A 48,038-nucleotide genomic window follows, 5' to 3' on the forward strand; every position below is an offset into this window, starting at 1 on the left:
AAGGGGGTCAGCTTAACGCGGAACTAGGGGACCAGTTTGCGCGTATTCTCCAATCATTATGCCGGTCAAGTAATTTTTGAAATTTGGGAATATCAATCAGATCCTTGATGTTGTATTCCATGGCAGATGCTTTAAATTGTTTTTGAATGCATTGAAATTCTATGGGAACGCATGCAGATATCTGACCAACGAAAAATTCCAGTCACTGTTAATATTTTAACAACATGATAAAGGTAACCTATTATTAACCGTCAGCCAAACAAAATTGCAATATGTTATTCATTTTCATCCGGCTTACATATTGATAAATGAAATTATTTACTGTATGAAGCCTTTTGGCTACCTTTGTCCGAGAATTTTACCTCATGATTAGTTTTCTTCAGATAGATAATGTTTCCAAGGCTTTTGGCGATTTGGTGTTGTTTGAGAATATTTCTTTTCTCCTGGCCAAAGAACAGAAAATAGCGCTTGTTGCGAAAAATGGTGCGGGAAAAACCACGCTGTTCAACATTCTGTGCGGAAAAGATACACCGGATACCGGTACCGTTACCTTTCATAAAGACATCACGATAAGTTTTCTGGAGCAGGATCCTGAATTCGATGAGAACAAAACGGTTCTTCAGCAAGTGTTTTCTTCATCGGGCGAAGTGATAGATGCTATCATGGAATATGAAACAGCACTCAGTTCCGATGATAAAGGAAGGCTTCAGGCTTCAATCGAGAAAATGGATAAGCTGGAAGCCTGGAATTACGAGGCTACGATAAAAGGCATTTTAAGCAAACTGAAGATTTCGGGCTTTGACCAAAAAATGGGGACGCTCTCCGGCGGACAACGCAAAAGAGTTGCACTGGCAAATGCTCTGGTGCGCGAACCCGACCTGTTGATTCTTGATGAGCCTACCAATCACCTCGATTTCGAGATGATTGAATGGTTCGAGGAATATCTGAAAAAATCGTCTATCACCTTACTGATGGTTACCCACGACCGGTATTTTCTCGACCGCGTATGCAACGAAGTGATAGAAATAGACAACAAAAGAATTTTCCGTTACGCGGGAAACTATACAAAATTTCTTGAGAAGCGTGAAGAACGCATCACCAACGAAAACCAGAATGCCGAGAAAGCGCGCAATCTGCTGCGCCGCGAATTGGAATGGATTCGGCGAACACCGTCGGCACGAACCGGGAAAGCCAAAGCACGCATCGATTCATTTTATGAATTGAAAGATCAGGCGGTGGGACGCGCGAATGATAAACTTGTAAACCTTAATGTTAAAGGCTCGCGACTCGGAACCAAGATTGTTGACATAAAAAATCTTACGAAGAATTTCGGTCCGATTAAAATCCTTGATAAATTTTCGTACAATTTTATCCGTTACGAAAAAGTGGGTGTTATTGGTAATAACGGAACCGGAAAAACAACCTTTCTGAATATGCTTACCGGTAAAGAACCTTACGACTCCGGTGTGGTGGATATGGGCGAAACAGTGGTTCCCGGTTACTACCGCCAGGATGGTATGAGTTTTAACGAACAGATGAAAGTAATTGATGTAGCGCGCGAAATTGCAGAGGTGGTGATTGTCGGAAACGGCGTTCGCATGAGCGTTTCGGCGTTTTTGAATTATTTTATGTTTCCACCTGAAGTGCAGCATTCTTTCGTTTATAAACTCAGTGGTGGTGAGAAACGAAGGCTGTATCTGGCTACGGTGCTGATGAAAAATCCCAATCTGCTTATTCTGGATGAGCCTACCAATGACCTTGATATTCTTACTTTGAATGTGTTCGAGGAATATCTCGCTGATTTTGCAGGCAGCGTAATCATTGTTTCGCACGATCGTTATTTCATGGACAAAGTTGTGGACCATCTCTTCGTGTTTGAAGGCGACGGAAACGTGAGCGATTTTCCGGGCAATTATACGCAATACCGAGAACATAGGGATAAACTGGAACGTCAGGCAAAGAGGCAGGCAAAAGCGGTAAAAAAAGATGAACCGGAAATTCTGAAAACCGAAAAATCGGGGGCAAAGAAACTTTCGTACAAAGAACAAAAGGAATTTGATCAGCTCGGTGCCGATATTGAACAACTCGAGACTGAATATAAAAGACTGGAACTGCTGCTCGGTTCCGGCAGCCTGAGTAATGATGAAGTCATTGAAACATCAGTGAAATTAGGTGAAATGATGAAGGCCATTGAAGATAAAACCAACCGATGGCTTGAACTGAGCGAGATAGCCGAAGGATAATAAACTTCCTTTTAAGCCTGTGTCAGTACTTTTTTTCTTCGTTTGCGCATGTGCATGGTGCGTTGCTTATAATCATTGGACAGCACACTGATATTGCCGTCGGGCTCCAGAATGGCGAGGTCAACATCTTTGATAGAATGAACGCCGTGCTCCCTTACTGTTTCTACCAGCTCGTTGATGGAAATGCGCGCGCCTCTTACATTAGCTTCGTTTACAATTCCTTTATAGATAAGCATTTTGGGCGAGCCGCTTATTAATTTTTGGAATTTTGGAAATTTGTAAATCAGATATTTGAATCCGAAATTTATGATGAACAAGGTTGTGGCAGCCACCAGACCACCTGTCAATGTTGAATTTGCTCCAACCATGGCATTCTGCACGGCGTTGCTCAGGAGCAGAACAAAAACGAGGTCGGTTACTGAAAGCTGGGCAAATTCCTTCTTGCCGAAAATACGAATGCCCAGAACAATAAATACATATACCGCAGAGGTACTGATTACTATCGGATAATAATCATTGATGATTGACATGGTGCATGACATAGTGCCGTTTGTTTTGGTTAATTGATTACGATTTTTTTATTCGCAATAATTGCCGTGGTAGAGCGAATCTCAACAATATAAATACCATCGGCAAGATTATCTGTTGGTATCGTAAAAATATGACTGTCCTCTGAATCCAGTTGTTGTAAAACTACCCCGGTAATGGAATAGCATTTACAGGAAAACGGACCTCTTATTGACTGCGCAATTTCAACCTGCACATCGCTGTGAGCCGGATTTGGAGCGATATGCACAAGGTCATTGATTTCAGATAACGACTCAATTCCGGTGTTTACGCCATTCAGCGTGTTAACTGCGTCAAGTGTATTACCAAGTTCGTAAAAATCAACAGTTACAAAATTGGGTAATTTTCCTGTTGACTGCATGCATTGCTGGGCGCGGTTTATTAGAAATGGATTGGCATTGGCAACGGCAGCCTGGCTTGTACTTCCTGTGCCTGTAACCGCGTCTGAAATAAAATGATTGAGGATGAACAGGTCGTTTGTGGAATCACCGCGGTTAAAACTACAATCGAACTGATTGATGTCGGTAATGGAGAATGGCGTTTCAACGGCATAATCCCAAACATACAAATACCAGTCCTGACCGGCTGTGCCGTCGTTTACATCGGAAAACAGTACGAGGCGTTTCCCGCTGTCAATCATCTCCTGAAGCGTGGGCCATACCGCTGAGGTGTCTTTTGCAAAAGCATAAGGCATCAGGCCGGCATCGGTCAGCGAGGTTTCAATGGTGGATGATGTCACGTAGGATTCCAGAATAATGGTTACCACTTCATCAGGATTATTATCAAGAAAAGTTTTTATTTCGTTAAGCACAGAGGCAAAAGTTGCGGTACCAAGAATCGGCACACTGTGATATACAACTGCTGTTCCCAGCAAGTTGTGAACGTCTATCATCAGGGCACGCACTCCATCATTGAGCTGGCGGGTGATTCCGAAATTCTGGTTAGGTAATTGAAAATTATTTTCTGCTGCATTGTAAGCATTGTGTGTGGTAAGGTAAGATACCTCATTATATCTTTTGCCGCATAACGACGGGTAGCCGTTGCATTGCGCTGCCATGTCCATCGCAAATATCCCGCAAAGGGCAATAACAAACATCAGGTGTTTCAAATAATTCATACGTTCAGTTTAGTTCTGTGATTCGTTCAGATAAATTCCGTCTTCTTCAATACGGATTTGCTTTTGTTTGTATAAAGTGCCAATGGCTTTTTTGAATGTTTTCTTACTCATCTCTAAGCGTGCGCTGATATCTTCAGGTTCACTTTTGTCGGTAAGCGGCAGAAAGCCACCTTCTGTATTCAACCGTTCAAGAATCTTTTGAGCGTTGGGCTCTATATTGCTGAACCCGTAATTCTGAATCCGGATATCAATTTTATTGTCTTCACTGATGGCTTTTACATAGCCTTTCAGCGATTCACCTGTTTTAAAAGTTGCAAAAAATTCATTATTGAAAATAAGACCTTCGTGCCTTTGGTTTACAATCACTTTTACACCCAGTTCACTGCGTTTCCAAATAATTAAATCCACTTCGTCATCCACATTTACCGTGAGTTCGCTGTTATCGAGGCAACGGTTAAGTTTCGCAGTTGCAGCAAGGCGCTGCGTTTGTTCATCGAGGTAAACGAAAATCAGGTAGGAGCGGCCTTCTTCCATTTTCATGGCCTGTTCCCGGAATGGAACCAGTAAATTTTTGTCTAAGCCCCAGTCAAGAAAAGCGCCGACTTCATTCACTGTTTCTACTTTCAGCAAACCAAATTCATGGAGTTGGAGCTTGGGTATTTGAGTTGTGGCAACGATGCGGTCTTCGGAATCTTTATAAATGAACACCCTGATATTACTGCCAACCGACATTTCATGCTGCGTGAATTTGTACGGCAGAAGCACTTCATTTCCTGATGTGTCGCTTAAATATATGCCGTTTTGTGTCTTTCGTACAACGGTGAGGTCACTGTATTTCCCGAGTTCTAACATTTGCTGAATATTGGTATAAATACGGCAAATGCTGCCGCGATGCTGCAAAGATACTTCAATATTTTTTTAACCTCCGGCTTTCTTGGCCTTGTATCCCTTTTCGGTAAGCATGGCAACAATCTTGTCGCGGTGGTCACCCTGAATAATTATTTCTCCGTCTTTGGCTGAGCCGCCGGTGCCGCATTTTGTTTTTATCAGTTTGCCAAGTTCTTCCAGATCTTCCTGCTTCCCGATAAAACCACGAATAATGCTTGCCGTTTTTCCGCCCCGGTGCTTTTTCTCTATATGTACTTTAAGCTGCTGCTGATTGGGCGCCAGCGTGTCAGGGTCTTCATTTTTAGCGGAAACGTATTCAAATTGCGGATTTGTGGAATAGACAATTCCGCTGATGTTTTTCATTTTTGGCATAGAAAATTTATTAAAATTATTAATAAGCCTGTGGGTCAATGTCCAGTCCACGGGTTCCCTGAAACCGCCTGAAAAACCCCATACGCTCTTTAATAGAAACCCAGTTGCTCTCATAAGCAGTTGATGTATCTATCGCCGGCTCCTTTACAAATGGTTCTATTTTACTTAAAATATTAAAGACGATTGGAAGCATTGCAATTTCATCACTTACTTTTTGTTTCGTGAACCTGTACAGGCTTTTCGACTGATAAGGATCTGATGCAAGAGCCAGGCTTGAAAACCCCATTTTTTTTGATTTCTGAAATCCGTAATGAACATTTTCAGTCCCGTGTTCGGCTTTGATTTCCGTAAAAATATGTTCTCTGGGTATGCCCAGCGCTATGGCATACAGTGCCATTATTTCTCCTTCAATATAGGGCGTATATACCGCCGCGCCTGAAAACATAATGTTGGAAACGATTCCTTCGTCATACAGGTATTTTGCCCAAAGTATGCGTGCTTTCATTATGGCGCCCCACTTACCTTTTTCAAAAGGTACACCCGGAACAATCACAACATCATAGGTTTTTGTCTGTGCGCTTTTCAGAAAAACGTTGCATTCCCCGGATGTGAAGGAAAGGCGGGTTTGAGTAAGTAAAAATCCCAAAACCCGGTAATTCATTATAATGAAGCGTTCTCTGCGGGAGGTCATATAATTTATATAGCAGAATTAACGATGGTTAGTAGATAACCAATTTCTTTGAAATTAGCTTTCCTTCACTCATCATGCGTAAAAGATAGATCCCGGCAGGCTGACCGCTGATGTCAATTTCTGATTTATTATTACCGAAACACTGCCCGCTAAATACGTTCTGCCCGTTCATATTGTATACGTCAATCTGTGACGCGCCGGATTTTGGCTGTGAAAGATTCAACGTAAAATGGCCGTCCGACGGGTTCGGAAGAATGTTAATATTATTCTCCGTACTGATTTCAGCTATGGCATTTGGGAAAACCGTGTGGTCAATAAAAACTAAGCTGGTGCTTCCCGGGCCCATGCCGCCGCTGCTTTCGGTGACCTGAAGTACCGGAACGGAATATTCCTGCGCAATCCATTTATATTCAATATCGGTGCGGTTGAATTTTATCCCGAATCCCAGTGAATCAGAATGTAAGGTGTCTGTTGTGTGAACGATGGATTTTATGCGGATAACATCAAATGTATCTGTCGGCAGATAGAGCGTTCCCCAGCCATCTACAATATTCGTACGCCTTTTATCCTGTCCATAATAGCCTAGGTTGGGAATACTGATATTGAATTTTGAATGCGATGAATCGGTTGTGCCGAATGTAACGGGAAAGTGGTACCATACATCAGGATTGTCATATTTAACGGGCATCGGAATGCTGTTAATCTTTGCACCCATGCCCAGCAGGCTGTATTCCGAATTGCTGCTTTTATAAAAATAATACGGGTCATTAATAGTTACCATTGGAATGGCCGGCATACTCTGCGGGCTTGCAACCGTTGCCTGAAAAGGCTTGTTGAAAGGGTTGGCGAACACCGCGAGGTAAACAATATTGGTACTTGAAACACTCACAAAAGTATCGCCTGTTTGCTGAAGGGGAACCAGTGTTCTGAAATCCCAAATATAGGCGCTGTCGGTGGCTGCATAGTTGATGCTTCCGGGGTCGCCGGTGCTTTTACGAGGAATGATTTGCCCGGGCTGAGGCATGTACAGACTGTCAATTACTATTTGCGAAAATGCCATCCCCGTAAGGGATATCAGGAACAGAAATGAGAAAATCTTTTTCATCGGATAGGTTTTATCTTACAAATGTAACAATTTTATGGTTTGTTATCCTCCGCTAAATCACTACTTTTGCACCAAATATATATCATTTTTATGGCACTCAATTGTGGAATTATTGGATTGGCGAACTGCGGTAAAACGACGCTGTATAACTGTATGTCAACAACAAAGGCGCAAACAACCAACTTCGCTTTCAGCTCAAATAAGTCGAATATCTCTATCGTGACCGTTCCTGACGAGCGTTTATATGTTCTTGAAAAGCTTGTGAAAGCTGCAAAAGTAGTGCATGCAACTGTTGAAATAGTTGATATTCCCGGTCTGACAAAAGGTTCAAGTAAGGGCGAAGGTGTTGGTAATACGTTTCTTTCCGACATTCAGCAAACCGATGCACTGATTCATGTGGTCCGCTGTTTTGATGATGAAAACCTGCCTCATATCGAAGGTTCGGTGAATCCGGTGCGCGACCGCGAGATTGTTGACCTGGAGCTTCAGATACGCGACCTTGATTTAGTGGAACGCAAGATTAAACGCACCGAAAAACTTATTAAAGCCGGTGATAAAGACGCCAAGAAAACCCTTGATATCCTTATAAAATATAAAGATCATCTCGAATCATTTCAGTCGGCCCGCTCACTGGATATTAGTGACGAAGACCGCAAAGCTGCCCGCGATCAGGGATTGCTTACAGAAAAGCCGATGATTTATGTCTGTAATGTCGATGATGCCTCGGCTGTTACGGGCAATAAATATGTGGAACAATTTAGAGAATCTGTGAAGAACGAAAATGCGCAGGTTTTGGTTGTTGCATGCAAGCTTGAAGAAGAAATTTCTGAGCTTGAGTCATTGGAAGACCGCATGGAATTCCTCAAAGATGTTGGTCTTACACAGCCCGGTGTTGACATGGTAATCCGCTCTGCGTATGATTTATTGAAACTTCGCACATTCTTTACAGCCGGTCCAATGGAAGCGCGTGCATGGACTGTAAAGGCCGGAAGTACTGCACCCAAAGCTGCTGGTGTGATACATTCCGACCTTGAAAAAGGATTCATTCGTGCCGAAGTAATGAAATATGCTGATTTTGCTGCCTTAAAGTCCGAGCACGCCTGTAAGGAAGCAGGTAAACTTTCCGTTGAAGGAAAAAACTACGTCATCGGCGAAGGCGATATTCTGCATATTCGCTTCAATGTGTAGTTTCTTCTCTTACTGATGGCACTTATGCTTTTCGGCTGAGTTCAACGTCACAAATTATTTTGACATCTTCACCTACGAGTAAGCCGCCCGTTTCAAGAGCTACGTTCCATACTAAGCCCCAGTCTTTACGATTTATTTTTCCGCTCAGCGTGAAGCCGGCTTTTTCATTTCCCCATGGATCTTTCACCACACCTGCAAATTCTGCATTGAGTTTAACCGGTTTTTCTATGCCTTTTATGGTTAGCAAACCTTCTACATCGTAGTTTTCATCACCCAAATCTTTCATCCCGGTACTTTTAAAGGTGATTTTCGGGAAATTCTCAACATCAAAGAAATCGGGACTTTTAAGATGTCCGTCGCGATCGGCAACCTCAGTATCAATAGATGCTGTGTTGAGTGAGAAATTGATCTGTGCCGTGCTGAAATCATCACCGGTAGTGGCAACTTCGGCTTCAAATTCTCTGAAAGTGCCGGTAATGTTGGTAATCATAAGGTGTTTTACCTTAAAATTGATTTTTGTGTGTGTCGGGTCAAGAACCCAGATTGAATTTTTCGTTTCCATGTTGGTTTGAATTATTGATTGTTTGTTATGATTAATTATCCTTGAAAATTGATAGGACAAAATTACATCCATTCGCAGAGGCGATGGTTACACAATCATGTCGAATGGTGGTACATTTAGGAAAACAGTGCACGTGTCTGTTCGCGGAAAGCTGATGGCGTGAAGCCTGTTTTATTGCGGAAAACCCTTGTGAAGTAAGACTTTTCGTTGTAACCAAGTTCAAATCCTATCTCCGAAATAGTCTTTTCGGAATTTACCAATAAGTGTTTGGCTTCTATCAACCGGCGTGTTTCAATGATTTCAGAAACGCTTTTCTGAAAATTGGTTTTGCATATCAAATTGAGATTTCGCTCGGTCATGTTCATTTTACCCGCATAAAATGATACGCCTTCGTCGCGCCTGAAATGTTCTTCAAGTATCTGTAAAAAGCTGTTAAAAGTTGTGATCTGTGAGGCACGCGAAGTGTTTTCACAGGGCAGATTCTCGTCGCGTTCGGCCTCGACCATAGCAATCAGCGCATTTACCAGATGACGAATTACTTTATGTTCAGGTGTTGGCTTGATATATTCGGTGCGCATGAGGCGGCAAAGCGTCAGAATATTTGAAAGAGAATCGCTGCTTCTGAACTGAATGGTTGTATTCGTAAAGAAATTGGAATAAAAATGCAGCCCTGAATCGGGGATGAACTCATTTTTATAATTAATCACCCATCCGCGGAGGTTGCTGCGCGGTATAAGCTTATGCGTTTTTCCCATGGAAACATAGCTTACAACTGGCGCTGTCACTTCCTCTACCGTAAAGTCAATAGAATGTTCAAGACTTCCTTCGGTAACAATAATCAATTCTTCAAAGTCGTGCCAATGCGGCTCAAGCGACTTTGACAAGATGCTTTCGACAAGTTCTTCGGTAATCTCGAATATACGGAACAACTTTTCCATGATATAAAGATAATGTAAAATGATTTATTTTTCCTTTAATTTGTTCTGCAATTAAACCTTTGCCGTTTTCGTTTGTCAAACGCATCGGTTCGCAGGCAGCCTTAAATATTATGGAGAACATCAGCGACAAAGATATTCTGAAAAATTTCCGCGATGAAAGTACGCGCCATGCTGCTTTTGACAGTCTTGTGATTTCGTATCGCAAGCGAATTTACTGGCATATCAGGCGCATGGTGCTGAACCACGATGATGCTGACGACCTTGTACAGGATACCTTCATTAAAATCTGGAACAGCCTTGCTGATTTCCGTGAGGATTCAGTGCTGTTTACCTGGATTTACCGCATAGCGACCAATGAAACGCTGAATTTTTTACGAAAAAAGAAACTTCATAATCTCATCCCTTTTTCGGGCGTGGAGCATAGCCTTAGCAACTCCTTAAAGGATGATTCTTATTATAGTGCAGATGAGATTCAGCATAAATTTCAAAAAGCGCTGCTCACACTTCCCGAAAAACAACGGCTTGTATTTAATATGAGGCATCATGATGAACTCTCATATGCTCAGATATCAGAAATTCTGGGTACTTCAGAAGGCGCGCTGAAAGCCTCTTTCCACATTGCCTTAAAAAAAGTTGAAAAAATTCTTACCTCCGGTTAAACCTTTTCACAGTTCGTGTGTCAAAACCTCAAACGATTCAAAAAATGATAACAGATAAAAACACCGGCAACAATATTCCGAAAGAGGAATTGCCCGAATCGCTGAAACAGTATTTTGAAAAACCATCGCCTTTTGAAGTCCCCGAAAATTATTTTGAAGAATTGCCGGGTAAATTAAAAGAGCGCATCAATGCTCATAATGAACAGAAAAATGAGATGCCGCAAATTGGTAAGGTACGAAGGCTGAACTGGGCAGTAGGTATTGCGGCTTCCATAGCTCTGGCTGTTTTTATTGGAATGTATTTACCCCTGAATCAAAAAGGAACGGCGATTTCTGACCGTGAGGCACTGGCCGATTTGGAGCTTACACAAAAAGTTATCGACGACTATGTTCTTGAAAATACGTCAGAAGCCGACCTTGAAGATGAACTGGCAAATGATGCCTCTTTCTCACCCTTCTCGCTTCCGCTTTTTGTGATGGGTGATGACACCATTCCGGTGGTAAAGGTGAATCCGAATGATAAAGGTGCTGCCGCCGTTTTGGCCGATTCAACGCTGAGTGCCGAAGATATTTATGAATACCTTAATACCGAAGGATTTGATCCGGAAGACGAATAATAAACAGAAAACTAATCTTTAAAACCTATAATTATGAGAACAGGAAAATCAGTAGTAGCAGGCGTCATGATGATGACAGCCATGGTAATCGCAGCAGGAGGAACTCTTTTTGCTCAGGCAAGTGTTGAGAATAAAGAAGGAAAAGAGGCAAACAGAGCCGAAGAAAAAAGGCAGAAGATTCAGGCAATGAAGGTGGCGTATCTTACGCAATCAATGACACTCACGAGCCTGGAATCGGAGAAGTTCTGGCCGTTGTACAATGAGTACGCCGAAAAAAAGGACGCGGAAAATAAAAAATATCGTGAAGCGCTGAAAGCATACAAAAAAATTGGCCTTGACAAACTTGACGAAAAACAATCGGAAGAACTGGTAAACAATGAAATGCTTCACGACCAGAAGATGCTCGACCTTAAAAAAGAATATGTGCCCAAATTTAAGGCTATGATTGGAAGTAAAAAATTAGTTCAGCTATTTACAGCAGAACGGGAGTTTCAAAAACTGCTGCTGCAGAAAGCCAAAGAAGGCGGTAAAAAAGGGAAGGGGAAAGGAAAAGACGAAGGCACAGACGAAAAGTAAAAAAAAAGAGGGGCAAACGCCCCTCTTTTTTTATCTTAGTTTTTCTTTTTCCATTTTACATATTCCTGTAACAGGCTTACATAGGTATCGTCGGTGGGCTTGCTTACACTGGTGGTAACAGTGAGCGTTTTCATTTTAGTGTTCCAAAACACGCATGGCATGAAATCGCCGCCATAATTGCCGTTTGATTCAATATAGGTTTCGCCATCAACAGAACTTGCATAAAAACCGTAAGGTCCTTTTTTATCGCAAAGATAAAGACGGGCTGAAGCCAGATCGGGGAAATTCATTTTAACTTCCGCACAAAGAACGCCGTCTTCTTCAAATAATTTCTTGGTAATATTAGTCGCGCCGGGGTAGGCTTCCTCAATCTTGGAACCATTGATATAGCTGCTAACCAATTCGTCAAAATCCTGAACTTCGGTATAACCTGCAGAGTCAACAATAGACATGATGTTGACATATTTAATTGTCAGATTTCCGGAATTCTTACCGGTAAATTCAAATGTGTACTGTTTCTTCTCAACAGTCAGACAGCTTGTTAACATCATTGCAACAAGACCGATTGCCAGCAAAATAAATCTTCCTTTTTTCATCGTTTTATATTTGTTTATCAAAGTTCGTGTGCAACCCGTTTTCCCTGTAAGGAACACCTTCACTTTGAATGATTAATTATTTCCGGGTTTTTGGTTCAACAGGTGTAAAATATTTTTCAAATATATTATTATTTTGGTTCACATTTCAAATGCAATCGCCATATGGCTTATTTCTATATCTTTATATCAGGCTGACTGAGGCAATTACCGTCTGCTTTTTTTTACAGGTATCTGTTGTCTGTAGCCTAATCGTCAGCATTTGTTCGTTAATTCCGTTGTTCATCGGATGGACGAAACTCTTATCAAATTGTTTTATATCAGTAATAAGATTAGACGTAAATTTGTAACCACTAATTATTCAATTTATGAAAATCTCCGTTGACATCAGCAATTATCCGCTGCACGATGAATTTAAAATTCCTATTCGTGATTTTATCGCCCGGCTCAACATGCATCCGCAAGTTAAGGCAGTTACCAATGGAATGAGCACTCAGGTTTTTGGTGAGTACGATGATGTAATGAATGCGCTGAACTCCGAAATGAAAAAATCATTTGAGATTCCTCATTCGGTATTCGTCCTTAAAATTGTGAATGCCGACCTCCAGCAGTAAATAAGCGTTCATGAGCGTAGTCTTATCCTGGATTTGTTCCAACTATATTGAAATTGCAGCCTCATTATTGGGTATTATCGGCGTGTGGCTTACAACCCGTCAGTTAATCTGGTGCTGGCCTGTGGGACTGCTGAATGTAATACTGTCGCTCTATGTCTTTTTTGCATCAAGGCTTTATGCCGATGTAATATTGCAGGTTTTTTATTTCGTTATGACGCTTTATGGATGGTACAACTGGCGCTATGGTGGTAAAGGAAAGTCAGTCCTGCAGGTTTCGCGTATTACCCCTCAATTGTTGCTTGTACTTATTATTATTTCATTTTTTGCAACAGCATTGACAGGCTTCCTTTTCAGCAAATATACGGATGCTGCACTGCCATATTGGGATGCCGGAGTCGCTGTCTGGGGTGTGCTCTGTACCTGGCTGCAGGCTAGGAAAATTTTAGAAAACTGGCTTATTTGGATTATTACCGACCTGGTGTGCACCGGCATTTATTTTTATAAAGAATTGTACGCGTTTACCGGATTGTATTTCTTTTTCGCGGTACTCGCGGCTTACGGATTTTATGCATGGAGAAAAGACCTGATAAAACTCAGCGCAACATGATTCGGATAGCGCTCACCGGACCTGAATCTACGGGAAAATCGGAGCTCGCTGAGCGCCTTGCCTTGCATTACAATACACTTTGGGTGCCTGAGTTTGCACGTGAATATATAGCGTCGATAAATCGCAGCTATACCCTCGACGATATCTTATTGATTGCTCAAAAGCAGTTTGAACATGAAAATGCGGCTGCCTTGAATGCGAACTTTATGCTCTTTTGCGATACCGAAGCTACGGTCACTAAAATATGGGCTGAGCACAGTTATCGGCAGTGTCCCGAATGGATTCGGGAAAATATTGCATCCCATCATTATGATTTGTATTTGCTCTGTAATATTGACCTGCCCTGGCAGCAGGATCCACAGCGCGAACATCCGCATCTGCGTGCGTATTTTTTTAACCTTTATCAAAAAGAGTTATCCGACCGCAATGTGCCCTTTGCGGTTATTTCGGGTAATGGTGAGTCAAGACTTCAGAATGCCCTTGAAGCCGTTGAAACTATGCTGAAAAGCAAAAAGTAATTTGTTAGATTTTTTGAACAAACCGGTACATAAATTTTAAATGAATTACTTTTGATTCCGAATTAGACTCCTTTTATGTTAACTGCAGACCAACTTCAAGCAACAGCAACTCAGGTACGCCGGGATGCACTAAGAATGATACATGCCGTAAATTCAGGACATCCGGGCGGTTCTCTCGGCTGCACCGACCTTATCACTTGCCTGTATTTTTCAATAATGAAACATCAGCCTTCGCCCTTCTCCATGGAAGGACAAGGTGAAGATTTGTTCTTTCTTTCTAATGGTCATGTAGCTCCCGCATGGTATAGTGTACTTGCCCGCAGCGGTTATTTTCCGGTAAGCGAGTTATCTACTTTGCGTAAGCTCAATTCACGGCTTCAAGGTCATCCGGCTACGGCCGAAGGTCTTCCGGGTATCAGAGTGGCTTCGGGCAGCCTTGGGCAGGGACTTTCAGTTGCCATTGGCGCAGCTCTTTCCAAGAAACTCAATAACGACCCTCAGCTTGTTTACAGCCTCCACGGCGATGGTGAACTGCAGGAAGGACAGATATGGGAAGCCGCTATGTACGCGGCCGGCCGAAAGGTTGACAATATTATTTCAGTAATCGATTATAACGGTAAACAAATAGACGGACCGGTTGACGAGGTATTGCCGCTTGGCGACCTTCATGCAAAATGGGCAGCATTTGGATGGCACGTTATGGAAATGGACGGAAACAACATTCCTGAGCTGCTCGATATGATGAAAATTGCAAAAGCAAATACAGGAAAGGGAAAACCCGTCGTTATACTTATGAAGACTGAGATGGGTTTTGGCGTTGATTATATGATGGGAACCCATAAATGGCACGGAAATTCACCTAATGATGAGCAGCTTGCAAAGGCACTCGCACAGCTTCCTGAAACACTGGGCGATTATTAATAAATGCTTTTTGAAATTGTAGTAATATTATTTTTTTGTCTTAAGTCTTTTGTCTTTTATCTAACGTCTATTATCTTTTTACCGTCAATCAAACCATTGAAATATTGAAGATCATCACGAAATATTTCTTTTTAGTTCTCCTTATCGGGATGCTTGCGAATACCTCCTATTCGCAGGTAAAGGATAAAGAAAAACCAAAACCTGTCACGCGTATCTTATTCCTGTACGACGCATCACAGAGTATGGTGGCAAAATGGCAAAGCGACCGTAAAATTACGATTGCGGCGCGTCTGATGTCGGAATTACTCGACAGCCTGAAAAGCGTGCAAAATCTTGAACTTGGTTTGCGCATTTATGGACATCAGAAAAATTATCCGCCCCAGGATTGCGACGATACCCGGTTAGAAATTCCTATTGGTACGGGCAATATCGAAAAGATTAAGAATAAACTGAAGACCGTAAATCCGCGCGGAACTACACCAATTGCCGCATCGCTCGAAGCGGCCGGTGGTGACTTCATGCCCTGCGATAATTGCCGTAATATTATTGTATTGATAACCGATGGGCTCGAAGAATGTGGTGGTGACCCGTGTGCCGTATCACTTTCGTTGCAGAAAAAAGGAATAGCACTGAAACCGTTTATCATCGGCATCGGACGCAACTTCAAAGAAGCCTTTGATTGTGTAGGAACTTATTATGATGCTTCTACAGAAAAAGATTTCAGCATGGCGCTGAAAGTAGTGATATCACAAGCTTTAAACTCAACAACAGCTCAGGTGAATTTGCTCGATATATACGGAAATCCTACAGAGACAAACCTGAACATGACGTTTTACGATGACTTCAGCGGACTGATAAAATATAATTTCATTCATACGCTTGATAATCGCGGCTATCCTGACACACTCGTGCTTGACCCCTTGTTAACCTACAATGTAGTCGTTCATACAATTCCACCTGTAAGGAAGGATAGTATAAAGCTTACACCGGGCAAGCATACGGTGATACCGATTGACTGCCCCCAGGGAACACTGCAACTCAAAGTTGGCGGCACATTCCCAAATGTAAAAAGTTATCAGTGCATTGTGCGTCAGGGTGGCAAAATGGAAACACTGCATGTTCAGTCTTTTGATCAGGACGAAAAATACCTTGTCGGAAAATACGACCTCGAAGTCCTTTCAATGCCCAGAATGTATGTAAAAGATGTGGACATTTCACAGAGTAAAACCACCACGGTAGAGATTCCAATGCCCGGTATTGCTATCATTCAGCCTATGGCTAAAGGCTATGGCTCACTGTACCTCGAGGAGGATAATCAACTGAAATGGATTTACAACCTCGGCGAAAACGGCCAACAGGAAACATTGTATTTGTTGCCCGGGAAATACCGCGTGGTTTTCCGTTCAAAATTTGTCACAAAATCAATTTTTACCATAGAGAAATCATTTAAAGTGGAGAGTGGCGTTACAATACGCATTCCGCTGTACCAGTAATAAATTATGATGAAACAGTACACGATACTCAACGAAAAAGATACACGCTCCGGATTTGGTGAAGCATTGCATGAACTCGGAAAAATAAATCCCGATGTAGTGGCACTTGTGGCCGATCTTACCGGCTCGCTGAAAATGGACGCCTTTGCAAAGGATTTTCCCGAACGCTTCAAACAGGTTGGTATTGCTGAAGCGAACATGATTGGCATTGCCGCAGGACTGGCAATTGGTGGAAAAATTCCGTTTACCGGGACATTTGCAAATTTTTCTACAGGCCGTGTTTATGACCAGATACGGCAATCGGTGGCGTATTCGAACAAAAATGTAAAGATTTGCGCATCGCATGCCGGCATTACTTTAGGCGAAGACGGCGCCACGCATCAGATTATGGAAGACATCGGACTGATGAAGATGCTGCCGAATATGACCGTTATCAACACCTGCGATTTTAATCAGACCAAAACTGCCACGCATGCCATTGCTGCTCATGTCGGTCCGGTTTACCTGCGTTTCGGACGGCCGAAAGTTCCTACCTTCATTCCTGAAGACATGAAATTTGAGATTGGAAAAGCGCTGATGCTGAGCGAAGGTACCGATGTTTCAATTTTCGCTACCGGGCATCTGGTGTGGAAAGCCTTACAGGCCGCAGCTATACTGGAAGAGAAAGGCATCAGTGCCGAAGTCATCAACATACATACCATTAAACCGCTCGATGCTCAGGCCGTTATAGCTTCTGTGATGAAGACCGGCTGTGTTGTTACTGCCGAAGAACATATGATGAATGGTGGTTTGGGCGACAGTATTGCACAGCTGCTCGGACGCAAATTACCAACCCCTCTTGAAATGGTAGCTGTGAACGATCATTTTGGCGAAAGCGGAACTCCTGATGAGCTGATGAAAAAGTTCGGACTCGAAGCATCAAACGTTGTGGATGCCGCGCTCAAGGTGATTGGCAGGAAAAAATAATTTTCAATCAACCGAAATGTTTGAGCATTCCGATTACCAGTTCGGGTGAAATGCTCAATGCGCCTGCAACAATCTGTGCTTTCAGATAATACTTTTCACGACGATTTAATTCCTTTGTGATGTAGGCGAGCAGCACATCACCCTCTTTGCCTTCGAGTAAGGGGCGGCGTGCTCCTGAAGTTGCAAGCCGGCTGTAGAGAGCTTCAGGTGTAAGCTGCATATAAATGGAGATGCCCAGTTCATTAATCTTTTCAATATTCCCCGAAAAACAGGGCAAACCGCCACCCGTGGCGTACACTATATCATCATGAAGCCCGAATTCCTCCAAAAGTAGTTGTTCTTCATCCCTGAACTTTTGTTGCCCGAGTGAACTGAATATCTCCGTAATAGTAAGCCCCAGTTTCTGCTCAATCAGTTTATCGGTATCGGCAAAGCGGTATCCCAGCTTTTTCGCAAGCTTGCGCCCAAAGGTGGTCTTGCCGCTTCCCATAAAGCCTATGATAAATATCCGCATGAACGCATGTTATTTGGATTCGAAAATAGGCAAATATCGGCAGACAATGGGAACGCATTTTAGTTTAACAACGAATATTAACGTTAATTAACGCAAAAATGACATTGAATATGGTGTTACTGAAATTATTACTTTTGAGCAAGCTGTGAGACCGGACTTTTTTCTGCTCTTTTTCAGGAAATGATGAAATAATATTATTGTTTTCATGAGAATATTTTTAATTAAATTCATTCTCTTTTTACTTCTGCTGATGATGACTTTGGCTGCTGTTTTGGGCTATCTTGCCTTCAGCGATGGCACATTATCTGCATCAACGGAAGCTACAGAATCAGCCTTGCTTTCCATTCCGCAAAATACGGATGCCGGTTTACTTATTGCAGGCTCTTCACATGGGCGCATGCTCTCAAGAGGCGTGAACCATTGTATGTTAGAAAATGTTACCGGTGTCAAGGTTGTAAATATTTCTAAATCGGCGGCAGGCATAGTTCCCGAATACGAATTTCTGAAATACTATTATAAAAAGGGCAATACCGCTAAAGTGATATTCTACTTTATCGATGGCTTCGTGTTTTTCTCCCCTAAATGGAACGAAGGTTTGTATTGTTATGCCGATGAGCCATTCAGACTTGACTTCTTTTTGCAGCTTCTTCCTTCGGGCACTGAGCGTGACGTTATTCTCAATTATATTGAATCAAAATACCAGAACGACTGGCTTACTTACAATGCGTCGCGTGTTCCTGATCAGAGCGGCCGGCTTGAGCGAGCCGATACAGCAGCAATCCGCAAACGCTTAGATGCTGATTATCTCGATGGACTTGATATGAATACAGCCGCAACGTATTCCAAAAAACTCGATGCACTCATTGAGCTGGCACAACGTCATGAATCGAGCCTTGTATTTATTATTTCGCCATCCTTGCTTACCCATGATCCCGGTCTTGATTTTGTGAGAAAGACAATGTTAGAGAAAAAGAAAAAATACGGCGTGCAGTTTTATGATTTGTCGGAAAGTTATAAAAATCCGCGATTGTTTTATAATCATGACCATTTGAATGTGGCAGGTGTTTTCATGTATTCAAAATATTTTATGCTGCCGGTGCTTGATTCCTTGCTGCAAAGGCATTCTGATAATTTGCATTGAGTCTGTTCGCATAAAAAGGGTGCCGCAGGATGATTTTAATGAGCGTTTGTTTATTTTTGCACAGATAATTGACTCCATACAATAATCTATGAATTTAATAAAGGACCCGCGACAGGGTGCAGGGAAAGTACTTGGTGTTATCAGAGCCTTCATCCGTGAGCATGTAATGCTGGTAGCCATGCTTCTCATTACTTCTCTGATCTGCATCGGTCTGATTTATTATACCGGATTGACTTACATGCCGGATATGTTGCTCTATTCCGGCTCACTGGTCATCTTTTATTTTTTATTCGCCAATCTGGCAAAACGCACATCAGGCAAACTTGATAAAATTCTGAATATTCGTTTCACCAAGAGCGAGAAGACCGTTACCTGGCTTTCCTTCGGGTTTTTAGGTGCCGGAGTGGTCTTCATCATTTATCATCTGATTTATCTTAAAAATATTCCCGTCTGGACAGCCTATAATTCACTCGATTATTATGGTATCGCACTGATTCGTCAGGGTATTACCGAACATCACAACAGTTTTATCCATTATACAAGTTCATTTCTGCTGAAGGCGATTCTGCCTTTTCTTGTTCTGTTTTTCTTTATCAAGAAACGATGGTTGTTCTGGATATTACTCCCGATTGCAATTTTTTATGCGATGGCCATGATGCAGAAAGGGCTGGTTGTTTCACAGGTGCTTCCGTTGATTGTTTTTCTGTTTATCAAACGCAGATATATCCTTTCAGGGGTTTTTATTCTGGTGGCTGTTGCCGGTGTACTGGCGCTGATTGTCAATGCAAGCCCCAATCTCCGGGCATCGGAAGAAGATATTTCAGCCTATATGGCAGCCCACCGCCGTGCCTATGTGCCTCAGAAAACAAAAGTTGCGATTACAGAAAGCATGGCTTCTACTTCGAATGCACTGTTTGAACGAATCGTTTTTACAACCGGTCGCGATGTGGGGCGCTGGTTTACACTTATTCCATCACAGCTCCCTTACGCTAATGGTTGTGGTTACCGCTTTCTTGCGCCTGTTTTAGGATGCGATTCAAAAGACTATGAATACGACAGGGTTATCTGGGATAACCTGTATATCGTGGAATATAATGAAGGCCTTCGCGGGACTGTTACCAGCGCGTATTTCATGTATGATTATGCCAATTTCGGGAAAGCCGGACTTGTACTAGCCGGTTTTCTGCTGGCGTTTGTGTTTGTGTTACTGAAGATTGTTTTTGAAGGTCATGCGCAATGGCTGGCCTCTCTGAATATTTTATATACGCTTTGGCTGAGCAATGTGGCTTTATATTCTCTGTTGTTGTCAGGTGGTTGGGTACTTACTATACTTTTGTTCTGGCTGTTCAGGCCCGCACTAGAAACTGGGAAATGAAATGATAAAACGCATCTGGAACGATAAATTTTCGCGCAATGTTCTCACCCTCATGACAGGTACCGTTATTTCTCAGGCCATCCCTATTGCTATATCTCCCATTCTTACGCGTATTTATACTCCGGAAGATTTCGGTCTGTTTGCATTATTTTTTAGTGTTACGTCTATTCTGAGTATTGTTATATCTGCCAGATACGAGATGACAATCATTCTCCCCGAAGATGATAAAGATGCCGTTAATATTTTGTTTCTCTCCCTCGTTATTACTACAGCGGTAAGTATTGTAACACTGATACTTGTTTTGCTTTTTTCTGATGTTTTTGCCCTTTGGCTCCATGAACCCAAGATAGCCGGTTGGCTTATTTTCATCCCTCTGTCTGTTTTTATGATAGGCATTTATCAGGCATTATCATACTGGCTGAACCGTAAAAGCCGCTATACTGCGCTTTCAGGGACGCGCATAACACGTTCTGTCGGGGCAAGTTTAGCCAGCCTCGGTTTAGGTTTTACTTCTTTGAAACCGGGCGGACTCATACTCGGCGATACTATCGGGCAATCCATAACTTCCGGTTATGTGGCATGGGATTTCTGGCGCAACGACCGTCATCTGGTACATTCAATTACAAGGGCAAATACGCTCAGGTTGGCAAAGAGATATCAGCATTTTCCAAAATTCAACATGTTCTCAGGCCTGCTTGAAAAAGGCTCCGGTCAGGTTCCAATGCTGCTTATCACCTCTTTTTGGGGGCTGGCGGTTTCGGGTTTGTTCTCGCTCTCAATGCGGGTAATCAGTGTGCCGGGAAGTGTGATAGCGCGCGCTATTGGCGATGTGTTCAGGCAGCAGGCTAACGAAGAGTTTCTTGAAAAAGGGAACTGTCGCCGCTCATTCCGCAAGATGACCATTCTGCTTTCTGGACTTGGCATTGTGCCCTTTTCGGCGCTTTTTATTTTTGCTACTCCGATATTCAAATTTGCATTTGGCTCTGAATGGGCTGTGGCAGGCGATTATGCACGCATCATGACCATCATGTTCTTTCTGCAATTTATTGTGAGCCCGCTCAGCAATATGTTCCTGATAGCCGAAAAACAAAAAATTGACCTGATGATACAGGCCATATTGTTTACTTTTGTGTGTGCGGCCTTTCTTGCCGGATATAATATTTTTCATAATCCGGTGATTGCCGTGATACTTTTTACTGCTGTTTACAGCATCAAATATTGTGTGGAGTTTTACCTGTCGTACAGGTTCAGCTTCGGAAAAAAGACTGTTTAATTCAATGGAACAAAACTCTGAATACCGCATCTGCACTCGCTGCATCATGGATACAAGCGATCCGTGGATTACATTCGACGAACAGGGCGTTTGCAATCACTGCCGTGAATACGATAAAATCGTTGATAATTATCTTTTTGTTAAAAACGATGGCGAAAAGCGCCTGCAGGAGATTGCCGACGAGATAAACCGCACTTCAAAAGGCAATAAATTTAACTGCATCGTTGGCCTGAGCGGTGGTGTTGACAGCTCCTACCTTACCTACAAAGCAGTGCAACTAGGGTTGAGACCGCTGGTAGTGCATGTTGATTGTGGCTGGAATTCTGAGATTGCAGTGAAGAACATTGAAAATATCTGTAAAGCTCTTAATCTCGACCTATTTACGCATGTAGTGAACTGGGAAGAGATGAAGGACTTACAGCGCTCGTTTTTTCTTGCAAATGTTGCCAATCAGGACATTCCTCAGGATCATGCGATATTCTCAGGGCTTTACCACTATGCTCTCAAGAATAATATCAAGTACGTTCTTAATGGCAGTAATTTCGCTTCCGAATCGGTATTACCGAGAGCTTGGGGCTACAATGCCCTTGATTATAGGCACATCCGCGGAATTCAGAAGAAATTTGGAAAAATTAAACTGAAGACCTATCCGCATCTTACGTTTTTCAGACGTTATATCTACTTCTCATTTATCAGACGCATCAATATTGTGCGTGTACTGAACTATATTCATTACGACAGGGAAGAGGCAATCAAAACTATGGAGAAGGAACTCGGATGGCGTTACTATGGCGGAAAACACCACGAGTCTCGTTTCACGAAATTTTTTCAGGCTTACTACCTTCCGGTTAAATTCGGTTATGATAAACGCAGAGCTCACTACTCAAGTTTGATACTTGCAGGTCAGGAAAATCGGGAATCGGCTCTTGCTGCGATGAATGAGAAATCATACAAAGACAATGAAATTGGCGAAGACCTTGATTATATCGCTAAAAAACTCGACTGGACTCCCGAAGAGTTCAATGCAATCATACATCAGCCTAATAAAACCTATAAAGATTATCCTTCCAATGAATGGATCTTCAACCTCGGTTTTAAAATACGGAAGAAGCTGTTTGGTAAATAGGATGCTTTTCTGCTCTCCGTTTCACCTATAATTTGCGGAATTTAGTTAGTTTTGCCGATTATTACTACAACCATGATTGTTATCGTAGATTACGGAATGGGTAATCTTGGCTCTATCGCCAATATGATTCATAAACTTGGATGCAAAAGTCTTATTACCGCTGATCCACAGGCGATAATGAGTGCGGATAAGCTGATTTTGCCCGGAGTAGGTGCCTTCGACCACGGTATGAACAACCTGCATCAGAAAGGCCTTGCAGCGGCCCTCAATACCCGTGTTGTAGAACAAAAGACTCCTATACTCGGAATTTGTCTTGGCATGCAACTGATGGGTAAAAGCAGCGAAGAAGGTATTGAAAAAGGACTTGGGTGGATTGATGGAGGCTGCATCAAATTCAGTTTCAGTGGTGATGATATGAAGCTGCGCATACCGCATATGGGCTGGAATACTGTGAATATCAAGAAAGAGAATCCATTGCTCGACAACGAACTGGAAGATACACGTTATTATTTCGTGCATTCATACCATATGCAGTGCAATGACCCTGCTCAGGTACTTGCAACAGCCGTTTATGGATATGAATTTCCCTGTGTTGTCTGGAAAGATAATATTTATGGCGCACAATTCCATCCGGAAAAAAGTCATAAGTTCGGCATGCGTTTGCTTACTCATTTTATTGAAAACTGCTGATATGATACAGATACGCGTCATCCCGGCATTGCTGCTGCAAGACAGCGGCCTCGTAAAAACCCTGAAATTTAAAAAGCCCGTTTATGTGGGCGATCCTATAAATGCTGTCCGCATCTTCAATGAGAAAGAAGTTGATGAAATAGTGTTTCTGGATATCAGCCGCACTAAAGCCAAAAAGCCGATTCAGTTTAGCCTGATTGAAAAGATTGCTAACGAATGTTTCATGCCTTTCTGCTATGGTGGCGGCATTCGAAGCATTGAAGATATCAGGACACTGTTTAAACTCGGGCTCGAAAAAGCTGCGATTAACTCTTATGCGGTCGAAAGGCCTGAATTCATTACCGAAGCAGCTGATAAATTCGGAAGTCAGAGCATAGTGGTTTCCATTGATGTAAAGAAGAACCTCTTCGGAAAATACAATGTTTATACTCAATGTGGCGATCATAATACAGGCAAGAACCCTGTGGAATGGGCAAAAGAAGTGGAACGGCTGGGGGCAGGAGAAATTTTCATTAATTCAATTGACCGGGAAGGCACCATGGAAGGCTATGATATTGAACTGATACGTGCAGTTTCCGAAGCAGTTGGTATTCCTGTGATTGCCTGTGGTGGTGCAGGAACGCTGGAGCACCTTGCAGAAGCAATAAATAATACAAAAGCATCGGCTGTGGCCGCCGGAAGTATGTTCGTGTTCCACAAACGCCGTAATGCGGTGCTGATTAATTATCCCGAACGAAAAGAACTGAAAACATTATTTAATAAATAGCATCAACCTTATATCATCAGGCATCACTCATAATTCACGTCCTAAATGTCAACTCCGCTTTTATCAAAATCTGTTTGCCACATGACCTCAGCCCACACGGCCCGGGATGTGAGGATTTTTATGAAAGAATGCCGTTCACTGGCTGCTGCCGGTTTTGACGTGATGTATATCGTTCCGGGGGCTGAAACATGCATGGTGGATAATGTCCGCATCATTGGTGTCGATGTAAAAAAAGGAAGCCGCCTGAAGCGAATGCTGTTTACCACGCGCAAGGTATATAAAACCGCTAAAAGTTCGGGCGCCGGGATATTTCATTTCCATGATCCTGAATTGATGATTGCAGGGCTGCTGCTGAAATGGTCCGGTAAAAAAGTGATTTATGATGTTCATGAAGATATTGTCAAGCAGATTCTCAGTAAGGAATATATCAATAAAGGTTTCAGAAAGATTGTCGCATATGTAATCAGGAATACTGAACGCTTCATTGCGCGTCGTATGGATTATTGCCTTACCGCTACCGAGTCGATAAGGCTCAAATTCGTGAACCTGAAAGCAAAAACTGAAGCGATTTTCAACTATCCGCTTCCCGAAGAATTGCCCGGTGAAATTGTTTGGGCGAACCGTAAACAGCAGGTTTGTTATACGGGTGTAATCACCTCACAGCGTGGTCTCAACACGGTGCTTTCTGCATTTGAAGAAGATGCGTTGAAAGATATTAAACTGAATTTGGCGGGCGACGCTTCTCCAGAGACGTTCCTTGATGAGCTGAAAGCTTCGTCCGGATGGAAAAATGTGAATTTTCACGGGCTGGTTGGCCGTAAAGAAATGTATAGTATTCTTTCAGATTCACGGGCCGGACTGGTTCCTTTTATGCCGGAGCCGAATCACATTGAAGCGCTGCCCAATAAAATATTTGAATACATGTCGGCAGGATTGCCGGTGATTGCTTCTGATTTTCCGATGTGGAAGGAACTGATTGAAGGAAACGGTGTTGGCATTTGTGTTGAGCCTGGGAGGACCGACCTGCTTGCGAAAGCTATTAATGAACTTTGCAATGATGATGAAAAGGCACGACAGATGGGCGATAAAGGACGCCGACTGGTGCTCGAAAAATATAATTGGCGCTCGGAAGAAATCAAACTCGTGCAGATTTATAGCGATTTATTAGAATTGTAATATGGAAGAAGGACGCCGGATAAAAGTTTCCGTTATCATCCCATGCAGGAATGAAGAGGCATTCATTGCAGACTGCATTGATTCACTGCTTGCAAATGATTATCCTCATGAATTCATTGAAATCCTTGTTGTTGACGGCTTATCTTCTGATAAAACCATTGATATCGTTAAACAATACAGTGAAAAATTTTCCTTCATCCAGCTTATCTCAAATCCAAAGAAGATTTTTCCGGCCGCAGTCAATGCAGGTTTCAACGCTTCTTCAGGCGATGTCATTATGATCGCGGGAGCACACGCGGTCTATGATTCAAAATATATTTCTGCTTCCGTCAGGCTGCAGTTTGAACTGGGTGCCGATAACATCGGCGGTGTTCTCATCACTAAAGGAAAGAACGAAAATTTTATCGGGAAACTGATTACTGCAACACTGAGCAATCCTTTTGGGGTCGGTAATTCTACATTCCGTACCGGCTCCGATAAAGTGTGCGAGGTAGATACCGTGTTTGGCGGCTGCTACCGACGTGAGGTGTTTGAGACCATCGGTCTGTTCAATGAGAATCTCGTCAGTACCTCCGATATGGATTATAACTCCAGACTAAGGCGCAATGGCGGAAAAATCTTTCTTTCTCCGGAGATTAAAGTCGAGTATTATACTCGTTCTACCTTCAGTCGCTTTATGAAAAATAATTTTCGCAACGGCTTCTGGGTAATTTATCCGTTGCGTTTTGTGAATACTCTGCCTGTTTCGCTCAGGCACCTCGTGCCTCTTGGCTTTTTCCTTGGAACGGCAGGACTGGCCTTTCTGGGTCTGTTGCATTTTTGTTTCTGGTGGATGCTTGGTGGTATAGGTGCATTGTATGTTCTGGCGGCCTATTATTTTTCGTTCAGCCGGGCAGCAAAGGGGGGAATTGCGGGCGCATTCATACAACCTTTCTTTTTTGTGCTGCTGCATTATACTTACGGTATTGGTTCCGTGTTTGCTCTGGTGAAACTTTTTTATTGCAGGCTCTTCAAGCCCGCCATCGCTAAATCTTCATAAATTCAAACTTTGAAATTGTAAATGAAACGCATATTCGACATCTTCTTTAGTGGTATTTTCATTTTATTTGTGTGGCCTTTTTATGTTATCGTAGCTATCATTATCAAAGCCGGCGACGGTGGCCCTGTTTTTTATAAAGCTCCCCGCGTAGGCAAGAATGGCGTGCTTTTCAGGATGTATAAGTTTCGCACCATGGTTGTAAATGCCGATAAAATAGGTGCGTCTTCTACAACAACAAGCGATCCGCGCATCACGCGCATAGGGCATTTTCTGCGTAAATACAAATTGGATGAAATGCCGCAGCTCTTCAATGTGTTCCTGGGTCAGATGAGTGTTGTTGGACCACGCCCCGATTTGAAAGCATTCACGGATCTGTTTACCGAAGAAGAAAAAGTGATTTTATCTGTTAAGCCGGGAATAACAGATTGGGCTTCGGTATGGAATTCAGACGAAGGTAAAATACTGGAAGGTGCCGAAGATCCCGATAAAGCGTATATGGAACTCATATGGCCTGAGAAGAAGCGCCTGCAAATCAAGTATGTACGTGAGCAATCCTTTGGCAGAGATTTAAAGATTATTTTCTTAACTTTGCTCGCCATTTTCAAAAAGTAAAACACATTAAATTTGGCTGTGTTTCAAAATGGACGAAATGCGAGAACCTGTTCTGCACATTTCATGAGAGAGGTATTTTAACTTGTCTCACAATTTAGTTTAACTCACAATCAATGGAATATACTAAAGATTTTTTGACCGGGCTGTACCGGATGATGCTGCGGATAAGGCTGGCAGAAGAAAGTCTGGTCGACCCCATCAAAAGCGGCGCTATACGCTGTCCTGTGCATCTGTATTCAGGTCAGGAAGCCATCGCCACCGGTATAGGTGCTATGCTCGAAAAGAAAGATTATATTTTTGGGAATCATAGATCGCATGGGCATTATCTCGCAAAGGGCGGCGACATGGGCGCCATGATTGCTGAAATCTATGGCATGGAAAGTGGCTGCTCACACGGACGCGGCGGTTCCATGCATCTTATAGACCCTGAAAATGGCGTACTCGGCATTGTCCCTATTGTGGCAGGAACCATTTCACTGGCTTTGGGTGCATCACTTGCATCATCAATCAGGAACGACCAGCGTGTTACATTTAGCTTTTTTGGTGATGGCGCTACCGGTGAAGGAGTGCTGTATGAGTCTTTGAACTTCGCATCACTGAAAAAGCTGCCCATTATTTTTGCATGTGAGAATAATTTTTATTCAACACATCTTCCTATTCGTGAGATTCGTGTCAAGAACAGCATTGCTGATGTAGGCATGCCTTTCGGCGTTGATTATTATCAGGCTGATGGCAACGATGTATTGGCTGTAGTTGAGGTTGTTGAAAAAGCAATAGCCAATGCCCGCGAAGGAAACGGTCCTGCCTTCATCGAGTTCTTTACGTACCGCTTGCGCGGACATGTAGGCCCCGACGATAATATTCAGGGTTCACATACAGATATACGCCCGAAAGAAGAAGTGGAAGCGTGGATTAAAAAAGATCCGATTATTAGATTCGAAAAGCATTTGCTACAGGAAAATATACTTACAGAAGTTGAAATTAAAACTATTCATGCTTCTGTTGAAGAAGAGGTGAGAAAAGCAAATGAATTTGCACTCGCATCCGTTAAACCCCCTAAAGAAGAGGTGTGCCGCTATGTGTTCAGATAAAAGGAAACTTAATTTTGGTGCGGCCATCAATGAGGCCATCAGGCAAATGATGTCTGCCGACGAGTCGGTTGTGCTTATAGGCCAGGGCGTGAAAAGCCCGTGGTACGTTGGGAATACTTGCAATGACCTTGTGGAACTCTTTGGTGAAGAACGCGTGATTGACACACCCGTATCTGAAAATGCCATGACAGGCGCTGCTGTCGGTGCCGCAATCGCCGGAATGAGACCTGTTGTTGTACATCCGCGTGTCGACTTTGTTCTGTATGCGCTCGACCCTATTATCAATCAGGCTGCCAACTGGCACTACATGAACGGCGGACGCTCATCGGTTCCTGTTGTATTCTGGCTCATAGTAAATCGTGGTGGCGAACAGGCAGCTCAGCACTCACAGGCATTACACTCACTTTTTGCTCATATTCCCGGTTTAAAAGTTGTTACACCGGCTACACCATATGATGCAAAAGGTTTGCTGATAGCGGCCATCAAAGATCCTAACCCGGTTGTGTTTATCGACGACCGCTGGCTTTACGGACAAACCGATGAAGTTCCTGAAGATGCATATGAAGTACCTATAGGCAAAGGAATTATTCGCAAAGAAGGCAAAGATATAACCATTGTTTCATGGTCGCATATGACTATTGAAGCGCGCAAAGCCGTCGACGAACTGACAAATAGGGGCATCGACGCTGAACTTATTGATTTGCGTACCATCAAGCCTTACGATGAAGAAATGATATTAACTTCCGTAAAGAAAACCGGGAAACTGGTGATTGCAGACGGAGCATGGAAAACCGGTGGATTCAGCGCTGAAATAGCAGCCATCGTAGCCGAAAAAGCTTTCGCATCGCTTAAAGCACCCATCATGCGTGTGAACCTTCCTGATGCTCCTGCACCTGCGTCATCAACACTTGAAAATGCTTATTATCCAAAGAAAGAAGACATCATTGTTGCTGTAAAGACATCAATGACTGCATTATAAAAAAACAAAAAACAAATAAATTGGAATGATTGATTTTGGGATTTGAATTTCCGCTTATGAATAATAAAAAAATTAAACAACTTATGAAAAAGGAACTTATCATTGAGCTGCTTCAAAAATTTGAACAGGCAGCTTACGGATTCAACGACATCGAATGTTGGAGTGCTCGAGAACTGCAAACCATTCTCGGCTATACCCAATGGCGCAATTTTGTCAATATTATTGACAAAGCGAAGGATGCATGCAAAACCGCGTCTATTGCGGTTTCCGATCATTTTGCTGATATCAGCAAAACGATAGAGATGCCTAATGGCGCGGAAAAGAAGATAGACGATTTCGCTTTAACGCGCTACGCCTGCTATTTGATAGCTCAAAATGGTGATCCGACCAAAAGCGAAATAGCGTTTGCACAAACGTATTTTGCCGTTCAAACCCGGAAACAGGAAATTATTGAACAGCGATTACTGGATGTTGCCCGTGTGAATGCCCGGGAAAAACTTACCAAATCTGAAAAGAAACTCTCAAGTGTCAGTTACGAACGTGGAGTTGATGATAAAGGATTTGCCATGATCAGGAGCTTAGGCGACAAAGCGTTGTTCGGAGGATTCACTACCAATGATATGAAACGCAAGCTTATGGTGCCTGACAACAGGCCACTGGCTGATTTTTTGCCAACACTTACAATAAAAGCAAAAGATTTTGCAACGGAACTTACGAGTCATAATGTGGTCGAAAAGGATTTAAAGGGTCATAAGAAGATTTGCACTGAACATGTTGAGAATAATTCAGCAGTACGCAAAATGCTTATAGAGCGTGGCGTTCAGCCTGAGAAACTTCCACCTTCAGAAGATGTGAAGAAAGTAAAACGGCGCTTGGAAAGTGAAGAAAAGAAAGTAAGCCGAACTACAAAGAAATTGAACCGTATTTGAAATTGGTTATTTGGTACGTCAGAATGCGGATATTTGACAAATGAATTATTGAAATAATCTGATAGAAATGGAGAAAAGAAAAGTGAGGTTCGTGGAACCTGCGAAATTGTACAAGACAATAAAAAGAGAGCTTGATGCTGCTTATTTTGATGTGATGGAAACCGGAGAACTTATTGACCGCCATCATTTGCGGAACTTTGAAGAGAATCTGGCAAAGTTTGCAGGAACAAAATATGCGGTTGGACTGAACAGCGGTTATGATTCGCTGCATATGTCGCTGCGTGCTGCCGGAATAGGCCCGGGCGATGAAGTAATTGTGCCGGCACATACTTTTGTGGCAACAACATCTGCGGTGGTTAATGTGGGTGCAACACCTGTCCTGGTAGATGTTACGAGCGATTTTAATATTGATGTTACGAAGATAGAAGAGGTGATTACACCGCGCACCAAAGGCATCATTCCGGTACACTTGAGTGGCTGGATGGCCGATATGCCGGCAATTATGAAAATCGCTGAAAAGCATGGCCTGGCTGTTGTTGAAGATGCCTGCCAGAGCCTTGGTTCTACCATTAATGGGAAAGGTGCAGGCGCCTGGGGTCTTACGGGATGCTTCAGCTTTTATCCGTTCAAAATTCTGGGTGGCTACGGTGACGGCGGTGCCATCACAACCAATGACGAAAATGTTGCGGCCTTTGCGCGTCGCATGCGGTTTAACGGCGAAGACAGGCAGAGCGGCGAATACCACGGACACGGTTTTACCTGTCTGCTGGATAACTTACAAGCTGCTTTTCTGGACGTGAAACTGGCTCATCTTCCTGAATGGATTGTAAAAAGAAAAGAGATTGCCGAGAAGTACCGTATGGCACTCTGTGACCTGCCTGATTTGATGTTGCCGCATTATGAGCGTCAGGGCTTTGATCATGTATATCAGAACTACACACTGCGCGCAAAGCAGGGCAATGATTTCAGTGAATATCTGAAAGAGCATGGTGTTGAAGTGCTCACTCAATTCCGCAAACCATATTACAAACATGAGGCGTTAAAGCTTGTTGACCGCGGTTTCCCGGAAACGGAAGCATTGAGTCGAGAAGTGTGCTCGCTGCCTATGAATGTAGAAATAGATGATGACGAGATAGATTATGTCATCAACGTTGTTCGTTCTTTTTACGGAAAATAATTTAGTAGATGAAGCAATTATCACGCATCACAGAGATGTTCACAGAGTCGGTTATTCGTGAGATGACGCGTATTTCCGACAGTATGGGTGGCTATAACCTGTCACAAGGGTTTCCTGATTTTGATTCGCCTGAAGCTATTAAAACCGCTGCTATTGCTGCCATCAACAGCAATCACAATCAATATCCCGTTACTTTTGGTGAGCCTGAATTAAGGCAAGCTATCAGTGAAAAAGCCAAATGGTATAATAATATCGAATGCGATCCTGCAACTGAGATTACGGTTACTTGCGGGGCCACGGAGGCAATGATGTCAACCCTTCGTGCAATTATCAATCCGGGCGATGAAATTATTATTTTTGAACCTTTTTATGAAAATTATGGTCCCGACTGTATTCTGTCCGGTGCCATTCCGAAATATGTTGCGCTTAACCCTCCCGAATGGAATTTTGATCGTGAAAAACTGGCTGCTGTCTTTAATGAAAAAACCAAGGCCATCATTATCAATACGCCCAATAACCCTACCGGAAAGGTTTTTAGTCATGACGAACTCCGGTTCATTGCCGACCTTTGCATTCAGTGGGATACCTATGCTATCACCGATGAGATTTATGAGCACATACTCTACGATGGCGCAAAACACATTTCACTCGCTTCGCTTGACGGAATGAAAGACCGCACCATTACCATAAATTCTGTTTCAAAAACTTATTCTGTAACCGGATGGCGCGTTGGATGGGCTATTGCTGCTGCAACCATTACTTCGCGTATTCGTAAAGTTCATGATTTTTTAACGGTTGGAGCACCAACTCCATTCCAGCACGCTGCGGTTGTTGCCTTATCTTTTCCGCCAGAGTATTACGAAGGGCTTCGGAAAAAGTATGAGGAGGCGCGCGCAGTCGTTTTTGAAACACTTACCAAATGCGGTTTTCGTCCGTTTCTGCCCAAAGGAGCTTATTATATTATTGCTGACGTAAGCGAACTATTTGATAAACTCGGTGCTACCGATGATTTTGATTTCAGCACGAAATTGATACAGAAAACGCAGGTGGCAACTGTTCCGGGCTTTTCATTTTACGCCGAACGCGGGCAGGTAACTAAACAGGTTCGCTTTGCGTTCTGTAAAAAGAACGAAACACTTGATGCCGTGCAACATTTGTTACTTAGGCTAATATAAGGCATAAATATTTTTCGTAATGAACAGTGAGCGCAGCACGTTTTTTAGCATTTCAGCAAAAGTAAATTTTTATACCGCACTGTTGCTGGTGTTTGCAATGCCCTTAGTTCCGCATGCCTTACCCATAATTATTTCACTCTGGATTCTTACGTTCCTGCTCGAAGGCGGTTTCCGTGAAAAGCTCGTCAAATGGCGCAATCAGCCATTTGTGTTTGCGCTTCCGCTGCTTTATGTTGTTTATTTTGTAAGCGTAAGTTATTCAACGTTTCGTTCAGTGGCAATGTTTGATATGGAGGTAAAGCTTTCACTATTTTTAATTCCACCTTTGCTTGCCGCGTCAAATAAGCATTATGTGAACAGTCGCATAAAATTTATGTGGACTTTTATTGCGGCAAATTTATTGGCATCGTTGATATGCCTTGTTCGCGGCGTTTTGAATACGTATTCATCCACCACGCCCAAAGACGTGCCATCGGGTTATTACATGACTTATGAGCCACTTTCCTTTCTGGTGCATACTTCTTACTTTTCAATGTATTTAGTGCTCGCAATAATGTTTATCGTGTATTTACTCAGAAAAGAGTCTTTGAACGCTGCATCAAAGGTTTTCCTGATTATTTCGGGTTCGATTTTCATAGGAATGATTTATCAGGTTTCAGCCCGGTCAGGAATTCTTTCTATAATACTGGTGAGTTTCATTTATATTCTGTTTTATGTGCGGTTAAGAAAATTTAATTCATTGGTCAAAATTGGATTTGTTGTATTCGCTGTTGCTTTATTGTTGCTTATTTTCAAATACAACGTGCGTTTCAAATCATTTTTTATTGACAGGAATAATGCTCCGATAAGCAATACCAACTCAATTGCAGGCAATAATATGCGCTTGTTAATCTGGCAAGTATCGATGGGTATAATTGGCGATAATGTTGTTGGAGGCGTTGGCAATGGCGACATTCACAGTGAGCTAAACAAAGGATATTCAAAACTGGGATTGACGCAGGCAGCCGACCTGAATCTGAACGTACACAACCAGTTTATTGAAACATTTCTTGGCGTCGGGATTTTTGGATTTATACTGCTGCTTATGGTTTTTTTCTATCCTGCAATTGTTGCCTGGCGTCGAAAAGATTCATTATTGATGTTGTTTTTGATACTCACTTCATTTAATTTTATGTTCGAATCAATGTTGAGTACTCAGGCAGGTATTGTCTTCTTTTGCTGGTTTTATGCCTATTTGTTATTTGTGAAACATGACAGGGAAAGTCAGCCCGCATTCGACAAAAAACAATAGAATTATTATTTTTTATCATTTATTAAACTGAAAAAGCACATGCTTAAAGCACTGACCATAGTAGGAGCGAGGCCTCAATTCATTAAGGCTTCTGCTATATCCCGCGCCATTCGCGGGAAATTTTCAAATGATATTCATGAACTTATTTTACATACCGGGCAGCATTACGACGAAAATATGTCGAAGGTGTTTTTTGAAGAGCTTGATATTCCTGCTCCGGAATATAATCTGGGTATCGGCTCGGCATCTCATGGCGTGCAAACTGCAGGAATGATTCGAGGTGTTGAAGAATTGCTGCTCGCCGAAAAACCCGACTTTCTGATTATTTATGGTGATACTAACTCGACGCTGGCAGGCAGTATTGCTGCGTCAAAACTGCATATTCCGGTAGTTCATATCGAAGCCGGCCTTCGTTCGTTCAACAAAATTATGCCTGAAGAGATAAACCGAATTGTGTGCGACCATATCTCTACATTACTTTTTACACCCACAGTTGGAGGTATCGACAACCTCCGGCGCGAAGGATTCAATACAAATAGCAAGTCGCCTTACACTATTGATAATCCCGGAATATTTCTCTGTGGAGATGTGATGTATGACAATACGCTTTATTTTGGTTCTATTGCCGAGAAACGCAGCCGGATAATTGAATCGAATAAACTGGAGAAAGGCAATTTCATTCTGGTTACTGTACATCGCGAACAAAATACCGATGACCTGACACGTCTTAATTCCATTTTTAGCGCCTTGAATGCAATAAGCGACGACTATAATGAAACGCTGGTTATACCAATCCATCCGCGCACTGCAAAAATTCTGGAAAGCGGACTTTCACCGGCTCTTTTCAAAGCCATCAATGAGAATCCCCGGATACGCATTATTCCTGCTGTTTCATATCTTGACATGGTGCAGCTCGAAAAACATGCAAAACTCATTATGACTGACTCGGGCGGAGTTCAGAAAGAGGCATACTTCTTCAAAGGAAAATGCATTGTTTTACGTGCAGAAACGGAATGGACGGAGCTTGTAGATCATGGAATGGCAATTCTGGCTGATGCAAATGCTGTAGCAATTGTAGATGCTTATAAATATCTTACCTCAACAACCTTCGATAATTATCCGCCAATTTACGGAACAGGCAGTGCCTCGGAGTTTATCTGCAGTACAATTGTCAAAGCTTTCAAAAAATAAGGCACAGGAAGTATTATTTTACTCTTCCTGTGATAAAAAAAAAGCTGCCCGGAATGGACAGCTTTTTTCATTTTCATCGGAGTTTAGAAAAGACCCTGTGCCAGCATGGCGTTGGCAACTTTTACGAAACCGCCGATATTGGCACCGTTTACGTAATTGATGTAGCCGTCTTTATCTTTTCCGTATTTTTCGCAGGTCTTGTGAATAGCGATCATGATGTTGTGTAACCTCATGTCAACTTCTTCTCTTGTCCAGCTTAAGCGCAGACTGTTCTGGCTCATTTCCAGACCTGAAGTGGCAACACCACCGGCGTTAGCAGCTTTACCCGGTCCGTAGAGGATTTTCTTTTCGATGAATATTTCAACTGCATCGGGAGTAGAAGGCATGTTAGCACCTTCTGAAACGCAGTAGCAACCATTGGCGATGAGAACTTTTGCATCGGCACCGTTCAGTTCGTTCTGTGTGGCACTTGGCAAAGCGATGTCGCATTTAACACCCCATGGGGTTTTGCCCTCAACGTATTCGCAATTGTATTTTTTAGCATACTCAGAAATGCGACCTCTTTTGTTGTTCTTGAGATCCATTACATAAGCCAGTTTTTCAGCATCGATACCGGCGGGGTCATAAATATAACCGGCGGAATCGGACAGTGTAACTACTTTACCACCTAATTCGGTAGCTTTTTCTGTAGCATACTGTGCAACGTTTCCTGAGCCTGATACAACAACTGTTTTGCCTTTGAAATCAAGACCGCGGGTTTTCAGCATCTCTTGTGCAAAATAAACCTGACCGTAACCTGTAGCTTCCGGACGAATCAGTGAACCACCCCAATCGAGGCCTTTGCCGGTAAGAACACCGGTGAACTCGTTGCGAATCCTTTTGTACTGTCCGAACATGAAACCAATTTCGCGTCCACCAACACCGATGTCACCGGCGGGAACGTCAGTGTCGGGGCCGATATGGCGCTGAAGCTCTGTCATGAATGCCTGGCAGAATTTCATCACTTCATTATCGCTCTTTCCTTTAGGATCGAAATCTGAACCGCCTTTACCACCGCCCATTGGCAGGGTTGTCAGGCTGTTTTTAAATACCTGCTCGAAAGCAAGGAATTTAAGAATACCAAGGTTTACCGTAGGGTGGAAACGCAGACCGCCTTTGTAAGGGCCAATGGCGCTGTTCATCTCAATCCTGTAACCACGGTTAATCTGTGCTTCTCCTTTGTCATCAAGCCATGCAACGCGGAACATAATTACGCGCTCGGGCTCAACAATGCGCTCGAGAATACCGTTGTATTTCGGGTTTTCTTCGATAAACGGGAACAGTGATTCCACTACTTCCTGTACTGCCTGGTGAAATTCAGCTTCTGAAGGGTTTTTGGCAATCACCTTTGCCATGAATTTGTTTACTTTGTCCTGATTTGAACTCATTGTCTAATCTCCTATTTAGGTTTAGTTTGAAAAAGGTTTGTCTTAAAAATGTGACACAAAGTAATTGAAAAAATATGTCCGTTCAACATTTTTTAATTATTTTTTTAATTGCTAACTAATTTAGGCATAATTAATTAATACACGTATTTGCATTAAATGAAATACTTATAGACAATAGGTAAAATACGTATAATAAAATAAGTAAAACGCGTATAATTATCCTTCGCTTCTCCACACCTTTATTAATATATTTGGATGCACAATACTGACTAGAATGCTCGATTAATAGTCTCAGTGCATAAAGTTGCCGGATTTGAGTAATTCACATAGTAATTACAGCTCAATTTTAACTATTGGTGTATGGACGAGGTAATAGATAACCAGAAACGATTGCAACGGCTTCTTGCTGAAAATACGGAGCGTTTGAAAGAGCTTGCCTGCATCAATCAGGCCACCCAGATATTAAAAGATACAAAACCGGTCGAAGAGCTGTTGGCTCAGTTATGTCTGATATTGCCCAAAGCATGGCAGTATCCGGAATTTACCAATGCCCGTATTCACTTTGATGGCCGTGACTATCGCACACCAAGATTTTGCGCAACTGAATATAAACAGAACCAGCACTTCGAAACCATTGACGACCGTCGGGGTTTTATTGAAATATGCTATACCAAAGAGTTTCCTGAATGTGATGAAGGCCCTTTTCTGAAAGAAGAACGCAATCTGCTGAACAATCTGGCGAATATAATTTCTGGCAATCTCAACAGCACAATTGCTAAAACAATCCTGAAAAAAGGGAAAGCAACAGGACCTGTACTTCACGAACCGCTTGAGAAGCAGAAATCAAATATTACAGGTCAACAGCTCTTGCAGCGATATCTTAACAAGCAAAATTATGACCGCAATGTTTTTCACGATTTGATGACATTCAAAGTACGCGAAATACTTCTTATTGCCAACTTGTATGATGCGTATAACATTGAGAAGGAAGGACGTTTTGCGGAGCATATTCTGGGCGAATATTACCAGTTGAATCTTACTTCAATGCCTCGCGTAACAGGCGTTTCATCATCTGAAGAAGCATTCGAACAACTGCGGTCAAAACATTATGACCTCATAATTTTCATGATGGGTTCCGATAAGGATACACCTATTGCGCTGAGTAAACAGATTAAGGAGGAGTTCTCGTACATTCCCATCTTTATCCTGCTTAATAACAACAGTGATATTGAAACGTATGAGAGCAACAAAGAGGTTCAGGCAAGTATTGATAAAATATTTGTTTGGAATGGAGAACCCAAGGTTTTCTTTGCGATGGTGAAATATCTCGAAGACAAAGTAAACGTTGAAAATGATACGCGCATGGGACTGGTGCGTGTGGTGCTGCTTGTAGAAGATTCGGCACGCTACTATTCCCGTTATCTGCCGTTGCTCTACGCCAATGTGCTCGAACAAACCAAACGTATTATTGAAGACGTAAACTCCGACGAATTGTTGAAAGTACTGCGGCTACGGGCTCGTCCGAAGATTTTGCTTGCGCGGAATTATGAGGAGGCCATTGATATTTTTAATAAGTACAAGGAATACATGCTGTGCCTTATCACCGATATGAAGTTTGATAAGGACGAAATACTCGATGAAAATGCGGGTGCACATCTGGTTCAATATGTCAGGCAGCAAATCAAAGATTTGCCGACCATTGTTCAGTCATCGGATCCGCGAAATGCATCTAAAGCGTTTGAACTGAAATCGGTATTTATTGATAAAAATTCGCCTACACTGTTACAGGATATCCAGAGTTTTATTACGCATTATCTTGGTTTTGGAAACTTCATTTACAAAAATGCCGATGGTTCGCAAATCTCTATTGCCCGCTCTCTGCGCGAGTTTGAAGTGCAACTCAGGACGGTTCCCGATGAATCACTTATTTATCATGCCCGCCGCGATCATTTTTCGTTGTGGCTGATGGCGCGTGGTGAAGTGCAGCTGGCAAAGTATATCAATCCTTACAAAGTTCAGGATTTTAAAACAAGTAACGACCTGCGCGAATTCATGCTGAATGCCATTCAGAAGCATCGCAGCGAACAGAACCGGGGTAAAGTAATTGCATTTGAAGAAACCGATACGCTTGAAGAAAGCAGCATTGTAAGTCTCGCATCCGGCTCTCTTGGCGGAAAGGGAAGGGGCGTGGCATTTATCAACACGCTCATTTATAATTTTGATTTTCATCAGCTGGTGCCGAATATCAACGTACGATGCCCTAAAACACTCATTATTGGCACTGATGAGTTCGATTATTTTCTCGATAGGAATCATTTGCGAAATACTGTAATTGAAGAAACAGATTACAATGTTACAAAGCAAATGTTCATGGCCGGACGCCTGAGTGAGGGGCTGATTAAGAAACTGAAAAAAATTCTTAAACTCACTGAAAAGCCTCTCGCGGTAAGGTCTTCCGGATTATTTGAAGATTCACTCATGCAGCCTTTTGCAGGGATATTCGAAACTTACCTGTTGCCAAATTGCCATCCCGACATTGAAGTAAGGCTTAAACAACTGGCCGATGCGATAAAACTGGTGTATGCTTCCGTCTATTCAAAAGTGGCACGCGGTTATGTCGAGGCCATCAATTATAAAATTGAAGACGAACGTATGGCAATCGTTCTTCAGGAAGTGGTGGGCAATCGCTATGAAGACGTTCACTATCCGCACATCAGCGGCGTTGCACAATCCTATAATTATTATCCTTTTGCCCACATGAAGCCCGAAGAAGGCTTTGCTGTGGCAGCGCTGGGTCTTGGAACTTACGTCGTGGAAGGCGAACGGGCATATCGGTTTTCACCTAAATATCCTACTACTGATATTAATTCGTCTAAAGACCAATATAAAAACTCTCAGGTAAATTTTTATGCTGTTGACCTTAAAGACAAAAACCTTAACCTGCTTGATGGTGAAGATGCTGGTCTGGTAAAACTCGAAATTGAAGATGCGGAGCGACATGGAAACATGAGGCATTGTGCTTCGGTTTACGATGCCGAAAGCGAACGCATTGTTCCGGGGCTTTCACAACCGGGTCCGCGGATTGTAAACTTTGCGAATATTCTTAAATACAATTATATTCCGTTGGCCGAAACCTTGCAGGTAGTCCTTGATATTGTGAAAGAGGCCATGGGGTCGCCTGTTGAAATAGAATTTGCAGTTGACCTGAATAAAGATTCACGAAACCGCGCGTCGTTCTATTTACTTCAGATAAAGCCATTGATAGGCAATGCCGACGATTACGTGGTGAATATGGACGATATTCCTAAAAACAGCATTTTGCTTTATGCGGAAAAATCAATGGGCAATGGCCGTATAGATTTGGTTTCAGATGTTATCTATATTCCTAAAGAACGCTTTGATAAATCAAAGACACAAGAGATGGCCGCCGAGATAGAAAAACTGAATGCCATTATGATTGCGGAAAACAAGAAATATGTGCTGATTGGTCCCGGACGTTGGGGTACACGTGATAAATTTATAGGTGTGCCGGTTAACTGGCCTCAAATATCGGCGGCAAAGGTAATCGTAGAAACAAGCCTCGAAGATTTTCCGCTCGACGCGTCCTCAGGTTCCCATTTTTTTCATAATGTTACGTCTATGAATGTTGGCTATTTGTCGGTGCAGCCGGAGCTTACAGGAAGCTATATATCATGGAACATGTTATCGGCGCTGCCTGCTATTCATGATACAACCTATTTCAGACACGTTCGCTTTGAAAAACACATGGCTATTCGCATGGATGGTAAAAAGAGAATTTCTGTAATAACTGCGGAATGAAACTGCCGAGATACCCCCGCAGCACTTGATTGTTTATGCGTTTGGCTGGGAATTTATGAACTTCTAAGTTATTCACAAACTGTTGATAAATAACAGATAGTGGTGATATCTGGAAATTCATGAAAATTATTATTTTTGTTCAATAATGAACAATTTGATATTAAAACGTTGTCAAACCTAAATCACAATTTATGAGAAAAGCTACTCTTTTAAAAGCCTTGCTTGTTGTTTTTATCATGGCTGGTTTTAGTTCTGCCTATGCTCAGGACTGGCGAACATTTACATGGGAGCCGTATAAAACTAAATTCAAAGTGCCGGGCAATTTTTCTGTTACCACATCTACGGGTGAAGAATGGTCGGGTACAAACAGCAAAATCACGATGGATATCTATCCACGCAAGAATGAGAATCTTTCACGCACTGAAATGAAAAACAATCTTTATTCATGGGCTGCTGATAACGGTGTGACAAGTATTGGAGATGTTACCGTACTTGATGAAGAAAAAATGAACGGCTATTGGGGCTATATGTATGAAGGCAATAAAGGTGCGTTCCCTGTTGCTGTAATGATGCTTGTTGACCCCGATTATCCGGATATCAGCCTTTATGTTTGGGTTTCCTACAAAGAAGGATACGAGGATACAGTTATTGATATGCTGATGAGTTTTACACCGAATTGATTTGGTGCATATTTCTAGTATGAATCCTCTTTCCGACCGGGAAGGGGATTTTTTTTATTTGTAAGCCATTTTGAAGTAATTTTATATTATAAAATACAGGATCATGATAAAAGACCAATGGTACGCTGTTCTTGACTCGAAAGAGATTAAATCGCAAAAAGCATATGCCGTTAAAAGGTTAGGCGAAAAAATGGTTTTTTGGCGTGATGCTTCCGGCAAAATTTGCTGCATCAGCGATATTTGCTGCCATCGGGGCGTTTCGCTGGGCGCAGGAAATGTAATTGGCAATCATGTGGAATGCCCGTTTCATGGCTTTCAGTACGATTATTCAGGCAAAGTTGTGCTCATCCCGGCAAACGGAAAAAATGCTGCAGTGGGGCAGCAGTATAAAGTCAAATCCTATATCGTGCGCGAACTCCACGGACTAATATGGCTCTACTGGGGAGAAGCAAAAGAGAATATTCCCGACCCCTACTTTTTTGAATATCTTAAAACGGGTTTTTCTTACGGTACGTTCATAGACCACTGGAATGTACATTATTCAAGGGCTGTAGAGAATCAACTGGATGTTGTGCATCTGCCATTTGTACATCGCACTACCATTGGTCGAGGCAATAAAACACTTGTTAACGGACCGGTAGTTGAACGTGAAGGAAGTCTGTTGCGTTTCTTTCTCGATAATCGTGTCGATAACGGGACGACCGTTCCGCTTAAACCTGAGCAGATGCCCGGTTATAAAGACCTGTTCTGCCTTGAATTTAATTTCCCGAATATCTGGCAAAATCTGATTTCCGACAAGGTGCGTGCTTTTGCGGCCTTTGTTCCGGTGGATGACGAAAATACCATTGTTTATATTCGTTTTTATCAGAAAATTTCAAAGCTTCCAGTAATCAGAAATATAATAAACTGGTTCGGCGTACGCTCAAGCATTATTATTCTGAGACAGGACAAACGTGTTGTGATTACTCAATTGCCAAAGAAATCGGAGATGATGATGGATGAAAAACTTATCATGGGCGATGCTCCAATTATTGAATACCGCAAATACCGCCATGAGCTGAAATCCGCTATTCGTAATTAGTATCATATCGTAACACTTTTTTGCAAAAAAGTGTTACGATATTTTTTGCTACCGCATTACATTTATTTTGGAATACATAAGATTGCCGCTGGCTGTCTTTACAGACACGATATATAAACCGGGCGCGGATTCGCCTATATCCACAGGAAGTTCCATTTCATTGTCAACGAATACTTTTTCGGTCAAAACAGAATTTCCTAAAATGTCCATGATTCTGATTTCAATATTTTGAGGTGAAGAAAGTGATATTTTAGCAGTAAATTTTCCTGAAGAGGGATTTGGATAAATGTCTATTGTTCCTTTGTTTTCCGGGATTTCATCAACAAGCAGGTTGAATCCAACGGTAAACTGCTGGTATATTTCCGATCCAAAATCGCTGTTGAACGATTTTATGACCGCGCCATTACTTGCGCGTTTGATGCGCATTGAACCGCTTCCCTGGTCGGGATTTGCCCACCAGGTCAGACCGTCGTCGCCACTGTCTGTGAGCTTAAAGATGTAGCAACCGTCAGGCAGATTCACCGTGTCTTTATACGTTTTATTAGCCAGTAATGCTGATTTCTGCAAAATGATATTACCTGCGTCATCGACCAATGTGTAGGCATTTTCCTGTGGCCAGGTGTTTGTTTTAAATTCAAAAATTAGACCCGGGGGATACACCGGTGTTGCAATAAATTGAGTTTTCATGGTGTTGTTCTCTGTGTTTTGGTCGGTGCCTCCATTCGGCGCCGATACTGTTGCGTAGAATCTGCCGGGTGCGCCATCCCATGCGAAGGCACCAAGTTGTACATCGGTCATTTCCGTAAAGGCCAGATGTCCGGACCAATTGAAAACCGTTGGTGTGCCACCTTCCAAACCGTATGTAATAACAAGACTCCTCAAGGTATCTGTTCCTCCGTTACGAATGGTAATGAGTGGATTGTTACAAATGGGATTCAGACGTTTGTAGGCATGTGCCGATCCAGGTGTTTTAATATCATAAATTTCACCGTCGAGTGTGAAATTCGGACTGTGGTAACTTATAACCTGGGTTTCTATCTGGTAGTATGGCGCTGAGCCTTGCCCGTTCCATGTATATGCATCAATGTCATAATCAAGAGAAGCCGGCTGGCCTGGCGTTACATAGGGTGTAAGTTCGAAATCGAAGGTGGGCACATCATCGCCCGGGCACCAGTTGGCACGGCTGTACACCCATGTTCCGCCTTGCGGATAAACAGGATTTACACCGCAATCATTTTTCCACACAAGTTTCGAGAACCGCTGGATACCGCCTACTTTTATCTTATGGTTTTTGGCGCAGAATTCAGAACAATTTTCATTGCCTCCAAAACCATGACCGGTGGGCCGCATTTTAAAGCGCGTATTGACTGCCGCGCTGTCTATTGAAATCGTCTTGGCGCTGAGCAATGTCTCGGTGTTCGAACCGTAGCTGAATCCACCACACCATAAATTCTGAACTTTGAAAGGTTCGCGCGCCGGAGTTCCTTCAATAAAATCGAAGCGAAGGTCGAGAAGTTCCTGCCAGTTGCCTGCACTCAGATGCACCGAATCGACCAGCAACGAGCGGTAATCGCTCACGTCAAACACCCAGGTAAATCCATTCCCGAGGCTTAAACCGTTTCCGTAAGGTGTAATATATCGACCCAGCTCAATACGGTTGATTACTTCAAAAGGCACACTGTAATATGACCAGTGGTGAAGGTAAATAACGGAATCGAATGCTACCAGTGACGAATCGGTGGCGATGCCCTGCCCGTTAAACACATAATGATTGAAATATTCAGGCCAAACAATCATGGTATCTGTTGCAGAAATTGGGTTGAGTGAATCGCTGTAAAAAATAACTTCCATTGGTGGCATTTGCACTGAATCTACAGTAACAACGGTATCTGCATGAGAAACGAACACACCCTGTTCAAATATCACATTGGGGCGTGTGTTTAATTCTTTATAATTTCTGAAAAGTTCACTTCCGGGAATAAGTGTGTGAACCGGCAGTCCTGTAAGTGCTGCATTATTGCCTCCTGTGGAAGAATCTGCTGCGAGCAGCATATTGTTTTCGTTGAATTTGTAGTAGAACAGTAGATTATTATTATAGGGATGGGTGTTGTCAAGGTCTTTGAACATCCATGTTTTAATGGTGTTTGAGTCAAGCGCTGCATTCCAAAGTGCAAATTCATCCATATAGCCGTCATAATTGCCACTGCCATTGGCAAATGAACCAATTTTAAATGTAGCAATGCCGTCCATGGTGCGTTTCATATTGACGCCCGAATGCCATAAATGGCCGTTCAGATAAATCTTCATGGAGCTGTCCGCAATATTTTTGGTAAAGGTCCAGTAGTTCCATGTGCCCTCGTAATCTTGAGTTTGCGCCGCTTTGTTAATACGGTCATAGTTTCCGCTGTGACTGTTTCCGGCATCCCAATAAACATTCCCGTTCGACCACGGAATATGTGCATTCAACACGCGGCGTCCTTGTGAATCTGTTGCTTCAAAGGTGGACTGGTCTTGGGGTTGATGTGCGGGATCGCCATACTGCCAGAAAGAAACCGTGATAAAACTGTCGAGCGGTGCAAGCGCGGAAGCCGGAACGCTTACGTAATCGGCACCTTCAAAAAATAATGATTGGTCGTTGTCTGATGTTGCCAGTCCTGATTTCCAACCCGGATTGTCGGCCAGAACGGCTGTGGACGCACCATTCACGGCATTGTCAAATGATATGTCAACGAGCAGGTTCGATGTACCGTCCCAATTGAATGGATTAATAAATTGCAGGGAATTCCACCCGCTTACCAATAACGTATTATTTTGATACACGGTTGTAAAGCCTGTCAATTCTACGTTTTCGGCAGTAATTGAATCGAGTGAACAGTGTTTAATTCTGATAATTAAATTTTTCAGCATGCTGCCCGCTGATTGTATGTTGAATCTAATGCCCGTAATGTTTCCTGTTGTCATTCCGGAAGTAATCAATTCGCTTGCTTTCCAAAGGTATTGTGTTCTGCTTTCTGCATCAGAACTATGAAAGGGAAATGTTGATTGTAAAACTCCGTTACCAATACTTGCTGTGTTGAGCGAAAGGGTATCGGTATATACCGGATTGATGGAGAAGTGCGGGAAGTATTTGTACGACGGCTGTTTCATGAAGTGCAGGGAATCTGGGCTGGCGCCATCGACCACGTAGCTGTGTGCTGAAAGCATCGTAGAATCCAGCTTTCCGGTGTGCTCATAAAGATAAGTATAGGTGAGGTAATCCCATTCTCCACATGCAGGGCTTTGGGCAGGGTTGCATTTAAGCGTATAATACATTAGTATTTTCCGAGTTTGCAGTGTGTTGGGCGGGAACTGGAACTTCGCGTTTTGCGGAGAGCCAAAAGTAAATGTTTGCACATGGGTAGTGTCACCGGGACCGGCTTTTGTAAATATGGGCGAAGTGCAAAGAATGGATATCAGCAGCAATGAACGAAAGATGTTATTCATATTTTTGAAATTGTTTTTGAAGAATGTAAATGTAAATAATTTTTTGTTTAGAAACTTAGATATGAGATTGCTGCACTTCAATCATGGTATATCAAAAAAAATCCGGACAGCGCTGCCCGGATTTTCTATAAATATTAAGGTTATCTATGGAATATTCACATTCATACCTTCGCGGTACGAACGGTTGTAAACCTGTCCGCCATATTTGTATTTAAGTGTAAGCGATTTAGGATGACCGCGGTCGGGGTCACCGAAAGAGGCGTTTGATACATTCACGAAAAGTTTCCCGTTTCTGATTTTATTGCTCAGACTGTGGGTTACATCGTAGAATTTACCGGCGGTACCGTACTTTGCGCTGAGTATTACCAGTCCCATATACTCGGAGGGCTCACTGGTGTTCGTTTGATTTTTTACTTTGCTGTTCTGAGGTTTTGCTTTACCATCACCTTTTTGGAATTTGAATGGCACTTTGGTGTTTTTGTCTTTTGATTCCCAATAGCCTTCAGCCATTCCGGTTGAATTATTCACCGTAAAAACAAACTGACCGTTTTCGGCGCTGTTGCCAAGTTCGTTAAGGGTTACATTATAATTTTCGCCATTTTTTTGATAGGTCCCGTTAAGCTCGGTTTGTTTTCCTCCGGTCTGATTATAGCCGGAAGCATTGCCACCGCCTGCCTGACTAATGGCGAGAACCATTTCTGATTTGAGAAATTTTCCTTGCCATTGATACATCAATGCAGCTTCCGCGTCAGCGAATTCAGCTTTGATAGTTGCTGAATCGGCCACCAGCACAAATGATTCGCTTACCGAGCTTATCCAGCCAACTTCAACTTCTTTCTTCTCTGTTTTGTAGCCAGCAGCCTTGATATCGATGGTATAGGTTCCCGATGAAAGGAATTTTACCGTAGCTTCATTTTGTCCGGTAATGGTAGCAACTACGTCTTTATCGCTGTCAGTAACAATCAGTGTATCGGCTGCCACATTCATTTTTATTTTTAATGTTCCATGCGACATAAACCACAACCCCAGTGCAAGAACAATAACTACAACACCACCTATTACTGAAAACAAAATTATTTTTTTACTTTTTCCGTCTGCCATAGCTTTTCAGATTAATTGTTTGTTTGATTTATTATTGATTGCAACTTCTGTTAGTGCAAATCTATAAAATTTTATTTAACAATCCAATACGCACAACAAACCATCGTTGTGCACCAATAATCATAGATGGTGATACCTCTTATTCTGACGGTTTCTTGGATGCGCCGTTTTTCTTCCATATATAATATACCGGCACGCCCAGCAAAACGATAATCAGACCGGGCCAGGTGAATGTAGGCTTATAAATCAGAAGGTCTATCATAATGAGTGTTGCAACAATAATGTAGATAGCTGGAATTACCGGGTATCCAAACGCTTTGTAGGGTCGCTCGGCATTGGGTCTTTTTTTGCGAAGGATGAAAACACCGGCAATAGTCATTACATAAAATATTAGAACGGCAAAAACCACATAGTCCAGCAGATTGCCGTAGGTGCCGGAAAGACACAAGATAATTGCCCATCCGCACTGAAGCCACAGACCTAAAGAAGGAACACCTTTACTGTTGAGGGCTCCGGCTTTTTTGAAGAATAGTCCATCGCCTGCCATGGCATAATAAACGCGGGCACCGGAAAGTATCAAGCCGTTGTTGCAGCCAAAAGTAGAAACGACTACAAGCAATGCCATGATTATGGGTGCGGCATTGCCAAATAATCCGCTCATGGATGCCGTACCCAGCCTGTCGTTGGTGGCGAACTGAATACCTCTTGCAAAATCTGTTACACCATCGGGCGAACCGCGCAGGGGCAGTACCTGAAGGTAAACCACATTGGCAAGCATGTAGATTCCACAAACGATAAGCGTTCCAAGGAAGAGGCTGAGCGGAATATTTCGTTTTGGATTTACCACCTCAGCGCCCGTAAATGTGATATTGTTCCAGGCATCAGCAGAAAAAAGTGAGCCAACCATGGCTGTACCCATTGCCGCCAGTATCGCAAAACCGGCCAGAGGAATCATGCTTCCGTCTTTGTTCGTTTGCATTGCGTCCCAGAAAACAGCTTTGTTTGCCTGAATAGCTCCGGTGTTTGCAGCCCACGTTAATCCAACAATAATAAAGAGTAACAGAACTAAAATTTTTGTGAATGTGAATGAATTTTGAATCCATTTACCTGCTCTGATGCCTCTGGAATTAAGCCATGTAAGCAACAGAAGTGAACCGATTGCCGGAAAATGTACGGTGTTGAATTTCACAAAACCCAGATCGAGCCAGACATTATTTTCTGAAATCCATGGAATCATTACACCGAGGAATTTGCCGAATGCCATGGCAACCGCGGCAATAGTACCTGTCTGGATTACCATAAACAACGTCCATCCGTAAAGGAATCCGGACATAGGATTATAGGCTTCACGCAGATAAACGTACTGTCCGCCTGCTTTAGGCATCATGCCTGCAAGCTCACCAAAACTTAGTGCGGCGCATATTGTAAGAAATGCTGTTATTCCCCATGCAACGAGCAACCACCCGGGTGAGCCGAGTACGCGGGCCATGTCAGCGCTCACAATAAAAATACCGGAGCCAATCATAGAACCGATAACCAGAGCTGTGGAATCGACCAGTTTCAGGCTTTTTTTAAAGGTAGGTGCGCTTTCCTGCATCTGAGTAATGTTATTATTTATCACTATTGTCCGATAAAAATACAGAATATTATTTTGCAAACCGCAACAA

The 48,038-nt window shown here is 42.7% G+C and carries 44 protein-coding genes; 30 read left to right on the forward strand and 14 right to left on the reverse strand.

Translation table 11 applies throughout. The annotated features are described in order from the left end of the window. Positions 1-365: 365 nt before the first annotated feature. Positions 366-2,243, forward strand: a complete 1,878-nt coding sequence (locus WCM76_10980; GenBank protein ID MEI6766157.1) for an ABC-F family ATP-binding cassette domain-containing protein — start codon at positions 366-368, stop codon at positions 2,241-2,243. Between the two features lie 11 nt (positions 2,244-2,254). On the opposite strand, the gene WCM76_10985 is transcribed toward WCM76_10980, so the two are convergent. From WCM76_10985 to WCM76_11010, 6 genes are all read right to left on the reverse strand, one after another. Then, positions 2,255-2,785: a YetF domain-containing protein gene (locus WCM76_10985; protein MEI6766158.1), complete on the reverse strand. Its 531-nt coding sequence runs from the start codon at positions 2,783-2,785 to the stop codon at positions 2,255-2,257. Between the two features lie 17 nt (positions 2,786-2,802). Beyond that, positions 2,803-3,927, reverse strand: a complete 1,125-nt coding sequence (locus tag WCM76_10990) for a phosphatidylinositol-specific phospholipase C domain-containing protein (protein ID MEI6766159.1) — start codon at positions 3,925-3,927, stop codon at positions 2,803-2,805. 9 nt (positions 3,928-3,936) lie between these two features. Beyond that, a complete protein-coding gene (locus WCM76_10995) occupies positions 3,937-4,779 on the reverse strand; it encodes a S1-like domain-containing RNA-binding protein (GenBank protein ID MEI6766160.1) in 843 nt (280 codons plus the stop codon). A 66-nt stretch (positions 4,780-4,845) separates the two neighbouring features. Then, positions 4,846-5,187 carry a translation initiation factor gene (locus WCM76_11000; GenBank protein MEI6766161.1) on the reverse strand — a complete coding sequence of 114 codons (342 nt, stop codon included), beginning with the start codon at positions 5,185-5,187 and terminating at the stop codon, positions 4,846-4,848. 19 nt (positions 5,188-5,206) lie between these two features. Beyond that, complete coding sequence (locus WCM76_11005; protein ID MEI6766162.1) at positions 5,207-5,878, reverse strand: YdcF family protein; 672 nt, start codon at positions 5,876-5,878, stop codon at positions 5,207-5,209. Positions 5,879-5,906: 28 nt separating this feature from the next. Continuing rightward, entirely contained in the window at positions 5,907-6,983 is a 1,077-nt protein-coding gene (locus WCM76_11010) for a T9SS type A sorting domain-containing protein (protein ID MEI6766163.1), read from the reverse strand. Between the two features lie 90 nt (positions 6,984-7,073). On the opposite strand from WCM76_11010, the gene ychF reads away from it, so the two are divergent. Next, positions 7,074-8,171, forward strand: coding sequence for a redox-regulated ATPase YchF (gene ychF / locus WCM76_11015; protein MEI6766164.1), 1,098 nt, complete (start codon positions 7,074-7,076; stop codon positions 8,169-8,171). A gap of 22 nt (positions 8,172-8,193) precedes the next feature. On the opposite strand, the gene WCM76_11020 is transcribed toward ychF, so the two are convergent. Together WCM76_11020 and WCM76_11025 are read right to left on the reverse strand one after the other, a co-directional pair. After that, positions 8,194-8,733: a YceI family protein gene (locus WCM76_11020; protein ID MEI6766165.1), complete on the reverse strand. Its 540-nt coding sequence runs from the start codon at positions 8,731-8,733 to the stop codon at positions 8,194-8,196. A gap of 116 nt (positions 8,734-8,849) precedes the next feature. Then, positions 8,850-9,671, reverse strand: a complete 822-nt coding sequence (locus WCM76_11025; GenBank protein MEI6766166.1) for an AraC family transcriptional regulator — start codon at positions 9,669-9,671, stop codon at positions 8,850-8,852. A gap of 110 nt (positions 9,672-9,781) precedes the next feature. Between WCM76_11025 and WCM76_11030 the strand changes: the two genes are divergently transcribed. The 3 genes from WCM76_11030 to WCM76_11040 are packed head-to-tail and all read left to right on the forward strand — an operon-like array spanning position 9,782 to position 11,523. Beyond that, positions 9,782-10,330 (forward strand): RNA polymerase sigma factor, encoded by a 549-nt coding sequence (locus WCM76_11030; protein ID MEI6766167.1) that lies wholly within the window; start codon positions 9,782-9,784, stop codon positions 10,328-10,330. Positions 10,331-10,374: 44 nt separating this feature from the next. Then, on the forward strand, positions 10,375-10,947 hold the full coding sequence (locus tag WCM76_11035) for a hypothetical protein (protein MEI6766168.1): 573 nt from the start codon (positions 10,375-10,377) through the stop codon (positions 10,945-10,947). Positions 10,948-10,980: 33 nt separating this feature from the next. Further along, positions 10,981-11,523 carry a hypothetical protein gene (locus WCM76_11040; protein MEI6766169.1) on the forward strand — a complete coding sequence of 181 codons (543 nt, stop codon included), beginning with the start codon at positions 10,981-10,983 and terminating at the stop codon, positions 11,521-11,523. Positions 11,524-11,558: 35 nt separating this feature from the next. Here WCM76_11040 and WCM76_11045 read toward each other — a convergent pair whose 3' ends face one another. Beyond that, positions 11,559-12,119: a hypothetical protein gene (locus WCM76_11045; protein ID MEI6766170.1), complete on the reverse strand. Its 561-nt coding sequence runs from the start codon at positions 12,117-12,119 to the stop codon at positions 11,559-11,561. Between the two features lie 365 nt (positions 12,120-12,484). On the opposite strand from WCM76_11045, the gene WCM76_11050 reads away from it, so the two are divergent. The 6 genes from WCM76_11050 (at position 12,485) to WCM76_11075 (ending at position 17,235) form a co-directional block, all read left to right on the forward strand. Continuing rightward, positions 12,485-12,730: a hypothetical protein gene (locus tag WCM76_11050; GenBank protein MEI6766171.1), complete on the forward strand. Its 246-nt coding sequence runs from the start codon at positions 12,485-12,487 to the stop codon at positions 12,728-12,730. A gap of 10 nt (positions 12,731-12,740) precedes the next feature. Further along, positions 12,741-13,337: a nicotinamide riboside transporter PnuC gene (gene pnuC / locus WCM76_11055; protein ID MEI6766172.1), complete on the forward strand. Its 597-nt coding sequence runs from the start codon at positions 12,741-12,743 to the stop codon at positions 13,335-13,337. Next, positions 13,334-13,855: an ATP-binding protein gene (locus WCM76_11060; GenBank protein MEI6766173.1), complete on the forward strand. Its 522-nt coding sequence runs from the start codon at positions 13,334-13,336 to the stop codon at positions 13,853-13,855. Before pnuC ends, WCM76_11060 begins: the two co-directional genes overlap by 4 nt. A 75-nt stretch (positions 13,856-13,930) precedes the next feature. Then, positions 13,931-14,776 carry a transketolase gene (locus tag WCM76_11065; GenBank protein MEI6766174.1) on the forward strand — a complete coding sequence of 282 codons (846 nt, stop codon included), beginning with the start codon at positions 13,931-13,933 and terminating at the stop codon, positions 14,774-14,776. A 104-nt stretch (positions 14,777-14,880) separates the two neighbouring features. Beyond that, complete coding sequence (locus WCM76_11070; protein MEI6766175.1) at positions 14,881-16,269, forward strand: VWA domain-containing protein; 1,389 nt, start codon at positions 14,881-14,883, stop codon at positions 16,267-16,269. A 9-nt stretch (positions 16,270-16,278) separates the two neighbouring features. Further along, entirely contained in the window at positions 16,279-17,235 is a 957-nt protein-coding gene (locus WCM76_11075) for a transketolase family protein (protein ID MEI6766176.1), read from the forward strand. Positions 17,236-17,242: 7 nt separating this feature from the next. Here WCM76_11075 and WCM76_11080 read toward each other — a convergent pair whose 3' ends face one another. Further along, positions 17,243-17,749: a shikimate kinase gene (locus tag WCM76_11080; protein MEI6766177.1), complete on the reverse strand. Its 507-nt coding sequence runs from the start codon at positions 17,747-17,749 to the stop codon at positions 17,243-17,245. Between the two features lie 205 nt (positions 17,750-17,954). Between WCM76_11080 and WCM76_11085 the strand changes: the two genes are divergently transcribed. From WCM76_11085 to wecB, 16 genes are all read left to right on the forward strand, one after another. After that, positions 17,955-18,890: a hypothetical protein gene (locus WCM76_11085; GenBank protein ID MEI6766178.1), complete on the forward strand. Its 936-nt coding sequence runs from the start codon at positions 17,955-17,957 to the stop codon at positions 18,888-18,890. Between the two features lie 88 nt (positions 18,891-18,978). Continuing rightward, positions 18,979-20,265 carry a hypothetical protein gene (locus WCM76_11090; GenBank protein MEI6766179.1) on the forward strand — a complete coding sequence of 429 codons (1,287 nt, stop codon included), beginning with the start codon at positions 18,979-18,981 and terminating at the stop codon, positions 20,263-20,265. Position 20,266: 1 nt separating this feature from the next. Then, positions 20,267-21,538 (forward strand): oligosaccharide flippase family protein, encoded by a 1,272-nt coding sequence (locus tag WCM76_11095; protein ID MEI6766180.1) that lies wholly within the window; start codon positions 20,267-20,269, stop codon positions 21,536-21,538. Positions 21,539-21,542: 4 nt separating this feature from the next. Beyond that, complete coding sequence (locus tag WCM76_11100; protein ID MEI6766181.1) at positions 21,543-22,664, forward strand: N-acetyl sugar amidotransferase; 1,122 nt, start codon at positions 21,543-21,545, stop codon at positions 22,662-22,664. 72 nt (positions 22,665-22,736) lie between these two features. Then, positions 22,737-23,354, forward strand: a complete 618-nt coding sequence (gene hisH / locus WCM76_11105) for an imidazole glycerol phosphate synthase subunit HisH (protein ID MEI6766182.1) — start codon at positions 22,737-22,739, stop codon at positions 23,352-23,354. Position 23,355: 1 nt separating this feature from the next. Continuing rightward, on the forward strand, positions 23,356-24,120 hold the full coding sequence (locus WCM76_11110) for an AglZ/HisF2 family acetamidino modification protein (GenBank protein ID MEI6766183.1): 765 nt from the start codon (positions 23,356-23,358) through the stop codon (positions 24,118-24,120). A 45-nt stretch (positions 24,121-24,165) separates the two neighbouring features. Further along, positions 24,166-25,296, forward strand: a complete 1,131-nt coding sequence (locus WCM76_11115) for a glycosyltransferase family 4 protein (GenBank protein ID MEI6766184.1) — start codon at positions 24,166-24,168, stop codon at positions 25,294-25,296. Between the two features lies 1 nt (position 25,297). Next, positions 25,298-26,335 carry a glycosyltransferase family 2 protein gene (locus WCM76_11120; protein MEI6766185.1) on the forward strand — a complete coding sequence of 346 codons (1,038 nt, stop codon included), beginning with the start codon at positions 25,298-25,300 and terminating at the stop codon, positions 26,333-26,335. A gap of 21 nt (positions 26,336-26,356) precedes the next feature. Then, positions 26,357-26,947: a sugar transferase gene (locus tag WCM76_11125; protein MEI6766186.1), complete on the forward strand. Its 591-nt coding sequence runs from the start codon at positions 26,357-26,359 to the stop codon at positions 26,945-26,947. 113 nt (positions 26,948-27,060) lie between these two features. Next, complete coding sequence (locus WCM76_11130) at positions 27,061-28,038, forward strand: thiamine pyrophosphate-dependent dehydrogenase E1 component subunit alpha (protein ID MEI6766187.1); 978 nt, start codon at positions 27,061-27,063, stop codon at positions 28,036-28,038. Continuing rightward, positions 28,025-29,017, forward strand: coding sequence for a pyruvate dehydrogenase complex E1 component subunit beta (locus WCM76_11135; protein MEI6766188.1), 993 nt, complete (start codon positions 28,025-28,027; stop codon positions 29,015-29,017). Before WCM76_11130 ends, WCM76_11135 begins: the two co-directional genes overlap by 14 nt. 83 nt (positions 29,018-29,100) lie before the next feature. Beyond that, complete coding sequence (gene dinD / locus WCM76_11140) at positions 29,101-29,946, forward strand: DNA damage-inducible protein D (GenBank protein ID MEI6766189.1); 846 nt, start codon at positions 29,101-29,103, stop codon at positions 29,944-29,946. Between the two features lie 67 nt (positions 29,947-30,013). Continuing rightward, complete coding sequence (locus tag WCM76_11145; GenBank protein MEI6766190.1) at positions 30,014-31,123, forward strand: DegT/DnrJ/EryC1/StrS family aminotransferase; 1,110 nt, start codon at positions 30,014-30,016, stop codon at positions 31,121-31,123. A gap of 8 nt (positions 31,124-31,131) precedes the next feature. Then, a complete protein-coding gene (locus WCM76_11150; GenBank protein MEI6766191.1) occupies positions 31,132-32,298 on the forward strand; it encodes an aminotransferase class I/II-fold pyridoxal phosphate-dependent enzyme in 1,167 nt (388 codons plus the stop codon). 19 nt (positions 32,299-32,317) lie between these two features. Next, complete coding sequence (locus tag WCM76_11155) at positions 32,318-33,589, forward strand: O-antigen ligase family protein (protein MEI6766192.1); 1,272 nt, start codon at positions 32,318-32,320, stop codon at positions 33,587-33,589. Positions 33,590-33,628: 39 nt separating this feature from the next. Next, positions 33,629-34,780 carry a UDP-N-acetylglucosamine 2-epimerase (non-hydrolyzing) gene (wecB, locus tag WCM76_11160; GenBank protein MEI6766193.1) on the forward strand — a complete coding sequence of 384 codons (1,152 nt, stop codon included), beginning with the start codon at positions 33,629-33,631 and terminating at the stop codon, positions 34,778-34,780. Positions 34,781-34,863: 83 nt separating this feature from the next. On the opposite strand, the gene gdhA is transcribed toward wecB, so the two are convergent. Then, a complete protein-coding gene (gdhA, locus tag WCM76_11165) occupies positions 34,864-36,207 on the reverse strand; it encodes an NADP-specific glutamate dehydrogenase (protein MEI6766194.1) in 1,344 nt (447 codons plus the stop codon). A gap of 360 nt (positions 36,208-36,567) precedes the next feature. Between gdhA and WCM76_11170 the strand changes: the two genes are divergently transcribed. From WCM76_11170 to WCM76_11180, 3 genes are all read left to right on the forward strand, one after another. After that, positions 36,568-40,026: a PEP/pyruvate-binding domain-containing protein gene (locus tag WCM76_11170; protein MEI6766195.1), complete on the forward strand. Its 3,459-nt coding sequence runs from the start codon at positions 36,568-36,570 to the stop codon at positions 40,024-40,026. 191 nt (positions 40,027-40,217) lie between these two features. Next, entirely contained in the window at positions 40,218-40,706 is a 489-nt protein-coding gene (locus WCM76_11175) for a hypothetical protein (GenBank protein MEI6766196.1), read from the forward strand. A gap of 103 nt (positions 40,707-40,809) precedes the next feature. Next, on the forward strand, positions 40,810-41,787 hold the full coding sequence (locus tag WCM76_11180) for an aromatic ring-hydroxylating dioxygenase subunit alpha (GenBank protein ID MEI6766197.1): 978 nt from the start codon (positions 40,810-40,812) through the stop codon (positions 41,785-41,787). 48 nt (positions 41,788-41,835) lie between these two features. On the opposite strand, the gene WCM76_11185 is transcribed toward WCM76_11180, so the two are convergent. The 3 genes from WCM76_11185 to WCM76_11195 form a co-directional block, all read right to left on the reverse strand. Further along, the gene (locus WCM76_11185) at positions 41,836-45,270 is read right to left on the reverse strand and encodes a peptide-N-glycosidase F-related protein (GenBank protein ID MEI6766198.1); all 3,435 of its coding nucleotides are present in this window, start codon (positions 45,268-45,270) and stop codon (positions 41,836-41,838) included. Positions 45,271-45,414: 144 nt separating this feature from the next. Continuing rightward, complete coding sequence (locus WCM76_11190) at positions 45,415-46,371, reverse strand: DUF3395 domain-containing protein (GenBank protein MEI6766199.1); 957 nt, start codon at positions 46,369-46,371, stop codon at positions 45,415-45,417. Positions 46,372-46,510: 139 nt separating this feature from the next. Beyond that, positions 46,511-47,968 carry an amino acid permease gene (locus WCM76_11195; protein ID MEI6766200.1) on the reverse strand — a complete coding sequence of 486 codons (1,458 nt, stop codon included), beginning with the start codon at positions 47,966-47,968 and terminating at the stop codon, positions 46,511-46,513. Positions 47,969-48,038 lie beyond the last annotated feature (70 nt).

It is taken from the genome of Bacteroidota bacterium (genome assembly GCA_037133915.1).
Lineage (GTDB): Bacteria > Bacteroidota > Bacteroidia > Bacteroidales > CAIWKO01 > JBAXND01.

Coding starts and splice junctions, on each gene's coding strand:
- WCM76_10980 (MEI6766157.1), top strand. CDS start 366: ATGATTAGTTTTCTTCAGATAGATAATGTTTCCAAGGCTTTTGGCGAT.
- WCM76_10985 (MEI6766158.1), bottom strand. CDS start 2,785: ATGTCATGCACCATGTCAATCATCAATGATTATTATCCGATAGTAATC.
- WCM76_10990 (MEI6766159.1), bottom strand. CDS start 3,927: ATGAATTATTTGAAACACCTGATGTTTGTTATTGCCCTTTGCGGGATA.
- WCM76_10995 (MEI6766160.1), bottom strand. CDS start 4,779: ATGTTAGAACTCGGGAAATACAGTGACCTCACCGTTGTACGAAAGACA.
- WCM76_11000 (MEI6766161.1), bottom strand. CDS start 5,187: ATGCCAAAAATGAAAAACATCAGCGGAATTGTCTATTCCACAAATCCG.
- WCM76_11005 (MEI6766162.1), bottom strand. CDS start 5,878: ATGACCTCCCGCAGAGAACGCTTCATTATAATGAATTACCGGGTTTTG.
- WCM76_11010 (MEI6766163.1), bottom strand. CDS start 6,983: ATGAAAAAGATTTTCTCATTTCTGTTCCTGATATCCCTTACGGGGATG.
- ychF (MEI6766164.1), top strand. CDS start 7,074: ATGGCACTCAATTGTGGAATTATTGGATTGGCGAACTGCGGTAAAACG.
- WCM76_11020 (MEI6766165.1), bottom strand. CDS start 8,733: ATGGAAACGAAAAATTCAATCTGGGTTCTTGACCCGACACACACAAAA.
- WCM76_11025 (MEI6766166.1), bottom strand. CDS start 9,671: ATGGAAAAGTTGTTCCGTATATTCGAGATTACCGAAGAACTTGTCGAA.
- WCM76_11030 (MEI6766167.1), top strand. CDS start 9,782: ATGGAGAACATCAGCGACAAAGATATTCTGAAAAATTTCCGCGATGAA.
- WCM76_11035 (MEI6766168.1), top strand. CDS start 10,375: ATGATAACAGATAAAAACACCGGCAACAATATTCCGAAAGAGGAATTG.
- WCM76_11040 (MEI6766169.1), top strand. CDS start 10,981: ATGAGAACAGGAAAATCAGTAGTAGCAGGCGTCATGATGATGACAGCC.
- WCM76_11045 (MEI6766170.1), bottom strand. CDS start 12,119: ATGAAAAAAGGAAGATTTATTTTGCTGGCAATCGGTCTTGTTGCAATG.
- WCM76_11050 (MEI6766171.1), top strand. CDS start 12,485: ATGAAAATCTCCGTTGACATCAGCAATTATCCGCTGCACGATGAATTT.
- pnuC (MEI6766172.1), top strand. CDS start 12,741: ATGAGCGTAGTCTTATCCTGGATTTGTTCCAACTATATTGAAATTGCA.
- WCM76_11060 (MEI6766173.1), top strand. CDS start 13,334: ATGATTCGGATAGCGCTCACCGGACCTGAATCTACGGGAAAATCGGAG.
- WCM76_11065 (MEI6766174.1), top strand. CDS start 13,931: ATGTTAACTGCAGACCAACTTCAAGCAACAGCAACTCAGGTACGCCGG.
- WCM76_11075 (MEI6766176.1), top strand. CDS start 16,279: ATGAAACAGTACACGATACTCAACGAAAAAGATACACGCTCCGGATTT.
- WCM76_11080 (MEI6766177.1), bottom strand. CDS start 17,749: ATGCGGATATTTATCATAGGCTTTATGGGAAGCGGCAAGACCACCTTT.
- WCM76_11085 (MEI6766178.1), top strand. CDS start 17,955: ATGAGAATATTTTTAATTAAATTCATTCTCTTTTTACTTCTGCTGATG.
- WCM76_11090 (MEI6766179.1), top strand. CDS start 18,979: ATGAATTTAATAAAGGACCCGCGACAGGGTGCAGGGAAAGTACTTGGT.
- WCM76_11095 (MEI6766180.1), top strand. CDS start 20,267: ATGATAAAACGCATCTGGAACGATAAATTTTCGCGCAATGTTCTCACC.
- WCM76_11100 (MEI6766181.1), top strand. CDS start 21,543: ATGGAACAAAACTCTGAATACCGCATCTGCACTCGCTGCATCATGGAT.
- hisH (MEI6766182.1), top strand. CDS start 22,737: ATGATTGTTATCGTAGATTACGGAATGGGTAATCTTGGCTCTATCGCC.
- WCM76_11110 (MEI6766183.1), top strand. CDS start 23,356: ATGATACAGATACGCGTCATCCCGGCATTGCTGCTGCAAGACAGCGGC.
- WCM76_11115 (MEI6766184.1), top strand. CDS start 24,166: ATGTCAACTCCGCTTTTATCAAAATCTGTTTGCCACATGACCTCAGCC.
- WCM76_11120 (MEI6766185.1), top strand. CDS start 25,298: ATGGAAGAAGGACGCCGGATAAAAGTTTCCGTTATCATCCCATGCAGG.
- WCM76_11125 (MEI6766186.1), top strand. CDS start 26,357: ATGAAACGCATATTCGACATCTTCTTTAGTGGTATTTTCATTTTATTT.
- WCM76_11130 (MEI6766187.1), top strand. CDS start 27,061: ATGGAATATACTAAAGATTTTTTGACCGGGCTGTACCGGATGATGCTG.
- WCM76_11135 (MEI6766188.1), top strand. CDS start 28,025: ATGTGTTCAGATAAAAGGAAACTTAATTTTGGTGCGGCCATCAATGAG.
- dinD (MEI6766189.1), top strand. CDS start 29,101: ATGAAAAAGGAACTTATCATTGAGCTGCTTCAAAAATTTGAACAGGCA.
- WCM76_11145 (MEI6766190.1), top strand. CDS start 30,014: ATGGAGAAAAGAAAAGTGAGGTTCGTGGAACCTGCGAAATTGTACAAG.
- WCM76_11150 (MEI6766191.1), top strand. CDS start 31,132: ATGAAGCAATTATCACGCATCACAGAGATGTTCACAGAGTCGGTTATT.
- WCM76_11155 (MEI6766192.1), top strand. CDS start 32,318: ATGAACAGTGAGCGCAGCACGTTTTTTAGCATTTCAGCAAAAGTAAAT.
- wecB (MEI6766193.1), top strand. CDS start 33,629: ATGCTTAAAGCACTGACCATAGTAGGAGCGAGGCCTCAATTCATTAAG.
- gdhA (MEI6766194.1), bottom strand. CDS start 36,207: ATGAGTTCAAATCAGGACAAAGTAAACAAATTCATGGCAAAGGTGATT.
- WCM76_11170 (MEI6766195.1), top strand. CDS start 36,568: ATGGACGAGGTAATAGATAACCAGAAACGATTGCAACGGCTTCTTGCT.
- WCM76_11175 (MEI6766196.1), top strand. CDS start 40,218: ATGAGAAAAGCTACTCTTTTAAAAGCCTTGCTTGTTGTTTTTATCATG.
- WCM76_11180 (MEI6766197.1), top strand. CDS start 40,810: ATGATAAAAGACCAATGGTACGCTGTTCTTGACTCGAAAGAGATTAAA.
- WCM76_11185 (MEI6766198.1), bottom strand. CDS start 45,270: ATGAATAACATCTTTCGTTCATTGCTGCTGATATCCATTCTTTGCACT.
- WCM76_11190 (MEI6766199.1), bottom strand. CDS start 46,371: ATGGCAGACGGAAAAAGTAAAAAAATAATTTTGTTTTCAGTAATAGGT.
- WCM76_11195 (MEI6766200.1), bottom strand. CDS start 47,968: ATGCAGGAAAGCGCACCTACCTTTAAAAAAAGCCTGAAACTGGTCGAT.